The sequence below is a fragment of the Amycolatopsis sp. NPDC049253 genome (genome assembly GCF_040678995.1).
Classification (GTDB): domain Bacteria; phylum Actinomycetota; class Actinomycetes; order Mycobacteriales; family Pseudonocardiaceae; genus Amycolatopsis.
Window position 1 is genome coordinate 99,295 of record NZ_JBFAQX010000005.1, and the last position, 54,002, is coordinate 153,296.

The following is a 54,002-nucleotide window of genomic DNA, read 5'->3' on the forward strand; positions in this document are numbered from 1 at the left end:
CCCGCCGGGTGGGGGGCGGGTTGGTCACCCCCCCCTTTGGGGGTTGGGTTGCGCTCAACGCACCGAACGCCACATTGGGTGCGCTCAACGCAACCAACGCCACATTGGGGTTACTTGACGATCGGCGCCCAGTCGGGGCCGGTCTCGCCGAGGCCCGGGTCGAGCTTGGTGAACAGCGGCGTCGGCTTCTGCAGGGGACGGCCGACCTCGATCGGCTGCGACTCCCACTTGGCCTGCTCGCCCGCGTAGTCGCCGGTGAGGATCGGGTTGATCCGGCCCGGGATGTCGAGGTCCTCGACCTCCTGCAGCTCCGGCTGCGCGGCCCAGACGCCCGTGCCGCCCAGCGCCTCGTGCACCTTCTGTGCCGAGTGCGGCAGGAACGGCGTGAGCAGCGTGTTCGCGTCGCTGACCACCTGCAACGCGGTGTGCAGCACGCTGTCACGCCGGGCGGGGTCGTCCTTGAGCTTCCACGGCTCCTGGTCCGACAGGTACCGGTTGGCGGCCGTGACCACGCGCATGGCCTCGCTCGCCGCCGCCTTGAAGCGCGAGCGGGCCAGGTGGGCGCCGGCGACGTCGAACGCCTTGCGCGACAGCGTCTTCAGCTCCTCGTCGGCCGCCGTGGGGGCGTCCGGACGCGGGATCGCGCCGACGTTCTTGTGGGCCATCGAGATCGAGCGGTTCACGAGGTTGCCCCACTCGTTGGCCAGCTCGAAGTTCGTGCGGCGGACGAACTCGTCCCACGTGAAGTCGGTGTCCTGCGTCTCCGGACCCGCCACGGAGATGAAGTAGCGCAACGCGTCGGGGCCGAACTCGCGCAGGAAATCGTGCACGTAGATGACCGTGCCGCGCGAGGTGGAGAACTTCGAGCCGCTCATGGTGAGGAACTCGCTGGACACGATCTCGTCGGGCAGGTGCAGCTTGCCGTACTTGCCCGGCTGGCCGCCGTGGTCGCCCTCGCCGTTGTGGCCGAGCAGCAGGGCCGGCCAGATCTGGGCGTGGAAAGTGATGTTGTCCTTGCCCATGAAGTAGTAGGAGCGCGCGTCGGCGTTGTTCCACCACTCCTGCCACGCGTCGGGGTTGCCGGAGCGGCGGGCCCACTCGACGCTGGCGGAGAAGTACCCGATCACGGCGTCGAACCACACGTAGAAGCGCTTCATCGACTGGTCGCGCCAGCCGTCGAGCGGGATCTTCACGCCCCAGTCGAGGTCGCGCGTGATCGGCCGCGGGCGCATGTCGTCGATGAGGTTCTTGGTGAAGTTGAGGACGTTCGGGCGCCAGTCGTTCTTCGTCGACAGCCAGTCGCCGAGCGTCTTGGTGAACGCCGGCAGGTCGAGGAAGTAGTGCTCGGTCTCGACGAACTTCGGCGTCTCGCCGTTGATGCGCGAGTGCGGGTTGATCAGCTCGGCGGCGTCGAGCTGGTTGCCGCAGTTGTCGCACTGGTCGCCGCGCGCGAACTCGTAACCGCAGATCGGGCAGGTGCCCTCGACGTAGCGGTCGGGCAGCGTGCGCCCGGTCGACGGGCTGATCGCGCCGCGCGTGGTCTTCGGGACCACGTAGCCGTTGCGGTTGAGCGCGAGGAAGATCTGCTGCGTGACCTCGGCGTGGTTGCCGGTGGAGGTGCGGGTGAACAGGTCGTAGGAGAGGCCGAGACCGCGCAGGTCCTCGTCGATCTGGCGGGTGTACTTGTCGGCCGTCTGCTGCGGGGTGAGGCCCTCGTTGTCGGCCTGGACGGTGATCGGCGTGCCGTGTTCGTCGGTCCCGGACACCATGAGCACCCGGTTGCCGGCCATTCGCTGGTAACGGGAGAAGACGTCGGACGGGACGCCGAATCCGGATACGTGGCCGATGTGGCGGGGGCCGTTGGCGTAGGGCCAGGCCACCGCTGTCAACACAGAGGTGCTCATACCTGTTTAGCCTACGGAAACCGTCCAAGGCATTGTTGGGCGGTACGCGAAGGGAGAACGCGGTGTCGGCGACGCGTCTGCTCGTGCTCGGGGTCGTGCGCATGTTCGGCCGGGCGCACGGCTACCAGGTGCGCCGGGAGCTGCTCACCTGGTCGGCCGAGAAGTGGGCGAACGTCCAGCCGGGTTCGATCTACCACGCGCTGAAGAAGATGACGGCCGAGAACCTGCTGGAGAAGGTGGACGTCGAGCCGGGTGACTCGGGACCCGACCGCGTCGCCTACCGGCTGACCGACGACGGCGAGCAGGAGTTCCAGCTGTTGCTGACCCGCGCGTTGTCCGACCCCGAGGTGGGGCATCCGGAGATGTCGGCGGGCATCGGCCTCATGCCCGCACTGCCCCGGCAGCACGCGATCAGCCTGCTGCGGCAGCGGCTCGTGCACCTCGAAGGCGAGGAACGGCGGGCGCGGCTGATGCTCGACGAGCAGGCCGACTGGGGCCAGCCGGCGCACGTCGTGGAGCTGTTCCGACTGTGGGCGGGCATCGCGGGGGCGAGCCACACGTGGCTGGAGCAGCTGATCGAGCGCCTGGAGAAGGGCGAATACACGATGGCGGACGACGCCGAACCGTTGTTCCGCAAGCCTGCTGAGTAATCAAATTTGACTAGCCCTCTCGGCTCAGGCACAGTGTGCTCGTCGATTAGTCAATTTTGACTAGTTGATCTCTGGGAGGAGAGGGGTTCTTCATGATCACGGCACGCGGCCTCGAGCGGCGGTTCCGCCGCAAAGGCCGGGGTGGCGGCGAAGTCCACGCCGTCAAGGGGGTCGACCTCGATGTGGAAGCCGGCGAGCTGGTGGGGTTCCTGGGCCCGAACGGGGCGGGCAAGACGACGACCCTGCGCATGCTCACCACGCTGCTGAAGCCGTCGGCCGGGACGGCGACCGTCGGCGGGCACGACCTGCTCGCCGATCCGCTGGGGGTCCGGCGCAACATCGGCTACGTCGCGCAGGGCGGGGGCGCGTCGCCGGAGGTGCGCGTCGCCGAGGAGATCGAACTGCAGGGCCGGCTGTACGGCATGTCAAAGGCCGACGCGATCGCGCGCGGCGCGGTGCTCAGCGAGCAGCTCGACCTGGCGGGGCTGGACCAGCGGCTCACGAAGACGCTGTCCGGGGGTCAGCGGCGCCGGCTCGACATCGTGCTCGGGCTCGTCCACGACCCGGGGCTCGTGTTCCTCGACGAACCTTCGACCGGGCTCGACCCGCAGAGCCGCGCGAACCTGTGGGACCACATCCGCCGGCTGCGCGAGGAGCACGGCGTGACGATCTTCCTCACCACGCACTACCTCGACGAGGCCGACGCGCTGGCCGACCGGCTGATCGTGATCGACGACGGCCGGATCGTCGCGGAGGGCACGCCCGATTCGCTGAAGTCCCGGGTTTCCGGCGACGGTGTGGTGATCGGCGTCGACCCGTCGGTGGCCACGGACGCGGCGGACGTCGCCCGGCAGCTCACCGGCGCGCACGAGTTCGACGTGGCCGGCGGGTTGATCCGCTTCCGCGTGCCGCGCGGCGACACCGCCATGCCGGAGCTGCTGCGCGCACTCGACGCGAAGGGCATCGTGATGGAGTCCATGCAGGTCACGCGCCCGACGCTCGACGACGTGTTCCTCACGCTGACCGGCCGCACCCTGCGTGACGCCGAGCAGCCGAGCTCCCCGGAGGTGTCCGGTGTTGCTTGACACGTGGCTGATCTTCCGCCGCGACATGACCGCGGCGCTGCGCAATCCCGCGTGGCTGCTGATCGGGATCATGCAGCCGTTGCTGTACCTGTTCTTCTTCGGGCCGCTGCTCGTGAAGACGCTCAACGCGCAGGGGCTGTCCGACGTCGACGGCTGGATGGTGCTCACGCCCGCGCTCATCGCGCAGCTGGCACTGTTCGGCAGCTCGTTCGTCGGGTTCTCGCTGCTGGCCGACTACCGCTCCGGCGTGGTCGAGCGGCTGCGCGTCACGCCGGTGAGCCGCGCCGCGTTGCTGCTCGGGAAGGTGCTGGCCAACGCGTTGCAGGCGGTGGTGCAGTCGGTGCTGATCATCGTGCTGGCGTACCTGGTGTTCGATCTCGACGCGCCGGTCGGCGGGGTGCTGCTGAGCCTGCTGATCGTGTTCCTGCTGGCGCTGACCCTGGCTTCGTGCTCGTACGCGCTGGCACTCACGCTGAAGAGCGAGGAGTCGTTCCCGGCGCTGCTCAACGCGGTGCTCATGCCACTGCTCCTGCTGTCCGGGATCCTCATCCCGATCACGGCCGGACTGGCGCCGAAGTGGCTGTACACGATTTCGCAAATCAACCCGTTCCGGCACGTGGTGGACGTGGAGCGCAACAGCTTCCGCGGCGACTACTCCATGGACGCGTTGTTCACCGGCAGCGTGGTGGTGCTCGTGATGGCCGTGCTCGCGATCTGGTGGGGCACGCGCACGTTCCAGCGGGAAAACGCCTGATCGGAGGCTGGACACGCCGGGGTTCGGTTTGCGCCGCGGCCGGTTTGCCGACGTAGGGTGGCCTTTCACTTCACCGGACGTGGGGCTGGCGCAGCGTGACCGAACCGGAGAGCGAGCGTGGGCTCACCCTCACCCATCGCGAGCAGGTGCTCGACTGGGCGGCGGTGCGCGCCGCCGACATCCGCTTCGCGTCGGTGACGATCAGCGAGAACGTGAACTGGAGTGACCCCGGCGCCGAGCGCATGCTCGCGTCGGCCCAGCACGCGGGCATCCACACGGGCGCGCGGCACTACGCGCGGCCGGGTGCCGTGCACGACCAGGCCGACCACTTCGTGCGGACGGCCAGCAAGCTGGGGGCGTTCGCGCCGGGGTCTCTCGCGCCTGCGCTGGAGGTGGACGCTGCCAGCGTCGACGATCGGTTCGTGAAAGCGTGGATCAAGCACGTGCGCCACGCCGCGCAGATCCGGCGCGTGCTCGTGTACGCCGGGCACGACTGCTGGGCCCACCGGCTGCACCCCGACCGCTGGGCCGACCCCGACGTGGTGCTGTGGCTGGTGCGGCACAACGGCATTCCCGGCCGGCCCGGCTGGTTCCACGCGCGGCTGGGGTTGCACCAGCACGCGTTCTCGGGGCTGCCGGGCGTGGCGGGACCGGTCGCGCAGGACGCGGTGGTCTATCCGTTCGCGATGTCGGACGTGCTGCTCTGATCACGTTTTGTTTTTGACGCTTTTCGGTGGGGCAGAATGTCCGGATGCGGTTCTTCCGGCAGCGGTTGACGACGGATGTGCCGCCTTGGCGGGCGGTTGCTTTGTTTTCGGCTCACGCGACTGCCGCGGGGTTGCCGCAGCCGGCGGCGTTGTGCGGGTCGTGGTTCGGGTCGGCGGCCGTCGTGGCGCCGTTCGTCGGGGTTGCGCCGGCGCCGTTTCCCGATTCGTCACCGGTTGCCGCGCCTCCGGGGTGCGTCGGGGGCGGGTGGTTCGGTTACCTGTCGTACGACTCGGCGGACCCGTCGGGGCGTTCCACGGGGTCGCCCGCTTCGGCGTGGGGGTGGGCGGATCACGTGCTGCGGTGGGATCCAGCCGGGGCGTGCTGGTTCGAGTCACTGGCGGATGATCCCGCTCCGTTGTTGTCCACTGTGGAACGCATGCTGCGTTCTTCTGCTTCTTTGTCGTGGACTGCTTCGGCTCTTGAACGGCCTTCTGCCGCCTCGCACGAGCAGGCGGTGAAGTCGTGCGTCGCCTCGATCGAGGAGGGGGAACTGTTCCAGGCGAACATCTGCACGCGGTTCACGGGGACGTTCTCGGGATCTCCCGCCGCGTTGTTCTCGGAGGGCGTCGCTCGTCTGTCGCCCCGGCGCGCTGCGTTCGTCTCCGGCGCTTGGGGCTCGGTGGTGTCGCTGTCGCCGGAGCTGTTCCTGTCGCGGCACGGCCGGCGAGTGCGTTCGACGCCGATCAAGGGGACGTTGCCGCGCCGCGGTCCCGCTGAGGACGGGAACGCTCTTTTGTTGCGCCAGTCGGTGAAAGACGTCGCCGAGAACGTGATGATCACCGATCTGGTGCGCAACGATTTGGGACGGGTGTGCGCGGTCGGGAGCGTGGTGGTGCCTTCGCTGCTCACCGTGGAGCCGGCGCCGGGGGTGTGGCATCTGGCGTCCACTGTGGAGGGCGTGCTGGCCGACGGTGTCTCGGATTCTGCTCTGCTGGAGGCGACTTTCCCGCCGGGTTCGGTGACGGGTGCCCCGAAGATCCGCGCCCTGGCCGAGATCGCTTCGCTGGAACCGACCGCGCGCGGCGTTTACACGGGAGCGGTCGGGATGCTGTCGCCGGTGGCGGGCCTGGAGCTGAACGTCGCCATCCGCACCTTCGAGATCTCCGGTTCCCGGATTTCCCTGGGCGTCGGCGGCGGCATCACGGCCGACTCGGACAGCGCGGCGGAGTGGCAGGAGTGCCTCCACAAGGCTGCCCCTCTGGAGGCTCTCCTGGCCACGCCACCTGCGGTTTAGCTACTTGCGCGGGCCGCTGTTCGACGGGGCGGCGGCCGCTGCCGGAGCTGCTCGGACGACACGGTTCCGGCGCTGGTCGGCGACGTCACAGCCGCCGCCGAGGGGTCGCGGACGCCGACACCTCACCACAGTCGTCGGCTCCACAGCCGCTGACAAAGCCCATCCGCGCCCGTCCTGCCGACCCTCGCCGCAACCGCCGAGACGCGCCTTGACGGCTGTGGTCCGGCGACCCGGTCGTTCGTGCCGACCCGCCCGAGCGGGGGTCGCTACTTGCGCGGGTCCAGCAGCAGCTTGCCGACCGTGCCGCGGGAGCGGAGGGCTTCGTGGGCCGCGCGGGCGTCGGCGAGGGCGTACTCGCCGCCGGCGATGGCGCGGAGCTTGCCATCCTGGATGAGGGTGAACAGCTCGGTCAGCGCGGTGCCGAAGACGTTGCCGGGCAGACGGAAGACGTGCGGCAGCCACATGCCGGTGACCGTGGTGCTGTGGCCGAGCAGGTTGCGCAGCTCCACGGGCTTGGGCTGCTGGCGGCCGGCCATGCCGTAGAACGCGAGGCGCCCGAACGGGGCCAGCGCCGCGATGCTCTGGTCCGTCGTGGTGCCACCGACCATGTCGAGGACGACGTCGACGCGCTTGCCGTTGTTGGCCTGCATGAGCGTCTCGGTCATGTTCTCGGCTTTCGAGTCGACCGCGACGTCGGCGCCGAGCTGCAAGGCCAGCTCGCGCTTCTCGTCGCTGCTGGCCGTCGCGATGACTCGGCCCGCACCCCACACCTTCGCCAGCTGCACGGCGATCGACCCGACCCCGCCGGCCGCCGCGTGGACGACCACGGACTCGCCGGGCTCGAGGTGCGCGTTCTTGCGCAGCAGGATCCACGCGGTCGCACCCTGGACCAGCATGGACAGCGCGTTGAGATCATCGACACCCTCGGGCACCTCGAACGCCATGGCGCTTTCGGCGACCGCCTTCTCCGCGTACCCACCCCCACCGTTGAGCAGCGCGACGACCCGCCTCCCGTCCTGCGTCCGCCCGACCACCTCGCCGCCCGGCACCAGCGGCAACTTGCTCGGCGCGAGGTACGAGTTCTCCGCCTGATGCGTATCCGCGTAGTTCACCCCAACGCGATCGACGTCGATCAGCACCTGCCCGTTGTCGGGCGTGGGCTCCGGCAGCTCGACCGGGGTCAGGACCTCGGGACCGCCGAACTCGGTCACCTGCACAGCACGCATCTTGGTTTCGCCACCTCTTCGTTCGCGGACCGCTTCGGTGAGACATTCTGCCAGATGTCTCACTGTTGCGACACTCTGTGGTAACGTCTCGCACCATCGACACGCCCTTCCCCTCCCGCCCAGACCCCGCGTCCGCCTTCGCTCTCGCGCGCACGTGGTTCCTCTCGGGCCGCCGCGTGGACATGCGCGAGCTCGCTCTAGAGCTGGACGTCTCCCGCGCCACCCTCCACCGCTGGGTCGGCAGCCGCGACCACCTCCTGGGCGAGATCCTGTGGTCCGAGACATCGGCGGTCTTCGGCAACGTCACCTTCACCGGCCGCGGCGCCCTTGGCATCGCCGACGCCATCGGAGCTTTTGTCTCGACGGTGAACTCGTCCGCAGCCTTCCGCACTTTCCTGCAGCGAGAACCAGAACGCGCACTGCGTCTGTTGACCACGAAGGCGAGCGTGGTCCAGTCGCGCACCATCGCTCAACTGACGGACTTGCTTTCTGCGGAGATCTCCGCCGGCCGCCTGACCACCCCACTGCCGACCCCAGACCTCGCCTACATCCTCGTCCGCCTCGGCGAATCCTTCATCTACACCGACATCATCACGGGCGACGAACCCGACGCCGCGAAGGCGCACGCTGCCGTGTCAGCCCTACTGAGCTGATACCCCCTCAATCTCACTGATCAAAAACGATATTCTTCCTCGATATTCAGAGAAACGTGGATCGTCCACGATCGATCGCAGAAAATAAGCAGCCTTCTCCGAGTGCATACCACACAGTGAGATCAAATCAATACAGGTGAGAATCATCCTCTTGGGGGAGGCTCTTTCCAGTGCTTCGACATAGAACACGAACCCTTCGGAGACTTCCCGGACGGACTTTTCCCTCATCAGTTCACTGTCGCAAGACGCCTCCTCGATTTCAGCGTAGCCGAGGGAGTAATCCGAGATCAAAGCCAGGATGGGCGGGCGCACCGATTCGTCACGGCTCACCACCAGGGCGAGATGGTAGATCCCGCACGCGTCGTCTGCGTTCGGATCGTGGCGCACCGTCTCGCCGGCCCGCCTTCCTCATCAGAGCTGCTCTTTCCGCCGCCACCGGGCAAAGGCAGACGGCCGCCGTTCCGGCTCGGGCGAGCGCCTGCCTTGCATTGTGGCGTGGCCGCGCTCGGCCTCGACGCCGAGCAGGAGGGAAAGCTCGTACTGCAGCAACTCCGTGAACGAAGACCACCCATGCGACGGCGCCTCTTCGCCTTTGACATAGCGAACGACTTCCACGCCGGCCGCGTGCGGGCCGCCCATGACGTAGAACTCGCGCTCCTGATGCATGCCGACCACGACGAGGCCATCGGCATGCGCGATCCGGCTGCGAAGCGACGGGAACTCGTCGAGCGCTTCGGTCTTGAGACCGAGGATCTGCGGATAGAACAGTTCGGTGTCCTCAAACGACAAACCACCGACTCGGCGCCCCATAAGCGACATGAACCTCCGCCACTCCCGCGGCAGCTCGGCGACGTTCTGATCGCGCCTGACCTCTTCGAGCTCGGCATCCGACAGGCCTACGACGCCGGCCTTCCCGTACCGATCACGCAAGACGCGTGCCACCGCATCGATGTCAGTCACCGGACCCGCCGGCCAGTCGATCACTTCCGGGAAGCGACCACAGCGTCATAAAGGTCCTTTTTGGACACTCCCGCCGCCTCCGCCACCTCAGCCGCCACGGCCTTCAGTCGCTCCCCCTCGGCCACGCGGGCGGAGACCTCCGAAATCAGGTCCGAAACCGACACGGCGGCGGCCACGGCCCCCTCGAGTACCACGGTGATCTCACCCCGCACCCCGTCCGCAGCCCACGAGGCCAGCTCACCCAGAGTGCCCCGTTTGACCTCTTCGTACGTCTTCGTCAGCTCACGACACACGGCAGCCCGGCGGGAAGCGCCCAGGGCCGCGGCGGCGTCCGACAAAAGAGACCCCACCCGGTGCGGCGACTCGAAGAACACGACCGTCCGCGGCTCCGACGCCAACGCGGCGAACCACCGCGAACGCTCCCCCGGCTTGCGCGGCGCGAAGCCCTCGAAGCAGAAGCGGTCACAAGGCAAACCGGACAAAGCCAGCGCCGTCGTCACCGCGGACGGGCCCGGCAGGCAGGTCACCGGGAGGTCTTCCGCGACGCAGGCCGCGACCAGGCGGAAGCCCGGGTCGGACACCGAGGGCATGCCGGCGTCGGTCACGAGCAGCACCGTCTCGCCGGAGCGCAGGGCCTCCAGCAACCCGGGCAGGCGCGAGGTCTCCACGTCCTCGTAGAAGGACACCACGCGCCCGGAAGGGGTGACGCCCAAGGAAGAAGCCAGTGAGCGCAGGCGGCGGGTGTCCTCGGCGGCGATGACGTCCGCCGAGGCCAGGGCGGAGACCAGGCGCGCCGAAGCGTCGCCCGGGTCGCCCAGGGGGGTGGCGGCGAGCACGAGACGTCCCATGCCCGCCAGCCTAACGACACGACCATCACACCCGGGGTCGTAGTATCAGGCCCCGTGACCGCGCTGCTGACCCGTCCCGACGACGAGAGCGTGCGGCCGGACCCGGTCGACGCGCTGCGACCGCCGACCGACCGCGAGGCCACCCTGCTGGGCCGCGGCATGCCGACCGACCGCTTGCGCGGCTGGCTCGTCACGCTGATCCTCACGGTGATCGGCGGCGTCGTGCGCCTGCAGAACCTCGGGGTGCCCACCGACCACGGCACGCCGGTGTTCGACGAGAAGCACTACGTGCCCCAGGCCGCACAGATGCTGCGCAACGGCGGGTACGAGGACAACGCCGGCTACGAGCTCATCGTGCACCCGCCACTGGCGAAGGATTTCATCGCGATCGGCGAGTGGCTGTTCGGCTACAACGGCTGGGGCTGGCGCATCATGCCGGCGCTCGCGGGCACGCTGATCATCCTGCTCACCGTCCGCGTCGCGCGGCGGCTCACGCGCTCGACGCTGCTCGGCGGAATCGCCGGCGTCCTCGTGATCAGCGACGGCGTGCTGCACCTGCAGTCGCGCATGGGGATGCTGGACATCTTCATCGCGCTGTTCGTGCTGGCGGCGTTCGCGTGTGTGCTCTGCGACCGCGACCAGGTGCGGCAGCGGCTGGCCGTCGCGGTGCGCGAAGGCTGGGTCAACGAGTCCGTCTGGGGGCCGAAGCTCGGGTTCCGCTGGTGGCGTTTCGCCGCGGGCCTGATGATCGGGCTGACGTTCGGCGTGAAGTGGTCGGCGCTGTACTACATCGCGGCGTTCGGCCTGCTCACCGTGTTCTTCGACGTCGCGGCCCGGCGCGCGGCGGGCGTCGAGCGGCCGTGGGTCGGCACGATCCGGCGCGACGTCGCGCCGGCGTTGTGGGCGATCGTCGCGATCCCGCTGCTGATGTACTTGGCGGCGTTCTGGGCGTGGTTCGCCAGCGAGACGGCCACCGACCGGCACTACACCGAGATCAAGGACATCGACCCCGGTCTGTTCGCCTGGGTGCCGCCCGCGCTGCGCTCCCTCGGCGACTACACGCTCAACGTCCTGCACTTCCACGAGACGCTGCTGACCCCCAAGGACAACCCGCATCCGTGGGAGTCGAAGCCGTGGACGTGGCCGATGGGCCTGCGCCCGATGCTCTACTACTACGACGGCGCCGTCACCGGCTGCGGCGAGTCGCGCTGCGTCGGCGCGACGATGCTGATCGGCACGCCCGCGATGTGGTGGCTCGCGCTGCCGATGCTCGGCTGGGGCCTGTGGCGCTGGATCTTCCGCGCCGACTGGCGCTACGCCGCCGTGCTCACGGCCTACTTCGCCGGCCTGCTGCCGTGGTTCACGAACATCGACCGGCAGATGTACTTCTTCTACGCCACGCCGATGGCACCGTTCCTGGTGCTCGGCCTCGTGCTGGTGCTCGGGCAGGTCCTCGGCGGGGCCCGGCGCGGGTTCGAACGGCGGGGCACCGGTCTGCTCGTCGTGGCGCTCTACACGGGACTCGTGGTCGCGAACTTCGTGTGGCTGTGGCCGATCCTCAACGGGGTGCCGATCACGACCGCGCAATGGAACGCGGAGATGTGGCTGCCGTCTTGGCGATGACGGTTGCGGCGGTGAAGTAGGCCCCGGGCGGCACCCCGACCGCCCGGCGGAACGCCGCGACGAACGCGCTCGCCGTCGCGTACCCCACGCGGTGCGCGACGGTCGTCATCGGCAGACCTTCGGCGAGCAACGGCAGCGACGCCCGCAGCCTTACCTGCGTGCGCCAGGTCCCGAAGGTCATGCGGCAGTCGCGCACGAACGCTCGCGCCAGCGTCCGCTCGCTCGCCCCGACAGCTCGGCCCAGCTCGGCCAGCCCGCGGCGGTCGGCGGGGTCGGCGAGCACCATCGCCTCGACGTCCCGCGCTCGCGGATCCTCCGGCGACGGCACCACGATCGGCGCGACGTCCACCGGCTCCAGCACGTCGAACACCACGGCCTCGGCGCGTTCGCGGGCGGCCTGCGCCGGGTTGCCCGTGAGGTACTCCAGCAGCTCCCGCAGCAACGGTCCCACCGCGACGATCCGCGGCTGCGCCCACGTGACGGGGCAACGCTGCGGATCCGCGTAGACGCCGCGCAGCTCCGCGTTGGCCACGGCACCCGTCCGGTGCGGCACGCCTGCGGGCACCCACAACGCACGCGTCGGCGGCAGCACCCAGTGCGCCTCACCGATGCCGACGGCGACCACGCCCGCGGCGGCCCAGACGAGCTGGTGCACCGGGTGCTCGTGCCACGGGTACCACGCCCCGGCGGGCAACCGCAGCTCACCGAGGAGCATCGCCCCCGCGTGACCGTCCCACGACATGACTTGGCAGCCTATCGCCTATCGGTCACGCTTGGCGGTTTCTACCGTTTGAGGCATGCCCATGAACCTGATCCACCGCCGGTTGTGTTCCTCCGACAAGTGGGCGTCGATGGTCGCCCAGGTGCTCCCGCCGTGGCTCGCGCAGTTCGACCTGGGCGACGACGTCCTCGAAATCGGCCCCGGCTTCGGAGCCACCACGCGCGTCCTCCTCGACGCCGTCCCGCGCCTGACGGTGCTGGAGATCGACCCGGCTTCGGCCGGGTTGTTGCGCTCGGAGTTCGGCTCGCGCGCCACGGTCGTGGAGGGCAGCGGCGCGGACATGCCCTTCGACGCGGGGTGCTTCTCGGCCGTCGTGTGCTTCACGATGCTGCACCACGTGCCCACCGCTGACCTGCAGGATTCGATCTTCGCGGAGGCGTTCCGCGTGCTGCGCCCAGACGGCGTGTACTGCGGGACGGACAGTCAGCTGAGCTTCCGCTTCCGCCTGCTGCACCTCGGCGACACGATGAACGTCGTCGACGCCTCGACGTTGCCTTCGCGGCTGTCGGCGGCGGGGTTCGGGGAGGTGGAGGTGAAGCACCGGCCGAAGGAACGGCTGGAGTTCTCGGCGGTGAAGCGCAGTAGCTGATTCGACGCTGCCATCACGGCCACTCCGCCGGCGCGGTCGGGTCGGGCAGGGTCTTGCGGCGGATCTCCTCGTCGGACGTCTCGACGACGGCCCGCAGAGCCTTGCGGCTTCGCGGTGGCAGTGCGCGCAGAGCTTCCGCGAGTGTCCAGCGGGTGTCAGGTTCGCAGCATTGGCAGCCGAGTGTCCGTGAAGCTCCGGTGCGGTGGGCCACGCGGGCGTATTCGCGCAGATCACGGACTGCGGTGGCGACGCGGCCAGGCCCCAGGACGGTCGCCTCGACGCGGTGGACGTCGGCCAGAACCCAGCGTGGCAACCCGGCGATGACCGAGAACGGGCGGCCCTGGCGCGGCCTCACCGGAAGCGCCGCCCGGACGGCGGCGGGCGGTCTACGCGCCATGGCCCTTTCGAAGAGTCGTCATGCTCCGATCATCCCGCACGGCGCCACCGAATTTCAGCGGTGCAGCCGCCGCGGGACGATCTGCGTGACCGGCCCGTCCGGAGACTTCCCGGCGCGCGACAGCCAGCCCTCCACCTCGCGGCGCACCGCGTTCAGCGTCGGACGACGGCGGGGCTCCGGATCGAGCGAAGCGCCCAAGATCCGCGCGTGCGCGGACCGCGTCGGCAGCCGGGACACCGGCTCGGCCCGAGCAGCCGCCATCAGCGCCGCCATCGGCGTCTCGCGGGTCCCCCGCGGAGGCTGGCCGGTCAGCGCGTAGCTGATGGTGGCCGCGAGTTGCCACGCGTCGGACGCCGGGCTGGCCTGGGCGCCCATGGCCTGTTCCGGGGCGACGAAGTCGGGCGTACCGATCATCATGCCGGTGGCGGTCATCTTGGAGTCGCCCTGGCTGCGGGCGATGCCGAAGTCGATGAGGTGCGCCAGACCGGCCGGGTCGAGGACGATGTTGGACGGCTTGATGTCGCGGTGCAGCACGCCCTTCTCGTGGGCCGCGACGAGGGCGCCGGCCATCGTGGACCAGAGGCGGCCGGCCGCGACGTCGTCGAGGGGGCCCTGGCCGTCGACGACCTCGGCGAGCGGGCGGCCCTCCAGGTACTCCATGACCAGCGCGAGGCCGTCGGGCTCCTCGACGAGGTCGTACACCTTCACGCAGTTCGGGTGGTTCACCGCGGCCAGCGCGCGGGCCTCGCGCTGCATCCGCTCCTCGGTGTCGCGGTCGGGGGCGTGCGCGATCTTGAGCGCCACGGTGCGGTTGAGCTGGGTGTCGACCGCTTCCCAGACCGTGCCGAACCCGCCGTGACCGAGCCGCCGGACGCGGCGATAACGACTCCCGCCGGCTCCGCGTGAGCCGGGCGGCGGCGGGACCGGACCAGGCGCGGCGGCCAGCAACCCGGGCTCGGGCGCGGAAGCCAGCGCGGTGGCCGGGTACGGCTTGTTCACCGGAGGCGGCGGGGGCGGCGGCAGCTGCGGACGCGGCGCGACCTGCGAAACCGGCGGACGCTCCGGCTCCCGCCGCGGCTCCGGACGCGGCTCCGGCCGGTTGATCACCGACCACGGCGGCGGCCCGACCAGGCCGACCGGAATCAGCCCCAGCACGCTGAACGGCAGGAACCCGAGCCAGAAGTGCACGGCCGTGTTGGCCGTCATCCCGACGCTCGCCACCGCCATGACCACGAACGGGATCCAGAAGAACCGCGACGGCCACTTCGGCCCGCGCCGGAACGCCGTGCGCGCCTGCAGCATCACGAACAGCAGCGAGCCCGCGGGCAGCACCGTGAACGCGAGCAGGTAGATCCCGAACGACAGCTTCAGGCCCTGGTTGTAGAACAGCGCCTCGAAGACGTTGCTGCCCCCGCCCAAGTACGTCTTCTGCACCCCGGCGAAGCAGTAGCTGGTGCTCAGCGAAGCGGCTTCGGCGTGCGACAGGCCGCCGCTGCGGCCCTCGTTGATCGCGCGGAACGTCTCGGAGATGCCGTTGGACAGCAGCCACGGCAGCACCAGCACGCTGACCACGCCGATCAACCCGAACACGGTGAGCGTCGTCGCGTCGTAGCGGTTGCCCGTGCCCTTGCGGACGATGGCCACCACCAGCGCCCCCAGCGCGGGGAACAGCGCGACGAGCGCACCGGCTGTGGTCGTCGCCCAGACCCAGTCACCCGGGCAGAACCCCGGGCCGAACAGGGTGTGGGCGAACGAGAGCAGCGCGCTCGCGAATCCGCTCACCGCCTGGTTCCCCTCACTCTCCGTGGTCACGTGATACCGCCACGCGGCCGAACTCCGTGGTCCAGCTTAGGACGCACACCGCCTTCGCGGGGTTGCCGGGTCGGCGGGTCGTGACCGTCGCGAAACCTGCACGACACCCTCGCCAGGGCCATCATGAGTGACGGTCCGGCCGACCGGATCGAGTGACGCTGTCGAGGGAGACACCGTGGGCGCTTATTCCGAGACCTACCGGCGCAGCCTGGACGATCCCGAGGGGTTCTGGCTGGACGCGGCGAGGGCGATCGACTGGACGAAGCCACCGACGAAGGCCCTGGACGCCTCCCGTGAGCCCTTCTACCGCTGGTTCCCCGACGGGGAGCTCAACACCGCGTACAACGCGCTCGATCGCCACGCCGACGGCGGCCGCGGCGCGCAGCCCGCGTTGATCTGGGACTCGCCGGTCACGGAACAGAAGCGGCGCTACACCTACGCCGAGCTGCGCGACGAGGTGGCGGTGTTCGCGGGCGCGCTCAAGGCGCTCGGGGTCACGCAGGGCGACCGCGTGATCCTCTACCTGCCGATGATCCCCGAGGCCGTCGTCGCGATGCTCGCGTGCGCGCGGATCGGGGCGGTGCACTCGGTGGTGTTCGGCGGCTTCGCGCCGAAGGAGCTCGCCGCGCGCATCGAGGACGCGAAGCCGAAGCTCGTGCTGGCCGCGTCGTGCGGGATCGAGCCGACGCGGGTGGTCGAGTACAAGCCGATCATCGACGCGGCGCTGGAGCTGACCGAGCACCGGCCCGACCACGTCGTGGTGTTCCAGCGCGAGCAGGCGCCCGCGGAGCTCTCGGGCACGGACCTGGACTGGGTGGACCTCGTCGAGACCGCGGCACCGGCCGCCCCCGTGCCGGTTAAGGCCACGGACCCGCTCTACATCCTGTACACGTCCGGCACCACCGGGAAGCCGAAGGGCGTGGTGCGCGACGCGGGCGGCCACGCCGTCGCCCTGGCCTGGTCGATGGGCGCGCTCTACGACATCCACGCCGGCGACACCTGGTGGACGGCGTCCGACGTCGGGTGGGTCGTCGGGCACTCCTACATCGTCTACGCGCCGCTGCTGATCGGCGCGACAACCGTCCTCTACGAGGGCAAACCCGTCGGCACTCCTGACGCCGGCGCGTTCTGGCGCGTGATCGCCGAGCACGGCGTGGAGGCGCTGTTCACCGCGCCCACGGCGTTGCGCGCGGTGAAAAAGATCGACCCGGGCGCGGCGGAGCTCAAGAAGTACGACCTGGCCGCGTTCCGCACGCTGTTCCTCGCCGGCGAGCGCCTCGACCCCGAGACCTACCACTGGGCGAGCGACATCCTCGGCACGCCGGTGATCGACCACTGGTGGCAGACGGAAACGGGCTGGCCGATCGCCGCCAACCCGCGCGGTCTCGAACCGATGCCCGTGAAGCCCGGATCGGCGACGAAACCCGTGCCGGGCTGGGACGTGCGCGTGCTCGACCAGGGCGGCGACGAACTGCCGGCGGGCCGCGAAGGCGCGATCGTGATCAAGCTGCCGCTGCCACCCGGCTCGCTGCCCACGCTGTGGGGCGACGACGAGCGCTACCGCGAGGCCTACCTGTCGCGCTTCCCCGGCTACTACCTCACGGGCGACTCCGGTTACCTCGACGAGGACGGCTACCTGTTCGTGATGGGCCGCACCGACGACGTGATCAACGTGGCCGGCCACCGGCTGTCGACGGGGTCGATGGAGGCCGCGCTCGCGTCGCACCCGGCCGTGGCGGAGTGCGCCGTGATCGGGGTCGCCGACGAGCTCAAGGGCCAGGTGCCCCGCGGGTTCGTGGTGCTGAAGGCGGGCGTGGACGTCGACGAGGGCCAGTTGCGCGACGAACTCGTGGCGGTGGTGCGCCGCGACGTCGGGCCGGTGGCGGCCTTCCGCGACGTCGCTGTGGTCGAGGCGCTGCCGAAGACGCGTTCGGGGAAGATCCTGCGCAAGACCATGCGGGGGATCGCCAACGGGCGCGAGGAGCCGGTGCCGTCCACTATCGAGGACCCGGCGGTGCTCGACGCGCTGCGGACGGTGCTTCGGCGCTGACATTTCTCCAAGACGGGCGGCGGTGCGCAGGCGCATCGTCGCCGGTATGAACGACTACCTGCACGTGGTCCACGACGGCCCGGCCGACGCGCCGCCGTTGCTGCTCATCCACGGCTCGGGAGCCACGAGCGGCTCCTGGAGCGAGGTGGTGCCGGCGCTGGCCGAGCGCCACCACGTCATCCGCGTCGACCTGCCCGGCTGCGGGCGGTCGACGCCGCCGCCGTCGTTCGCCGTGCCGCGGCAGGCGAGCCGGGTGGCGGCGGTCCTCGACGAGCTCGGCCTGGCCCACGTCGTCGTGGCCGGGCATTCGAGCGGCGGCTACGTCGCCACTTCGCTGGCGGAACAGCGGCCGGACCTGGTGGGCTCGCTCGCGTTGGTCAGCACCGGCCCGCGGCTCGACGCGCTCCTGCCGCAGCCGCTGATCCTGCGGCTGCTGCTGGCGCCGCCGTTCGGCCCGCTGCTGTGGCGGCGGCGGTCGGACGCGGTGATCCGCCGCGGAATCGGGGCGACGATCGCCCGTCCGGTGGCCATCCCGGACGACATGGTCACCGAGCTTCGCGGGACCACCTATCGCGCGTTCCGGCAGGTGCTGCACCACAACGGCGCGTACCTCGCCGAGCGGAATCTGCCCGAGCGGCTTTCGGCGCTCGACGTGCCTGCGCTGGTGGTCTTCGGCGCGGCGGACCCGCGGTGGGACCCGTCGTCGGCGCGCGACTACGACGCCGTCGCGCACGTCGAGTACCTGCCGGGCGTCGGGCACGTGCCGCTCGTCGAGGAGGCCGGGAAGACCGGTGAGCTGCTGCTGGCCTTCGCGGCAACCCGCCTGTGACCCGCAACGCCTAGCGTGGTCACGTGCAGGCCTTCGACTGGACGGGTGTGGACATCGCGGTCCCGCCGCGACGGCTGCCGGGCATCCGCATGGCCGGGTTCCGGCAGGCGGTGCCCGCGCCCGTCGACATCACGATGGTGGCGCACCCGGCCGTCACGGTGCTGGTGGATCTGAGCGACGGCCTCGGCTACGAGGCGTTCGGACGGCGTGGGCGCGGCAGCGTCGTCGTCGGGCTGTGCCCGGGCGAGCTGCGGGCCGCGGGCCGGATCGGCGAGTGCTTGCAGATCCGGCTGGAACCGGCCGTGGCCACGGCGGTGCTCGGGGACACGCTGAGCGGGGTCGTCCCACTCGAAGACGTCGTGGGCCGCGACGCCGCGCGGTGGGAGGACCGACTGCGCACGGCGGCATCGTGGGACGACCGGTTCGCGCTCGCGGCCGAGCTGCTGAGGCGGCGGCTGGGGTCCCGCCGCGTCGATCCGGAGGTGGCCCAGAGCTGGCGGCAGACGTTGGCGGCCCGGGGACTCGCGCGCGTCGAAGGGCTGGCCGACGAGGTCGGCTGGAGCCGCAAACGGCTGTGGTCGCGGTTCCGGGCACAGCTCGGCATCACGCCGAAACGCGCTGCTCGCCTGGTGCGGTTCGACCACGCGGCACATCTGCTGGCGTCGGGGCGGGCGCCTGCCGACGTCGCGGTGGAGAGCGGGTTCGCGGACCAGTCGCACCTGCACCACGAGGTGAGGGCGTTTTCGGGACTGACGCCCGCGGCCGTGGCGGTGGCGCCGTGGCTGGCGATCGACGACGTCGCGTGGCCGGCCGCACCGGCCCGTTCGCGATGGGCGTGACGGGGCGGGAAGTCGGGTGCGGGCGATCCTTTCGGCTGTTGTCCGCGGCCTGCCTAGTGGTCTATACCTCTTAGGATCTGTCTTCTCCCCGACCGGAGGTAGTCCGTGAGGAAGTGCTTGTCCAGAGCCGTGCTGGGGGCGACCGTGCTGAGCCTCGCGGCGCTCGGCCTGCCGGCGTCGGCGACGGCCGCGACCGCCGCGCCCGAACGCAGCGTCACCGACATCGTCCCGCTGCCCGTGCAGGCCAAGGCCGACCCGAAGGCGAACTTCACCCTGTCGCCGCTGACCGTCATCCGCGCGGGCAAGGGTACGAACCAGGTGGCCGACTACCTGCGTGGCCTGCTGCGCCCCGCCACCGGCTACCCGCTGCCGGTCGTGCCGGTCAACGCCGGCCTGCCCGCCATCTCCCTCGACCTGGGGCACGCCGACAGCCGCGTAGGCACCGAGGGTTACCAGCTGTCCGTGGCGAAGTCGGGCGTGACACTGAAGGCCAACACCGCCGACGGCCTGTTCGAGGGCGTGCAGTCGCTGCGGCAGCTGCTGCCGTCCGCGATCGAGGCGAAGAGCGTGCAGTTCCGCAAGTGGACGATCGCGGGCGGCACCGTGCTCGACTACCCGCGCTTCGGCACGCGCGGCGCGATGCTCGACGTCGCGCGCCACTTCTTCAACCCCACGCAGGTGAAGACGTACATCGACCAGCTGGCGCAGTACAAGATCAACACCCTGCACCTGCACCTGGCCGACGACCAGGGCTGGCGCATCGAGATCAAGAGCTGGCCGCGCCTGGCGACCGAGGGCGGCAAGGGCGCCGCGTACGGCGACCCCGGCGGCTACTACACGCAGGCGCAGTACAAGGACATCGTCGCCTACGCGGCGTCGCGGCACATCACGATCGTGCCGGAGATCGACATGCCCGGTCACACGAACGCGGCCCAGTCGGTGTACGCGGAGCTGAACTGCGACGGCGTCGCGGTCCCGCCGCGCACTGACACCGAGGTCGGCTACAGCTCGCTGTGCATCGACTCGCCGACCACGTACAAGTTCGTGGAGGACGTGATCCGCGAACTGGCGGCCATCACGCCCGGGAAGTACCTCGGCATCGGCGGCGACGAGGCGCACTCGACGTCCGACCCGGACTACAAAGCCTTCTACGCCAAGGTGAACCCGCTCGTCACGAAGTACGGCAAGCTCATCACGGGCTGGCACGAGATCGCGAAGTCGGACCTGCCCGCCACGGCGATGCCGGAGTACTGGGACCAGGGCGGCGCGAACCCCGACCTCGCCGCGTTCGCCGCGCGCGGCGGCAAGGTGCTGATGGCGCCGTCGAACCACGCGTACCTCGACATGAAGTACACCGAGGACACGCCGCTGGGCCAGGACTGGGCCGGCCTCGTCGAGGTCAAGGACTCCTACGACTGGGATCCCGCGACGTTCGTGCCGGGTGTCGGCGAGAGCTCCGTGGCCGGCGTCGAGGCTCCACTGTGGACGGAGACCATCCGCACGAACGACAACATCGAGTACATGGCGTTCCCGCGCCTGCCGGGCCTCGCCGAGATCGGCTGGTCGCAGCAGTCCGGGCGCGACTGGGACACCTACCGCGTGCGGCTGGCGAAGCAGGCGCCGCGCTGGGTGGCGCAGGGGATCGACTTCTACCGTTCCCCGCAGGTGGACTGGAAGTAGTTCGTTGACGTAGGGCCCCTTCCCCGGGTTTCTCGGGGGAGGGGCCGTTTTTCAGCCCGCGTTGCGCAACCGCCAGCGCTCGACCGACGAACGGATGCCGCCGGAGTACGACGGCGACAGCGCGGGCGTCGCCAGGATCTTCTCCGCGCGTTCGACTCCCGCTTTCGCGATGCGCGGCTCGAGCTGCGCGAAATTGGCGAAGGCGATCAGGTGCACCTCGGCCACGGTCGGGGCCGCGGGATCGGACTCGACCACGCGCACAGTCCCCGAGGTCGGCACGCGACCCGGCCGCAGCACCCGCAGGTACCAGCCGCACCGCCCGGAGTCGATCATCGTGGGCACGACGTCCTTGCGCCCCGTCCGCATGGCCAGCTTGAAGCACGGCTGCCGCGGCTGCGACACCTGCAGCCGCGCGTCGCCCCACTCCCAGACGTCGCCGATCCGTACGCGCGTCTCATCCGCGCCGCTCACCGCGAGGTTCTCCCCGAACGCCCCGAGTTCGACGTCGAACCCGTCGGCCGCCCACGCCGCGTAGTGCTGGGCGGGGTAGACGTAAACGGCTTTGTCGACCCCGCCGTGCACCCGCAGGTCGGCCTGCTCGTCGCCATCGAGGTTCAGCCGCGTGAGCTCCAGCTCGGGCACGGCCACGCGGTCCTTCACGATCGCGCTGAGCACCGGCCGTTCCCGCCGCTGCCCGAGCACGGCGGGGCGGCCGACGAAAACACCGGCGAGTTCGAGGGTGGTCACCCACGCGAAGCTAGCACGCGGCCCACCGCAGGTCAGGCGGTTTCGACCGCCGTTCGCAAACGCTTGCGCCGAACGTCGCAGAACCGCGCGAGCCCAGTCGGCACCCGGCCCCGCCCGGCTGGTGCGATCGGCCGAATTCGGTCGTTTCGGCGGCGACACGAGCCGATTGATCTTGATTCGGGGAGACCTGCGGTGTGCTCTGGAGCACAACTGCACGCCGGAAGGAGGGTTCCGACGATGAGACTGTGGCCCCGGCGCGGCGAGTCTCGGGCTTCGCGACGTTCGCGCGACGACATCGCTTCAGTGATGCCCTACGGCCCGTATTCCTCCGTGCGCGTCCGCGACGACGCGCTCGAGCCCGGCGCCGAAGGGCGCAACGTCGCGTATTGCTGTTTCACCGACCCCGACGAAGCAGCGCGGTGCCACGCCGCGTGGCAGCAGCACGCGCCCGCTCTGACGAGCATGCTGCTGCACAACCGCCGCAGCGCTTTCGAGCCTGATGTCGAGGGTTCCTACCTCGACGCGGACGGAACGCGGCGCGTCGGGCTGCCGCCCGAGATCACCGCGCTGATGACCGAGCTGGCCCCGCCGAGCGCCGAGGATCTGGCTGCCCGCCAAGCCCTCGAGGCCGAACAGGCCCTCGAAGCGGTGCGAGCGGAGAAGGCCGCGTGGGAAGCGCGGCAGCCGAAGGAGGTCGTGCTCGCCGAAGCGGGCGACGACTCCCCGATCCCGCACCACGACAAGTTCATCAAGGCCACCCGGATGACGGCCGGCGGCCAGCCCGTCGATCGGGTGAAGTTCCACTTCGCCGAGTTCACCGGCGACGAGCCGGAACCGGCCATGCCCGAGCGCGGCGACACCGATGACGAGCAACGGCGCCTGGTCTGCGACGAGTTCGACGTGGCTCGCACGTTGTGGGCGAAGGCGGTCTACCGGCGCGCGGCCACGCCGGTGCTGCGCGCCGCCGCGTCCGCCTGGCCCGAAGTCGCCGAAGCCTTCGCCCGGATCAACCGGGCCTGGTCGGACCTCGACGATCCGCCGCACGGCTGGGAAGTCGCGGTCAAGCACCTGCTCGACGCCCATGACCACGCGCGGCCGATCGTGGAGAACTGGGAGCACCTCCACGCCCGCAAACTGGCCACCGTCGGCGCCGAACTGACCTACAGCGCCGGTGAGCTGGCCGAGCTTCGCACGCAGCTGAGCGTCGAGCTGGGGATCGGCAACATCGAGGAGTGGCACATCGGCCGGATCGACGCCGACACCGATCCGCTCAGCGCCGACATCCAGGACGGAGCGAGCGTGCAGCTCGAATCCCTCATCCAGCCCCAGCGCGACCGGCTCGCCCTGATCGCCGACGTCGCGGGCCGGATGACGGCGTGAGCGCGCGCTCGCGGCCGGCCCGGCGGACCCCCGGCTGGCGCGGACGCACCGTTGCGAGCCCTGCCGTCTTGTGCGGTCAGGCTTTCGCCGTCTCGCGGATGGCCTCGTCGACCGAGCGGTGGACGGGCGGGTCGACGAACAGCTCGCGCAGGAACAGGCCGTCGAGGTGCTCGATGGTGAGCCCGGGCTGCTTGCCGGTGAGGCCGTTCACGCGACCGCCGAGGCGGAACATCGCGCGGACGACGCCGGCGGGCAGCGTGCGGACCGAACGAGGCTTTCCGGCGGCGCCGGCCATGCGGGTGAGCATGTCCGTCCAGCGCAGGTTTCCTCGACCACGGGGATGTCCGCGCCCGAGCCGTCCTCGAGTGCGTCGACGGTGACGATGCCGACACCGCGCGCACTCGTCGCCGCACTGCCGCCCCGGGGCGCGAACAGCGGCGCCGAGGACCGCACCCACTTCACCACCGGCACCGACCACTCCGGCACCCGCCCGGGCGCGACACCGAACACGTACGGCACCTCGATGATCGCCACCGGCAGGTCCGGCCCGGCGCTCTCGCGGGCGAGCTTCGCCTGCTCGATCCGGCTGCGCACGTACGGGTGCTTCGCCGCCAGGCCCCATTCCGGGTGCACGCGGTCGAAGTACGTGTAGTACGACGCGAGCACCGCCGCCCTCGTGCACCCGACCTCGCGCGCCGCCTTCAGCAGGGCGACCACCGGCGCGACGTTGCCCGCGTGCAGCCGCGGCGCGACCGGTCCCTTGTCGACCCTCCGGTCGTCGCTGCCGCCGGCGAACACCACGCCGTCGTGGCCGGCGAGGAGCTCGCGCAGGTCGTCTTCCGAGGCCGTCGTGACGTCGAGGACTCGGTCGACGCCTTCGCGGGGCGTGCGGGCCACCGTGGTCGCCTCGTGCCCGCGCAGCCTCAGCTGCTCCAGCACGTGGTGTCCCAGCAAGCCGCTTCCACCCACCACAAGGATCTTCATGGCGAAGATCATCGCGGAGGGGCTCCGCACGGTCCAGCGCCCCTCACCCACCCTCCCGCCCGGCCGCGGCGCCCACACGGACACCACCACCGCCACGGCGAGCACCACCACACCCCCGATCAACGCCGCGGCCGCCACCCCACCGGAGCCGGGGAACGAGGTGAGGTCCAGGCACCTCCGCGAGCCGCACCACCGAGACCGCCGTCCCGAGCAACGACGGCGCCAACGTCGCCGGCCTGCCGTGCGCCGGCGGCCGGAACAGCGACACCAGCGTGAGCCCGTACCAACGACCGCTCAGGCGCGCCGCCACCCCCGAGCCTGAGCCGCAACACCAACGCTGCGACGCTCGCCACCTCGGCCAACGCGGGCCGCCCGAACTCGGCGGCGTACTCGGTTGGCGCGATGGGGTTTCCCGTGCCCAGGGGTGGCCGCACCGGCGAGGCCACCCTCCAGCTCATCTCCGGCATACGCGCGGCGATCGGCCGCGTCATCGGCGGACAACTGCTGCCCCGGCCCCGCAGTGCAAACAGCCTCGCCGGCTGTTTCGCCTGAGGCCACGGGTCGCCCGGCGCCCCGCACCAACCCGTCCCGCCCGAACCCAGGCGCCTCCGCGCACCCGCTGCCCGCCAATTCCCCGCAGTCAGGCCATTACCCGAACCGCGATCGACGTCCACACCGTCGCCGCCGACGATTTCTCCCCTCACAAAAGGGTTTCCGGCGCCGATCCCGACCCGTCCCAGCTCATCCGCCAGGACGGTCGCGACCACGTCCTCCTCCCAGCGCCCCCGGTACCACCGCGGCATAGAGCCGCAGGACGGCTCGGCACCGCCTCGCCAATTCCGTCACTCCCCCCAGCCAGCGAAGTTCACGCGTGTCTCGCCTGCCAGCCGCGCAGGCGGGCCGTTGCCGCCTCGGCGTTGGCGTGTTGGCGGGCTGCCTCGGCGGCGACCGCGTCGGCGCCTGAGCGGGTCAGGCGGTAGTAGCGGCGCAGCCTGCCCTGCAGGACCTCTTCGCGGTCGTGCTCCACGAGGCCCTCCGCGGTGAGGCGGTCGAGGGCGCCGTACAGCGTGCCGACCTTGAGCTTCACACGCCCCTCCGACAGTTCCGCGACCTCGCCGACGATGCCGTAGCCGTGCCGCGGCTCGCCGACCAGCGCGGTGAGGATGAAGAAAGCCTGCTCGGACATCGCCATGCCATCAACATATCGCCGAACGATATATCTCGGCAAAACCGACACGGGAACCTCGGAACCCCGCGAATGTCCTGTCCGGACGAACCTGACGGTTGCTGAGGCACTGACGTGCGGTCCGCCCTGGCAAGTCGCTGCGCTCTCGTGACTGTCTCGCTGCTATGGCCGGAGGTCGTGATCGGGCTTGACGATGGCTGCTGCGGCGGCTTGCTCGATCTGGTTGCGCCGGATTTCCCAGAATGCCGCGTCGCGCTGCTGGGTGGCGTAGTCGGTGGCCGTCCCGGTCGAGCCGTCCAATTGTTCGCGCAGGATATCGGCGTGTCCGGCGTGCCGGCTGGTCTCGGTGAGCATGTGGACCAGAACGTTGAACAGCATCACATGAGGTCGCGGCCACCAGGGCACGTGACCCGGCGAATCAATGTCCAGAGCCGCGATTGTCGCGTCGGAGTGCTCCCAAACGCGTCGGTAGCGGCCGATGACCTCCTCACATGTCTCGTGCTCGGTGGCCCACATGTCAGCGCCGCGTTGCCCGAGGTCGTCCCATCGAGGCAGGGGTTCGGGAAACGGCCGGTCGAAGACCTCGCCGAAGTACCGAGACTCCGAGAGCGACAGGTGCTTGACCAACCCGAGAAGGTTGGTTCCGGTCTGGGTCAGGGGACGGCGGATCTCGTACTCACCCAGCCCTTCGAGCTTCCAGAGCATCACCTCGCGGAGCTCTCGCAGATCGCTGTGCAAGTACTCTTTCGCGACATCCTCGATCATGACGCGAGCCTGCCATGGGTCGAGGTATCCGCAGCTCACCGCGCTCGTCGGCGTACGCGAGTTCGAACCACTCCACCCCGGCAGGCGGTGCCCTCGCCGGACACCAGAGCAAGCGTCGGCAAGGCGGCATTCTCTCGAGCTTCACAGGCGCCGCCTGCCGCCTGAGGACCCCCGACAAGTACCCCCGGACACCCGACAAGTTCAGCCGGACAGGACAGCGAAGAAGTGAACCTCACGTAGACACCGTCTACTCGAGTTTGATAGACAGTGTCTACAAGGTGAACCGCGGGTTACGGAGATCGACATGGGCTTTCAGAAATTCGTCGCCGTCGGCGACAGCTGCGCCGAAGGGCTCGATGATCCGTACCCGGACCACAGCCAGTACCGCGGCTGGGCGGACTTCGTCGCTGGCCGCCTCGCGCGGGACGAGCCCGATTTCCGCTACGCCAACCTCGCGGTGCGCGGCCGGCGCCTCGAGCAGATCATCGTCGAGCAGCTGCCCGCCGCCGAGCGCCACGAGCCCGACCTGATCGCCCTGTTCGGCGGCGGCAACGACGTGATGAGCGGCGGCTGGAACGCCCGCACCGTCGCGCGCCGCGTCGACGCCGCGATCCGCCGGTGCACGCACATCGCGCCCACCGTGGTCACCTTCACCTTGAGCGACATCGCCCACCGCATGCCCTTCGGCGCCCGCATGCACCCGCGCGTGACAGCCCTCAACGACGCCATTCGCGAGGCGTCGGTGAGCTACGGAGCCAAGCTCGTGGACCTGTGGCCCGACCACGCCGCCCACGACTCGCGCTACTTCGGCCCCGACCGGCTGCACCTGTCCGAAGCGGGCCACCTGCGCGTGGCCGGCCACGTGCTCGACCGCCTCCACATCGGCCACGACGCCGGCTGGCTCAACCCGCTCCCCGGCTCCCCCGCGCGCCCGAGCCTGCGTGCGGACCTGCGGTGGTTCTGGCAGGAGGTCGTGCCGGTCGCCGTCACCCGTCTGCACAATCGCCTGATCGGCCGCTCGCCCGGCGACGGCTTTTTCCCCAAGCGCCCCGACCTGCTGCCCGTCGCGTTCTCCGAAGCGCAGCTATGAGTGCCCGCCAGCGGCTGATCACCACCGCGGAGACCTTGCTCGCCGACGAAGGCGTGGACGCCGTGACGCTGCGGGGCATCGCGAAGGCCGCCGGCGTCTCCCACGGCGCGCCCCTGCGGCACTTCTCGGGCCGCGCCGAGCTGCTGTCGGCCGTCGCGACGCTCGGCTTCGCGCAGCTGCTCGAACGCGGTGCGAGGCTGCCCGAAGGCAACCCGCGCGAACGCGTGACGGCCGCCTGCCACGCGTACGTGGCTTTCGCCCTCGCCAACCCCGCGATGTTCGAGCTGATGTTCCGCCGCGACCTCATCGACCCGGCCGAACCCGGGCTGGTGGCCGCGAGCAGCGCCGTCTTCGACTACTTCGCCGACCTCGTGCGCCTCGACCGCGAAGCCGCGCACGACGACCGGCTCAAGCCTGGCACCGACCCGCGGCTCGTCGCGGCTTCACTGTGGGCAGCGCTGCACGGACTCGCGCAGCTGTGGCTGTGGGGCGGCCTGGCGGGCGCCAGCTTCGCGCCGTCTCCGGAATCGGCCCTCGCGGTGACACTCGACGCGTACCTGGGCTGACGCTCGGCGGGAAGCAGCTCCGGACTCCTCCCCGGCCTCGGGCGCTCCCCGCCGAGCAACGCCGAACGGGTGACCATTCGCGCCAGACGCCATCCGGACGAACCGCCCGGTGTGCGGGGTGGGCGTGGTCGTGGCGTACGAGACGGGCATGGTGCGCCCGGGCGGCTGATCACCAGCCGGCCGGCAGTGAGAGGCCGAACTCCTTGCGCAGCGCGGTTTTCGCGGCGTGCAGGCCGGCCATGCCGTGCACACCGGGGCCCGGCGGGGTCGCGCTGGAGCACAGGTAGACGCCGTGCAACGGGGTCGTGTGGGGATTCCAGCGCACGACCGGGCGGGCGAGCAGCTGCCGCAGGGTCACGGCGGCGCCGGAGATGTCGCCGCCGACGTAGTTCGCGTTGTAGTTCTCCAGCTCGGCCGCGGAAACCCCGCGTGAGGCCAGGATCGTGTCGCTGAACCCCGGGGCGAAGCGTTCGATGCGGCGGCGGACGACGTCGGTGGCGTCGAGGCGATCGCCGTTGGGCACGTGCGCGTAGGCCCAGATCGGCTGCTTGTGGGAAAGCCCGCGCGAGGGATCGGCGGCCATCGGCTGGGCCAGCAGCACGTACGGCTCCTCCGCGCGACGGCCACCGGCCACGGTGTTCTCGCCGGCGCGGACCTGCGCGGCCGTCCCTCCGATGTGGACGGTCGCGGCCCCGGCCAGCTCCGGCTCACGCCACGGGATCGGCTCCGACACGAGGAAGTCGACCTTCGCCGCGCCCGGTCCGTAGCGCACGTTCTCGAGCGCGCGACGGTACCCGGCCGGTGCGAAGGGACCCGCGAGTTCGAGCAGGCCACGCGGGCTGACGTCCAGCAGCACCGCGCGCGCCTTCGCGAACTCCCGCAGGTCCGTGACACGGCTGGAGGTGTGGACGCGGCCGCCGTGCGCGACGAAATCGGCGGCGAGCACGTCGGTGAGCACCTGCGTGCCCCCGCGCGGAACCGGCCAGCCACCCGCGTGCGCGAGGTGCCCGAGCAGCAGGGCCGTGCCCCCGCCGGCCAACGACGGCAACCGGCCCATCGGGTGCGCCGCCACGCCGGCGAGCAGCGCGGGGGCTTCGGGACCGCGGAACAGGACTTCGTCGACGCCGGTGCCCAGAGCGAGGATCCGCGGCGCGAGCAAGGTGGCGACGGAGGGTCGGGGCGGATGCCGGAGATCGCCGAGCAGCAGGTCGGTGATCTCGGCGGTGTGCTCGACGAGCGGTCCCATCAGGCGGCGCCAGCGTTCACCGTCGGGGCCGAGCCGCGCGCAGGTGCGGTCGAGGTCCGCGTACGCGAGTCCCGTGCGGCGCTCGTCGACGGGGTGCCCGTACGCGACTTCGCTCCGGCGCAGCTCGACGCCGTGCGCGGCGAGGTCGAAGCCCCGAAAGAACGGCGAAGCGACAGCCATCGGGTGCACCGCCGAGCAGACGTCGTGGACCACGTCGGCGTCGAACAGCCGCGCCGAGCGCGCGCCCCCGCCGAGCTCCGGCGCGGTTTCGTGGAGGTCGACCGCGAGACCGGCGCGAGCCAGCAGCACGGCGGCGGCCAGGCCGTTGGGGCCGGAGCCGACGACCACCGCGTCAGGGGCGTCAGCGCGAGAATCCACTCACGGATCGTATCGACACGCGGGCACCCTGCCACGCGTCCGAACACCTGATCGAATATTGTCGTACCCCGCGCCTACCTTGGACCCCACGCCGGCCCGCCCGGGCCCGGCCCAGCAGGAGAGGGGGATCATGCCCGCCCACGACACGCAGCTGGAGCGCATCCGCAAGCTGCTCGCGAAGGCCGAAGACCCGGCGGTGACCGCGGAAGAAGCCGAGCTGTACAACACGAAGGCGGCCGAGCTGATCGCCCGGTACGGCATCGACAACGCGATGCTCGCCGCCGCCGGGCAGGGCTCGGACGACATCACCGTGCTGAAGATCCCCATCGAAAACCCGTACAGCCGTGACAAGGCGAGCCTGCTCACGAACATCGCGTACCCGTTGCGCTGCCGCACGTTGCTGCACCGCGTGGGCCAGGGCGTGGACGCGGTCACGGTGTTCGGCTTCAAGTCCGACCTCGGGCGGGTGGAACTGCTGTTCACGAGCCTGCTGCTGCAGGCGAGCACCCAGCTCACGCGCGTGCGGCCCGACGACCGGGTGTTCCGCGAATCCCTCGCCGCGTACCGGCGCACGTGGCTGCACGGCTTCGCGCGCGCCGTCCACGATCGGCTGGTGCGGGCGGAGGACACGGCGGCGCGCGAGCACCCGGGCTCGGGCGGGCAGTCGGCCGAGCTGGTGGTGCGCGATCGGAACACGCTCGTGCAAAGCGCGTTCGACCGCGAGTATGGCGACCTGCGCGCGGCCGCGCCGCGCAGGCTCTCGGGTTCGGGGTACCGCGAAGGCCATCAGGCGGGCACGCGCGCCACGCTCGACCCGGCCGCACTGGCCCGGCGCAGGCAGGCCCTGCCGGTGCGGTGACCACATTCTGGGGCTGTCCCGAGGATTCGCGGTTTACCCTGCGAGACATGAACGTTGCCGGTCACCTCGTCCCTCGCCCGGAGCCACCCTCGGCGTCCGGCGGGAGAAGCGGTGCCCGGTCGTGAGCCGCGAGGCGGCCGTGCGCGTCGAGGACCTCACGACGCGTCCGGACCTGCGCCGGCCCGCGCTGGAACTGGGCGTGGTCGGCGGGGAGTTCCTGGCGCACGATGTGATCGGCGACCTCGCGGCGTCCGCGAGGCTGGCGGCGCACTGGCCGGAGTTCTTCCTGGTGCTGCTGGAAGACGACGTGCCCGTGGCCCGGGCGGCGGCGATCCCCGTGGCGTACCCGACCGAGGAGCGCACCGAGCTGCCCGACCACGGCTGGGACGGCGCGCTGCTGTGGGCCGCACAGGACGTGATGGACGATCGCGAGCCGACCACGCTGGTGGCGCTGGAGGTCAACGTCGCCGAGCGTGCGCGGGGCCAGGGCGTCGCGGCGCTGGCCCTCACGGAGCTGAAGAACCGGGCCCGGCGCGCAGGGCTGTCACGGCTCGTGGTGCCGGTGCGTCCGACGGGCAAGGCGGACCACGCGGTCGAGTCCATTGTGGACTACGTAGCCCGGCGGGACGAGCAGGGCCGGCCGGCGGATCCGTGGCTGCGCAACCACGAACGGCTGGGCGCACGGCTGGTGAAGATCGCGCCGTTCGCGATGACCGTCACCGGCACGCTGGACCAGTGGGAGGACTGGACCGGGGTCCGGCCCGGCGACGGCCTCACGACCGTGCCCGGCGGGATCGCGCCCGTGCTGGGGTCGGTGGCGCAGGACCTCGGCGTGTACGTGGAGCCGAACGTGTGGCTGGAGCACCCGCTCTGACCTCGGCTATCGTGGTGGTGTGTGCACTCGTCGGCAGGAGCTCGTGACGCCGATCTTCGGCGACCACTCCTACCGGTGTGACTTCTATGGCTGACGACGTCTTCCGTCCCCGTTCGAACGTCACCCACAACCGAAGAGGAACACAGTCATGCCCGAAACCCATCCCGCCACGGCCTGGGCTCTCAAGCACATGCCGCTCACCGCGCAGGCGGTCGCCGAACTGACCCCGGTGCTCGCCGGCAAGCGGCTGGCGATGTGCCTGCACGTCGAGCCGAAAACCGCCGCGCTGGTCACGCTGCTCGTGCGCGCCTGCGTCGACGTGCGGCTCACCGGCTCGCCCGGCACCACCCACGACGACGTCGCCGACGCCCTGGGTGAGCTGGGCGTCGCCGTGTTCACCCGCCGCGGCGACGGCGAGGCCGAGCACGCCCGCAACATCGAGCGCGTGCTCGAGGTCGAGCCGGACCTCACGCTGGACAACGGCGGCGACCTCACCGTTTCGCTCCTCGGCTCCGGCACGCCGGCGGGTTACCTCGGTGGCACCGAGGAGACGACCACAGGTGGAATCCGGCTGCGCGAAACGAAAGCGCGGCTCGGCAAGCCCGTGGTCGTGATCAACGACTCGCGGCTGAAGCTCCTGGTGGAGAACGAGTTCGGCGTCGGGCAGAGCGTGGTGCAGGGCTTCCTCAACGCCACCAACCTCATGGTGCCGGGGATGCGGGCCGCGGTGCTCGGTTACGGGCCCTGCGGCAAGGGCGTCGCCGACACGTTGAGCCGGCTCGGCGCGCGCGTTTCGGTCTGCGACACCGACCCGATGCGCGCGCTGGAGGCGATCCTCAACGGCCACCGCGTCGGCACTGCCACCGAGGTCGTGGCCGACGCGCAGCTGGTGTTCACCGCCACCGGCCACGCGGGCGTGCTGGGCGCGGCCGAGCTCGCGGCGTTGCGCGACGGCGCGGTGCTGGCCGGCGTCGGCCACTTCGCGTGGGAAATCGACCGGGCGGCACTCGTCGAGAAGACCGTCCGCACCATCGAGTACGGCGCGCCTTCGCGACGCACGGGCCACGTCCTCGACGACGGCCGCGAGATCGTGCTGCTCGACCAGGGCCGGATGCTCAACCTCACGGCCGCCAACGGGAACTCGATCCAGGCCATGGACCTCGGCCTCACGCTGCAGGCCCGCAGCCTCGCCGCGGTCGCCGCGGGCGGGCTGGCCGACGAGGTGCAACCCGTGCCCGCGGACGTGGAGCACCGCATCGCGACCGACCTCGTGGCCGCGTTGCGCTAGCTACTTCTCGAGGCCCGGCGGCAGGAAACCGTGCTCGGACAGGTCGAACCAGTTGCCTTCCGGGTCGATCGCGCGGTACTCGGCGAACGGGCGGTCCCCGCCGCGCAGCACCGGCCGGGGGACGCCCGCTTCGGCGAGCTTCTCGGCGATGGGCGGGATTTCCGAGACCTGGAAACCGAAGTGGTTGAAGCCGGTGGCGACGTCGCCGTCGAGCTGCTGCTGGATGAGCGCCAGGTTGAGGTAGCCGTCGGTCACGAAGTGGCTGCCGTCGGGGTCGGTGTGGAACAGCTCCATGCCGAACTGCTCGCAGTAGAACGCGGCCATGCGCTTCGCGTCCTGCACGACGAAGGCGAGGTGACGCAGGCGGGGGCGGGTCATGCGGTGGGTCCCTTCGGGATCATGTTGTGAAAGGCGGCGATCATCGGCTCGCCGTCGTGGCGGACCACGGCTTGCGCGTGGGTCACCACGCCGGCGGGCCCGATCTCCGACGTCGCGTGCACGAGCGAAAGCTCCGGCGACAGGCGGCGGATCAGCGTGACTTCGGCGGACAACGTGGTGCCGCGGTAGGCCGTGGCGAACAGCTGCGCGTGGCCCGTCTCCACAGCTTCGCGGCCCACAAGCGCTTCGCCGCGCACGTTGACGAAGTCGACGTCGGACGCGAAGACGGAGGCGAACTGCGTTGCGTCCCCGCGGGCCCAGCCGTCGGCCATGGTGCGCCAGAGGGCGCGAATCGACTCGTTCACGTCGTCACCATCCCGACGCGCAGTGGCAGCGATTCGCAGTCGCCGTTCCAGGCGGCCAGCGAGTAGTAGAAGTCGCCGTGCCGGCGTTCGAGGTAACAGACGACGTTGAGCGGCCAGCCCGCGCTGCGGAAGACGTACGCGTCCATCGGCGTCGGGCGTTCGCTGAGCGGGCGGCCGCGTTCGCATTCGGGCCCGAGGCGGTGCCAGTCGGGGTGCAGGTGGACGGACCCGAGCACGTCCAGACCACGCGCATCGGCCTCGCGCGTGATGCGCAGCAGATCGGCGGGATCGAGCCACCACGCGCGCACCGAATTCTCATACGCGGAGCCGAATTTCGGCACGATCGTGGTCGCGAACTCCTCGCGCGCGCTCGGGTCGGTGACCCGCGCGTTGCGGCCGAACGCGAGGTCCGAGACGATCAGCGCGTCTTCGGCGAAGGTGCCGAGCAGCACGGCGAAACACGGTCTCGGTTCCTCGGGGGTGATGAACGCGTATTCGATGGCCGCGGCGTCGAGGAACCGCTGCAGCACTTCGTCGGAGAACAGCACGGGAAGTGTCGTTTTCCCGATGAGCGGAACGGGGACCAGAGATGTCACGCCCGGCACCGTAACCAGGCGCGATGCGGTGTGGCCATGATCATCACGGGATCGGCCCTATTGCATCCGGCGATAATGTTTTCCCCATGCGCCTGGAAATCCGGCACCTCGAGCTCGTGGTCGCGATCGCCGAGGCCGGCAGCCTGCGCAGAGCCGCGGCTCGCCTGCACCTCACGCAGCCGGCGGTGACCACGCAGCTCAAACGGATCGAGCAGTTCCTCGGCGGACCGCTGTTCGTCCGTTCGGCCGAAGGCGTGCTGCCCACCCACACCGGCACGGAGCTGGTGCGCGACGCCCAGAAAGTGCTGCACGGCTTCGACGCCCTGCAACGCGCGGCGCGCCTCAACGCGCAACACGAAGCAGGCGCACCCGTGCGCGTCGGCGGGATTCCGGCACAGCAGTTCAGCCTGCTGGTGAACACGTTGACGACCATGCTGCCCCGGCGCGACGTCACCAGCCGCACGATCCGCGAAACCAGCGCGCTGACGGCGTTGCTGCGCTCGGGTGAGCTCGACGTCGCCGTGATGCGCGCGTTCCCGGGCTTCCCCCTGATCCCGCCCGCCGGCGTCGAACACCGCCTGCTGCTGCGGGAACCGTTTTTCATCGGCGTCGCGGAAGACCACGCTTTGGCCGCGCGCGGCGAGGTCGCGCTGGCCGACCTGGCGGGCGAGAAGTGGGTGATGCCCGACCCGGACGACAGCGGGATGAACGAGTTCTTCGCCCGCACGTGCGCGTCGGCCGGCTTCGACCAGCGCATCACGCACCTGACGAACGAAGCGCACGTCGCGTTCGCCCTCACCGCCGAGGGCCGCGCGATCTGCCTGCTCTACCCCATCGGCACCGACCGCACCGGCATCGCGACCGTGTCGCTGACCGGCAACCCGCTCTACCGCGAGCTGGTCCTCGCGTGGCGCACCGACTCCCCGATCGCTTCGCTGGTGAACGAGATCTGTGCCAAGATCGACGCCGGGTACCTCGCCTTGGTCGAGGACTCGCGGTTCTACCGGAAGTGGTGGCACGGCGGCGGTTCCGCGTTCGCGTTGCCACTGTGAAGTTGCCATTGTCGTTGCCGTGAAGGAGTCACCATGCCGATCCGAGGCCTGAACCACGCCGTCCTCTGGGTCCGCGACGCCGCCCGCAGCAGCGCCTTCTACGTCGACGTCCTGGGCTTCCGCGCGGTGCACACTTCGGACCGCGCCGTTTTCCTCCAGGCCCCCGACTCCCACAACGACCACGACCTGGGCCTGTTCACCCTCCCGGACGCCACCGCGGCCCCTTCGGGTTCCGTCGGCCTCTACCACCTGGCGTGGGAAGTCCCCACCCTCGCGGACCTCCAGACCTCCCTCGACGCCCTGCAGGCCGCCGGCGCCCTCGTCGGCTCCACCGACCACGGCACGACGAAAGCCCTCTACGCCAAGGACCCGGACGGCCTGGAGTTCGAGATCTGCTGGCTGGTCCCGCAGTCGCAGATCACGGCCGCCGACCGCGCCCACAACGGCCCCTTGGACCTGGCCACGGACATCTCCCGCTTCGGCGCCGACACGCCGGGTGAGTCGGTCCGCATCCCGGCCTGAGGTCAGGCCGCCGGCGAGAGCACGAAGGAGAACCGGCGGATCACCGGAACCCACTTCTGGAAGTGGGCCAGGCGGTCCACCTCCAGCGTGGCCGACGCCTGGGCAAGCCCCCGGTGCATCCGCAGCCAGTCTCGTGCTTCGTCCTCGCTCAGGACGCCGCCGATCGCGTTCCGCCACCGCTCACCCTCACGCCGGGGCTCGCAATCGGCGACGAACTCGGCCCACGTCGCTTCGCTCGAACGGCGGGCCAGACCACCTCGGATCGACCGGCTCACGTCGGCGGGGCCGTCCAGCGCCTTGCCCAGCAGGTGGACCGGCGCGGTCTGCAAGCCGAGCAGCGCGACGACCACCTGGCACTCGCCGGGTTCCCCGTCTTCACCGAGGAACCGCGACGCCTCGGACAGATCCCGGGTCGAGCGGAGCATCCGGTACAGGTTGAGCAGCCGTTTGGCCTCGCGCGGCGTGGCGACCAGCCGGTCCAGCGAGGACAACAGCTCGATCTCCCGGCCGGTGAGCGGACGTGGCGGTTTCACGGCGCGCCCGGGCCGCCGTCGACTGTCCACTTCGGACCGCGCTTCGATGTCCGGAACGGCCTGCTGCACAACGGGCAAGGGCGGCGGCTCGGGCACGGATCGGTCTTCGGTGGTCTGGTCCGAGCTACGGGCCGCCGGAAAGGCCGCGAGCGACGCGGCGGGAGCACTCCGTGACGCCCACTGCGCCGACCCAATAGGCCAGCTGCCCGGTGCATTACCCGGCGGCGCAGCGGCCGGGGCAGCCTCGGCGTTCGCCCATTCGTGGGAATCGGCGTTCACAGCGTGGTGCGCGGACACCGAACGCGGCGGCGGCGACCTCGCCACCGCCGCGCGCTCCTACCAAGCAAGTGACCATTCCGCACACACGGCCGTCAACCGCGCCGGCAAAATGCGGGGACCGCAATAATGGTCAGCGTGCCCGACGTCAAACGCTGGAACACCGGCCAGCTCGACGAAATCTTCCAGACCGCACAACAACGGCTCCAAGCCCTCACCCACTCCGGTGGCGACTTCGGCAAGGTGGCCCCTGTCGCGGACTGGTCCGGCCCAGCCGCAGACAATGCGAACTCCGCTCACCGCGACCTCATGGTCCGCGTCGACAAGCTTGCCTCCGGGGCCAGTATCGTCAGCAAATCCATCGGACAGGCCGCCGACGCCATCACCGGTGTCCAGCACGCCATCGCCGGAGCCGAAGAACTCGCCCGCAAACACCGCTACCAGATAACTGACAACGGCACCGCCACCATCAGGCCGTCGCTCAGCATGAAGAAATGTACGCCAAGTTGCGCACACAGCTCCGCGCGATCGTCCCCGGCCTCAAGTGGCGCCAGACCGACGAAATTTCCGGATCCGGCTGCGGAAACGAGTTCGCCACCGTGAACGACGGCTTGCGTACCTTCGATGCAGCCGAACGCGGGCTGCCGAATTGGGTAGCCGACGGAATAATTTCCGTCCCGTAATGGGAAGCCGCGCAGGCCGCAGCCGACGCCATCCTTCGCGCCTACGGTTTCAGCCTTACGGTACGCACCGGATGCCACCCCACAGCCGAGGCCAAGAAGCGAGGAACTCCCACACCTCGACCCACCTACTGACCTTGGGCGGCGCCAGAGAGATCTTAAATCTCTTGAAGCCCGTCGAAGCATGAGCTCGATCAGTGACATTCTCTGGCAGAACGGCCGAAGTTAGTATCTTCCGCGACGCAACGATTAATATTCGCGTTCGATACGGAATATCAGTCGGTGCTACAAGAAAGTTTCATCGGGCAGCCAAGAACGGACCCGTGGCGACGTCGATGCCGCGTGTGAGCGAGTACCTGCACTACTGGCTGACGGAGGTGATCAAGCCCAACCGCGCGCCGCTGACATACGTCAACTACGAGCTGTGCGTCCGGCTCTGCATTAATCCGACATTGGGCAACCAGCGGTTGGACAAGCTCGGCGTGCGTGACGTACAGAAGTGGATCAACGTCAAGGACGAGCGGAGAGACGAGAAGCGCCGCCGGTGCTGCGCGCTGAGCGCCCGCCTGTGCTACAAGGACGCACCGTCGCCACGGACTCGACATTCGTGCGTGCCTGCGGGCGGCGCTGAACCACGCCCTCCGCGAGGGGCTCATCAGCCGGAACGTCGCAGACCCGGTGACGCTCCCGACCGTGCGCAAGCGCAGGCGAACGGTGTGGACCAGCGAAGAGGCCCGAAAGTTCCTTGAGTCGGCCCGCGATGCCCGTGACCCGATGTACGCCGGCTACGTGCTCGCCGTGGTGCTCGGTCCGCGTAAGGGCGAAATCATGGGGCTCACACGGGGAGCGCTCGACTTCGGCAACGGCGAGTTGGCCATCAGTCACCAGCTCCGGCGTGCCGGCGGCGAGCTCCTTTATCGCGACACGAAGACGGCCGCTTCGGACGACACCCTGCCGCTGCCGTCCATCGTCGTCGCCGCATTGGAGAAGCGCCGGCGGGAGCAGCGCGCGGACCAGCGGGTGCTGAGCCGGCCTGGCACCCGAACGACCTGGTATTCACCACGAAGTACGGGCTGCCGATCGACCCCCGGAGCTTCAACTGGCCCGGGAACAACCGGGTCACGCGCTGCGGGGTCCGGAAGATCACCGTTCACGATGGCGGGCGGTCCTGAGGCACGCTGCTGGTCGACCTGGACGTGCACCCTCGGGTGATCATGCGCATTTTGCGGCGCGCGCAGTTCTCGATGACGATGGAGATCTACTCGCAGGCGTCGTCGAAGAAGACGCGGGACGCGCTCAAGCGCCTTGGCGAGAGCCTCGATGAGTAGGGCCACTGCGGTACTTTGCTGCTATCAGGGCAACAAAAAAGGCCGCCCACTTTACTGTGGACGGCCTTTGACCTGCTGTGGAGCTGAGGGGAATCGAACCCCTGACCTTCTCGATGCGAACGAGACGCGCTACCAACTGCGCTACAGCCCCTCAGAGGCGTGAGCCCCTTGTTCAGTGCTCGTAGAGCGTATCAGCTACCCCAAGAGCACCGAACGCGGGGGGTCACTCCCCGACCGCCCGGCGGTACGGGCTGGTCCCGGGCTCGTCGAGCTCCTCGAAGGCCGGGTCTTCGTCGTCGAGGTCGACCACGACGGCCTGGCGGCGGATGCGGGACATGGGTGACGGCTTGCGTTCCACGATCTCGCGGGGCGTGGGGGAAACGACCTCGACGTGGTCGTCTTCTTCCGAAGCGACCGGAGCCGGAGCGGAGGCCGCAGCGGCGGGACGCTCCGTACGGCGCGGTGCCGGAAGGGGCTCCCGAGCTTCCCGTACCTCCCGCGAATACCGCGCCATGCGCCGCTGCCGGATGTCGTTTTCGATGCGGACCTGGCGGCGCAGGTACGCGAGGTACCCGACCAGGATCACGTCCACGACGGCGTTGCCCCACCACACCACGGACATCACGAAACCCGCGAAGGCGGCCGACGCGACGGCGAGGATCAGCAGGATCACCACGATCCGCTGACGGAACGCGTACTTCGCCCGCGCGGCGATCTCCGCCGCCTCCGGGTCGAAGCCGCCGCGGCCGGGGCGGTAGCCGGGGCGCGAGCGGGCGGGCTCGTCGCGCACGTCGGCCGCCGGCTGGGGCAGCGGCTCGGGTTCCGGTTCTTCCTCTTCGAGGTCGGCGTCGAGCTCCGCCTCGAGTTCGGCGAGGTCGTCCTCCACCGAAGGTTTCGCACTTTCGGACACGGCGAACTCCTCCTGTCCTTCGTTGCGAGCTCCCCCGCTGCGCACGACGCGCGCTGCGAGCGCGGACGACGGCGTCCGTGCGACCTGCTGGCGCTTGCGAGCCACCATGGGCACGAGAACGACGAGCCATGCCGCGGCGAGCGCGACGATGATCACCGAGCTGGGCATCTCCCGTCACCTCCCCCGATCCTCTGCTGTAGTCACGCTAGCCACAACAGTCACACAGGAGACGCAGACTCGCCGGTTCCGATCACGAAATTGCCTCACCGGATTAGGTGAATCTCACAGTATGTGGTAACGCGTGATCGGGACCGGACCCGTAGTCACCATCAGAGCAGGTCGGCGCGTCCCATGGCCACGAGACGGGAGACGAGACCGTCGCCGATCTCCTCTTTCGTCACGGCGAAGCAGAGGTGGTCGCGCCAGGCGCCGGCGACGTCGAGGTAGCGCTCGAAGAGGCCCTCCTGCCGGTAGCCGGCCTTGGTGAGGACGCGGATGCTCGCGTTGTTCTCCGGCCGCACGGTCGCCTCGAGCCGGTGCAGGCCGGCGGCTTCGAAGGCGTGATCCGTCACGAGGGCGACCGCCGCTGTGGCGACCCCGCCACGCACGATGTCCGACGACACCCAGTACCCGATCCAGGCCGATCGCAGCGAGGCGCGGATGACGTTACCCACCGTGATCTGGCCCGCGAACTTTCCGTCGACCGTGATCGTGAACGGCAGGCACTGCCCGCGTCGCGCGAGCCCTCGCAGGGCCGCCCACTGCGAGGGCCACGACCAGAACGCGTTGCGGTCGGGCCACGGCCCGATCCCCGTCGGCTCCCACTGCTCGAGGTGGTCGCGGTCGCGCAGGCGGATGCGGCTCCACTCGCCGGCGTCGCGCAGCCGCACGGGCCGCACGCTGACGACCCCGGCCGGCACGCGCAGCCCACCGAGCTTCGCGGGCCAGCCCGGATGGCGGCTTTCGACCGGGTACGAGTACGAGCCCACTACGCCCGCTGCGCGAGGAACGTGACCTTCACCTGCTCGCCCGCGGCCACCTCGGTGAGGTCCTCGTCCACGGTGATCAGGCAGTTCGCCTCCGCCAGCGACGCCAGCAGGTGCGCACCCGACGTGCCGAGCGGCTGCACGAGGTACTCGCCGTTGGCCTCGTCGCGCAGCAGCTGGCCACGCAGGTAGCCGCGCCGGCCCTTCGTCGACGTGATGGGCGACAGCAGCCGCGCGCCGACGATGCGCCGGTGCGGGTTGCGGGTGCCGCGCGCGGCCCGGATCAGCGGCCTGACCAGCACCTCGAACACCACCAGGGCGCTCATCGGGTTGCCGGGGATGAGGAACGTCGGCACGGAGTCCGGACCGAGCCGCCCGAAGCCCTGCACCGAGCCCGGATGCATCCCCACGCGCGTCATGTCGATGTGGCCGAGGTCGGACAACGCGGCGTGCACCTCGTCGCCCGAAGCGCCGCCGGCACCGCCGGCGACCACCACGATCTCCGACATCAGCAGCCGGCCCTCGACGATCTCGCGCAGCCGCTTCGGGTCGCTCGGCACGATGCCGACGCGGCTCACCTCGGCGCCGGCGTCGCGGGCGGCCGCGGCCAGCGCGTAGGAGTTGACGTCGTAGACCTGCCCCACGGACGGTGTGCGGTCGACGTCCACGAGCTCGTCGCCCACGGACACGATCGACACCCGCGGACGCGGGTAGACCAGCACCTTCGCGCGCCCGACGGCGGCGAGCAGGCCCACCTGCGCAGACCCGATGGTGTCGCCCTTGCGCACCGCGACGTCGCCGATCTGCACGTCTTCGCCCGCGCGGCGCACGTACGCCGCCGACGGCACGGATTTGTGCACGGTGAGCTTGGCCTGGTGCCCGTCGGTGTAGGCGGTCGGCACGACGGCGTCGGCGAGCGTCGGCAGCGGCGCGCCGGTGTCCACGCGCACCGCCTGGCCCGGCTGCAGCCGCCGCGGCTGGCGGGAGCCGGCCTGGATCTCGCCGACCACCGGCAGCTGCACCGGCTCCTCGCCGGCGGCGCGGACATCGACGCTGCGCACCGCGTAACCGTCCACGGCGGCTTGGTCGAAGCCGGGCAGGGCGTGCTCGGCGACCACCTCCTCCGCGCACAACAGGCCCTGCGCCTCGGAGATGGCCACGCGGACCGGCCGCGGCCGGACGGCGGCGTCCAGCGTCAGCGCGATCTGCGCGTCGACAGAGCGCAGCTCCGCCTCCGCGGGTTCCGGGGCCTCTTCGGCCGGAGCAGCGTCGAGGGAGTCCGTCATGGGCGTTCGGTCCCGATCCGTTCGGTCAGCCACGTCCGTAACGATGGCCCGTATTCGGGCGTTTCAAGCGCGAAATCGACGGCGGCGCGCAGGAAACCACCCGGATTCCCCAGGTCGTGTCGTCCGCCGCGGTGCACGACCACGTGGACCGGGTGCCCTTCCTTGATCAGCAGGGCCACGGCGTCGGTCAGCTGGAGCTCGCCGCCGGAGCCCGGCTCGATCCGGCGCAGCGCGTCGAAGATCGCCCGGTCGAGCAGGTAACGCCCGGCCGCCGCGTAGGTCGACGGCGCGTCTTCCGGCCGCGGCTTCTCGACCATGCCGTGAACTTGCTTCACGTCGGGGTCGTCGGTGTCGGAGACGTCGAACACGCCGTAGGGCGAAATCTGCTCCTTGGGGATGTCGAACGCGCAGAGCACGCTGCCGCCGTGCTGCGCGCGCACCGCCGACATGCGGTTGAGCACGCCGGTGGGCAGGACGAGGTCGTCGGGCAGCAGCACAGCGACGGCTTCGTCCTCGTCGGTCAGGTTCGGCTCGGCCTGCGCGACGGCGTGGCCCAGCCCCAGTGCCTGCTCCTGGATGGCGACCTCGACGTCGAGCAGCCCCGGCCCGCGGCGCACCTTCTCGAGCAGCTCGGTCTTGCCCTTGGCCTCGAGCGTCTTCTCCAGCTCGGGCTGCGCCTCGAAGTACTTGACCACGGCGTCCTTGCCGGGCGAGGTCACGATCACCAGGCGTTTCGCCCCCGCGGCCGCGGCTTCGCTCGCGACGAGCTCGATCCCCGGCGTGTCGACCACGGGCAGCAGCTCTTTCGGTACCGCTTTCGTGGTCGGCAGGAACCGAGTCCCGAGTCCGGCCGCAGGCACGATGGCTGTTCTGAACGTCTGGGAGGTTGAGGCGCCCGTCATGGGCGCAAAGCCTAACGTGGTCGCATGCGGGCACCGGGCAATGAGCACCTGAGCAAGGCGGAGTGGCGTGCACGAGTTCTTCAGGCGCGCTCCTCGGTGAGCCCTTCGCAGCACGCGGCGGAGGCCGAGGCGCTGGCTTCGGCGGCCGCTTCGGTCGCGGCGGGGACGGTGTGCGCGTACGTGCCGTTCGACACCGAACCGGGGTCCGTTTCGCTGCTCAACGCGCTGGTCAAGGCCGGTTCGCGGGTGCTGCTGCCGGTGATCCCCGACGTCGTCGGGCCGCTGGATTGGGCTGTCTACACGGACGAGTCGACGCTCGTGCCCGGCCGGCTGCGCGGCATCCTCGAGCCGTCGGGGCCGAGGTTGGGCGTCGACGCCGTGTCGGAGGCCGAGGTTGTGCTAGTGCCCGCGCTCGCGGTGGACCGCCGCGGGGTGCGGCTCGGACGTGGCGCTGGTCACTATGACCGTTCGCTCACTTCGGGCGACGCGGACCGGTTCGCGGTGGTCCGGGCCGAGGAGCTGGTGGATTCGCTCCCAGGTGAGGCTCACGACGTCCCGATGACCGGGGCACTGACCCCCGCCGGGCTGGTCCGGTTGCCCACTGTCGCAGTGATGTGAGCCAGGGGGAATTGCGCACGGGGAATGCCGTCCAGCACAATTGGGTTGGCACTCTTGTCTCACGAGTGCCAGTGCATGAAGGAGCTCCAGTGCCCACGTACCAGTACGCCTGCAAGGAATGCGACCACCGCTTCGAGGCCGTGCAGTCCTTTTCCGACGCCAGCCTGACCGTCTGCCCCCAGTGCTCCGGTCCGCTGCGCAAGGTCTTCAGCTCGGTCGGCGTGGTCTTCAAGGGCAGCGGGTTCTACCGCACCGACTCGCGCGACTCGTCGAAGTCCTCGACCACGGCCGCCACGCCGGCGAAGTCCGAGACCAAGACGGAGACGAAGAGCGAGTCGAAGACGGACTCTTCATCGTCCTCCTCGACCACGACGAAAACGGCTTCGACCGCCTCCTGACTCCCTGGGTTATCCACAAGGGGGTAGTTGTCCACAGGTCGCGGAAGTTCCTCTTTCCGCTGGTCACCACCGTCCCTAACGTCGGTTTCGTGCGGCACCGCGCTGCACGGGAACCGACGAGGGGACGACCGTGGACACCCTGCTCAACCGCCTGACCGATCTGCACTTGCTGCGCGGCAGGCGCGCCCGGCTGCTTCGCCGGTTCCTGGCCGCGGCTCTGCTGCTGGCCGGCTTGCTCGTCCTTCTGCACCCCGCTTCCGCTCGTGGTGCACCTTCCACAGCCACCGTGGTGGCCGCGCGGGATCTGCCCGCGGGCTCCGTGCTGCGCGCCGCCGATCTCCGGCTGGCCGACCTTCCCGACGATGTCCGGCCCGTCGGCGCGCTCGACGACGTCGGCGCGGCCGCGGGCCGACTGCTGTCCGGCGCCGCGCGGGCGGGTGAGCCGCTGACGGACGTCCGCCTGCTGGGAACGGCCCTCCCCGCCAAGGGGGAATCCGGCACGGTCACCGTCGCCGTGCGCCTCGCCGACGCGGGCGTCGCGGAGCTGCTGCGGCCGGGCCAGCACGTCGGCGTCGTGGCGGCTCCCGATGCCACGCACACCGCCGCTGAGCTGGTGAAGGACGCCACGGTCGTCACAGTGCACCGTCCCGAAGGCGGGAGTCAGGGGGTGATCGCACCCGACAACGGCCCGTTGGTGCTCCTCGCGCTGCCCGTGAGCGTTGCCACCGAGGTCGCCGCGACGTCGCTGGAACGACCGGTTACGGTTACTCTCCGCTAACCCGTCCCTGTTCCGATGGGCGACGGCACCCCCCTTAGAACTCTCGAGGAGTGGCACATGCTGAAGGGCTTCAAAGACTTCCTGATGCGCGGAAACGTCGTGGACCTCGCGGTCGCGGTCGTGATCGGCGCCGCGTTCACCGCGATCGTCACCGCGTTCACCAACGGCTTGATCAAGCCGCTGATCAACGCCATCGGGGGCAGCGATGCCGCGCAGGGCCTCGGGTTCTACATCTTCGATTCGAACCGCGGGACGTTCCTGGACTTCGGGTCCGTGATCAACGCGGCGATCAACTTCGTGATCGTGGCCGCGATCGTGTACTTCCTGTTCGTGCTGCCCGTGAAGCACCTTCAGGAGCGCCGCAAGCGCGGCCAGGAACCGGGTCCGGCGGAGCCCACCGACGTCGAGCTGCTCACCGAGATCCGTGACCTGCTGCGTGCGCAGGCCACCAAGTCGGACGTCTGAGGGTCAGCGGTCGTGGTGCGGTGGCCGGTTCTCCAGGTACCAGGAGTCCGGGGTGTCCCCGTTCAGGCCTCGCTCGTCCGAGGTGGTCTCGGGCAGCACGTCACCGAAGATCTCGTCGACCCGGCGGCGCTCGGCCGCGGTGTCGCGGGGGCGGCGTTCTTCACGTGGCATGCCCCCATCGTCCCACCCGCTGTTTGACAACTGCAGAGAGAGACGCGAATCGCCTGGCCCACGTGGTGACGGGCCAGGCGCGGCGGCGGGCGCGAGAGGGGTTCAGACCTCGTCGAGGCCGGAGAGCTCGTCGATCACGTGCGGCACGAGCGACGACAGGGTGGCCATGCCGTCGCGCACCGCGGCCCGCGAGCCGGCGAGGTTGACGACCAGCGTGCTGCCCGAGACGCCCGCGAGGCCCCGGGAGATGCCGGCGTCGACGGCGCCCGCGGCGAGGCCCGACGCGCGCAGCGCCTCCCCGATGCCCGGGATCGGCCGGTCGAGCACGCCGGCCGTGGCGTCGGGCGTGCGGTCGCGTGGCGACACGCCGGTGCCGCCGACGGTGATCACGAGGTCGGCACCGCCGATCACCGCGGTGTTGAGCGCGTTGCGGATGCCGGCGGTCTCGGCCTCGACCACCACGACGCCGTCGACGATGAAGCCGGCCTCTTCGAGCAGCTCGGTGACGAGCGGTCCGGTGTTGTCCTCGTGCTCCCCGTGGGCGACCCGGTCGTCCACGATTACCACGAGGGCCCGGCCCAGCCGCTGTGCGCTCCGTTCCATGCCGACACCGTATCCGGTGACGGCACCCGCCCGCCGCCGTGGGCGGGTGATTCCTGACGATTCGGTGACGTGGTCCGGCGGGAACGGGCGTGGTCCGGTCCGCGCGCCTTAGCGTCGGCAGGGTGCGAGTACTGATCACCGGTGGAGCCGGGTTCATCGGGTCCCACGTCGCGGACCAACTGGCCGACGCGGGCGACGAGGTCGTGGTGCTGGACACCCTCCTGCCCACCGCCCACGGCACGGCCACGCCGCCGGAGTACACGGGCCGCCACCGGTTCGTGCGCGGCGACGTCACGGACCCGGACGAGGTCGCCGAGCTGCTCCGGGGCGTCGACGCGGTGTGCCACCAAGCGGCCGTCGTCGGGCACGGCGTCGATCCGTCGGACGCGCCGTCGTACGCGCTGAACAACGATTACGGCACGGCGGTGCTGCTGGCCGGGATGCACGCGGCCGGGGTCCGCAAGCTCGTGCTGGCGTCGTCGATGGTGGTCTACGGCGAGGGCCGCTACTCGTGCCCGCGCCACGGGATCGTGCCGCCTTCCCCGCGGCGGCAGTCCGATGTGGACGCCGGACGGTTCGAGCCCAGGTGCGGCGAATGCGGCGCGGAGCTGCACTGGCAACTTGTGCCCGAAGGTGCACCACTTCTGCCCAGGAGTACTTACGCCGCAACGAAACTGGCGCAGGAGCACCTCGCCGGAGCGTGGGCGCGGCAGACGGGCGGCACGGTGTGGGCGTTGCGCTACCACAACGTGTACGGCCCGCGCATGCCGCAGAACACGCCGTACGCCGGAGTGGCGTCACTGTTCCGTTCGTCGCTCGAGCGCGGCGAGGCGCCGACCGTGCTGGAGGACGGGCGGCAGCAACGGGATTTCGTCCACGTGCACGACGTCGCCCGCATCAACGCCTTGGCGCTGCACGCCGAAGGGCCGAGCGGGGACCTCACGCCGCTCAACGTCTGCTCGGGTGACCCGCACACGGTGGGCGACCTCGCACGGGAACTGGCGCGCGCGTACGGCGGTCCGGAGCCGCGGATCGTCGGTGGCGCGCGGCCCGCGGACGTGCGGCACGTGGTCGCCGACCCCGCTCTGGCCAGGAAATTGCTGGGATTCACGGCGGAAACCACGTTCGAGGAGGGCATCACCTCGTTCGCCACGGCGGAGTTGCGCGCGCCCGTCGGTGCCTGAGGCCCCGCTTGAGACGAAGGTCACTTCCCGGAATTATTTCCTGCCACCGTGATCTTGGTCGTGTGCATGCGGTCCATCGAGGTGGGGAACATCGAGATCCATGCGCTGGCCGACGGCCGGATCCGGCTGCCGGCGCCGTTCTTCCCGGGACTCGACGCGGGGAGACATCCCGGCGCGTTCGCGGAAGACGGCACCGTCCACGTGCCCACGGGCGCGTTTCTCGTCCGCGGCAACGGCCGGACGATCCTCGTCGACGCGGGCCTCGGCCCGCGCGAGATCGAGTTCCCGGAGGGCCTGCGGCCCGACGACGGCGACATGGGCGCGGGCGGCGGCCTGCCCATCGCGCTCGCCGAGGCCGGGTGCCCGCCGGCCGACATCGACACGGTGCTGTTGACGCACCTGCACTCCGACCACGTCGGCTGGTTGGCACCGCAGGGGAAGCCGTACTTCCCGAACGCCACGGTGCTCTACGGCGCGCAGGACTGGGCCGCGCTCGTGGAGCCGGTCGGACGCCACGACTGGACGCGGATCGCGCTGGAAACCGTGCGCAGCCACGGACACCTGCGTGCGCTGAACGGGGACGTGGAGATCGCGCCGGGCGTCACCGCGCGGCACGCGCCCGGCCACACGCCGGGTCACTACGTCGTGGACATTACTGCGGACGACCGTCGCGTCGTGCTGCTCGGCGACGTGCTCCACACGCCGGCGCAGCTGGTCGACTCGAACATCCGGTTCATCAGCGACAGCGATCCCTCGCTCGCGCTGCTGACCCGTCAGCAGTGGCTGCGCCAGGTCGCGGGCACCGACACGATCGTCGCGCCCGCGCACTTCCCGGGGATGCAGTTCTTCCGCGTGACGGCGGAACGGGTCGCGGAGCCGGTGGAGGCCGTCACCGTCGGCTGAGCACGTCCGTCCACTGTGGCCGCTCGGTCAGACGCCCGCGGCGACGTTGGCCAGCGGCAGCCGAACCTCGAACCGGCAGCCGGGGCCGTGGTTGTGCACGCCGATGTGACCGCGGTGGGCTTCGACGAGACCCTTGGCGATCGCCAGGCCGAGGCCACCGCCGGAGGTCGTGCCGCTGCGGTCGGGGGTGCGGGCCTGGGTGCCGCGGAAGGCGACGTCGAAGACACGGCCGATCTCGTCGTCCGGAATGCCGCCGCAGGAGTCGTCGACGGCGAGGATGGCCTGGTCGCCGTCGATGTCGAGCTGCACGGCGACCGTGCCGTCGGGCGGGGTGTGGCGGATGGCGTTGGAGACGAGGTTGCGCACGATCCGGGCGAGCTCGGGGTCGCTGCCGGACACGACCGGCCACGCGTCGGCGTTCTCCAGCACACGCACGCGTTTGCGCTCGGCCACGGGTGACTGGGCGGCCACCGCGTCGCTCACGACGTCGCGCAGCGGCACGGCGGACATGGTGAGCTCCAGCGCGCCCGCGGTGATGCGGGAGAGCTCGAACAGGTCGCCCACCATGCCCGAGAGCCGGGTGGTCTCGCCGCTGATGCGCTGGGCGTAGTCGGCGACCTCGTGGCGTTCGGAAACCACGCCGTCGGCCAGTGCCTCGGCCATGGCCTGGATGCCGGCGAGGGGGCTGCGCAGGTCGTGGCTGATCCAGGCGACGAGCTCGCGCCGCGACGCTTCGGCGGCGCGTTCGCGTTCGCGCGCCTCGCGTTCCCACACGCTGCGGCGCGCGATCACGCGGCCGAGCACGATCGCGGCGGGCACGGTGACGAGGGCGACGAGCAGGCAGACGAGCAGCTCCGTCATCAGGGCCTCGGTGAACATGAAGCCGCTGATGCCGAGCACGCCGACGAGCAGGGCGACCACGGGGATGAGCACGAGCACCGTCATCGTGGTGGCCAGCGAGCGGTTGCGTAGCGCGTAGAGCACCAGCCCGCCCACCGCCGCCACCGGAAGCGCGAACAGCAGCGCGAACGGCAGGATGTGCAGGACGTGGGTGAGCATGTCCAGGGCGGATTCACCGGCGTTGATCATGACTGCTCCCGGTCGTAGCGGTAGCCGACGCCCCAGACGGTGGCGACCCGCGTCGGCTTGGCCGGGTCGCGTTCGATCTTTTCGCGCAGCCGTCGCACGTGGACGGTCACCGTGGACTGGTCGCCGAAGTCCCAGCCCCACACCTTCTCGAGCAGATCGGCCCGGGAGAAGGCCACGCCCGGGTGGCCGAGGAAGAACGCGAGCAGGTCGAACTCGCGCGTAGTCAGCGGCAGCTCCGCGCCGCCGAGGGTGGCCTGGCGGGCGGTCATCTGCAGGCGCAGGTCACCGTCGACGAGCTCGGGCGCGGGTGGCGTGGCGCGGGGCATGCGGGCGCGGCGCAGCACCGAGGCCACGCGCAGCGCCAGCTCCTTGGGGCTGAACGGTTTGGTGACGTAGTCGTCGGCACCCAGCTGGAGGCCGGCGATGCGGTTCTCCTCCTCGCCGAGTGCGGTGAGCATCACGATGGGCACGTGGCTCACCTGACGCAGGCGACGGCAGACCTCGAGGCCGTTGATGCCCGGCATCATCACGTCGAGCACCACGAGGTCGGGGTCGCGTTCGGCGAACAGCGCGAGGCCCGCGGCGCCGTCACCCGCGACGTCGACCGTGAAGCCGGCGACCTCGAGGTAGCGGCGGACGACGTCGCGCACCGTCTCGTCGTCGTCGACCACGAGCACGCGTCCGGCCTGGTCTTCCATGCCTCACCTCACCAGCTCGTCAGAAGAAGATGGTTGACCGCCAATGCGGTCACCGCCTGCCCGGCCAGCCACCAACGGCGGCCGGGTGCGGGCAGCAGGGCCGTCATCGGCAGCAGCCACGCGCCGAACGGTAGCCAGATGCGTTCCACCTCCGCCTTCGACAGGCCGGACACGTCGGCGAACACGATCGTGACCACGGCGGCGATGCCGAGCAGCAGCACCGGGTCGCGCAGCAGGCCGCGGCGCGACTCGGGCAGGAACGCCCCGATGACCCCGCGGCGAGCGGCGGCGACCACCGCCGGGCCGGCAGCGACGGCGACGGCGGCCAGGTCGGCCCACACCCAGTACGAGTATGGCCGAAGCATGGCGATGCCCTGGTAATAGCGCTCGACGACAAGGTGGTAGCCGTCGAGCCACCAGAAGCCGGCGAGCGCGAAGGCGGCCACCACGGCCAGGGCGCCGACCACCGCGAGGGCGGCGGCGCGCCACTGGCGGCCGAGCACGGCGACGGCGAGCGCGACGAGGCCGAGCAGCACGAGGCCGTACGAGAGGAAGGCGCCGTAGCCGAGGAGCACGCCCGCCGCCAGCGCGGAGGGCACGGCGTAGCGGCGGCCGTGGGTGAAGCCGACCGCGGCCAGGGCGAGCAGGGCGATGCCGGTGGCCGTGACGCCGGCGAAGAGGCCGTCGGCGGAGACACCCAGCCAGACCGCGCCCGGGGAGAGCACGGCGAAGGGCAGCACGGCGCGGGCGGCGCTCTGGCGGCCGAGCAGGGCGACCGTGGCCGGCACGGCGACGGCGACGAGGGCGGCGACCAGGATCACCGCGGTCGAGGCCCAGGCGCCGCCGCGCAGGCCCAGGTGGTCGAGCCAGACGAACACCAGCGTCGCGCCCGGCGGGTGGCCGGAGACGTGCGTGGTCCACGAGTTCGGCTGGAAGTCGAGGATGCGGGAGCTGAACTCGCGCAGGAACCGCGGGATGTCCGTGATGCCGGGCACCTCGTGGAGGTACTCCTGCGGAGTGGTCAGGCGGCCGGTGAAGCCACGCGACCAGCCGTCGATCATGGCGAGGGAGAAGATCCAGGCGAGTGACGTCGCGTACCCGGCGGCGAGGGCCCGTCGCCAGGACAGCCGGGACGCGACCGCGGGGCCCCACAGGACCACGGCGGCCGCGACGAGCACGGCGAACACCGAGCCCGGGCCCACGTGGGGCAGCCAGTGCGCGAAGATCGGCGCGGTGGGCGCGTAGATCACCACGCCGGAGTTCGGCCGGTTGTAATAGGCCCCGACGGCGGCCGCGGCGGCGACCAGCACGAGGGCGGCGCCGACCGCGATCAGGTCGCCACGCGCGACGGCGCGGCGGGGCTCGGGTGGTGGCGCGGGCGGCTCGGCGAGCCGGGCGGCCGAAGTCGACTCGCTCATCGACCGCACGATAACCCCGGCCGAGGTCTCTCACGGGCCTGGAAGGGGCAGCCGTGAGAACTCGGTAAGAACTGGGCACGCGTCATGATTCGGTAAGCACCGCAAGGGTTCCCGACCGTCCACTACGGACCTAGCGTACGCCCCGTGAGCGATCTTCAGGTAGACGTCGTGCTCCCGTGCCTCGACGAGGCGGGCGCGCTGCCCGGTGTGCTGGCCGCGCTGCCGGCGGGATTCCGCGCGATCGTGGTGGACAACGGCTCGTCGGACGGCTCGCCCGACGTGGCGGCCGCGCTCGGCGCGAAGGTGGTGGACGAGCCTCGCCGTGGGTACGGCGCGGCCGTGCACACGGGGCTCGAGGCCGCGACGGCGGACATCGTGTGCTTCGCCGACGCCGACGGCTCGCTCGACCTCGGTGACCTGCCGCGCCTGGTGGCCGCGGTCGAAGGCGGCGCTGACCTCGCCGTGGGGCGCCGGGTGCCGACGCACGCGGGCGTGTGGCCGTGGCACGCGCGGGCGGGCAACGCCGTGCTTTCGCTGCTGCTGCGCAGCCGGGGGCTGCCCGTGCGGGACATCGCGCCGCTGCGCGCGGCGCGGCGGGACGCGTTGCTGGGGCTGGGCGTCACCGATCGCGCCTTCGGTTATCCGCTGGAGCTGCTGATCCGCGCGCAACGCGCGGGCTGGCGGGTGCGGGAGTTCGACGTGACCTACGGGGAGCGCGCGAAGGGCACGAAGTCGAAGGTGTCCGGGTCGGTGCGGGGCACGCTGCGCGCGGTCCGCGACTTCGGGCGGGTGCTGGCCCGATGACCTCCCGGTTCTGCGTACTCGTGGTCGCGAAGGCGCCCGTGCCGGGCTTCGCGAAGACCCGTTTGTGCCCGCCCGCGACGGCGCGGCAGGCCGCGGAGATCGCCGCGGCGGCGTTGCTGGACACGCTCGACGCCGTGTGCGCGACACCGGGCGCGCTGCCCGTGGTCGCGATGACCGGCGATCTCGGCTCGGCCGCGCGCGGGAGCGAGATCGGCCGGTCGCTGCGGCGGGCGACGGTGATCGCCCAGCGCGGCTGGGATTTCGGGGCGCGGCTGGCCAACGCGCACGCCGACACGGCGTCGGTGCACGCCGGGCTGCCGGTGCTGCAGATCGGCATGGACACGCCGCAGGTGACGCCGGGGCTGCTGGGTGCGTCGATCGAGCCCGTGCTGCACGGCGTGCACGACGCGGTGCTGGGGCGGGCGGCAGACGGCGGCTGGTGGGGGCTCGGGCTCCGGGACCCGCACCACGCGCAGGTGCTGGCGGGCGTGCCGATGTCGCAAGGGGACACGGGCGTTCGCACGATTCGGGCGCTGGCGGCGGTCGGCGTGTCGGCCGGCCCGCTGCCGGAACTGTCCGATGTGGACACGATGGGTGACGCCGTGCGCGTGGCCGCGGAGGCGCCGAGCGGGCGGTTCGCGGCGGCCGTGCGCGCGGTCGAGGGACGGGAAGTGGCGTGAGGAAACTGAGTACCGGCACGGAGTTCGACCGCGGGCTGCTGGGGCAGCACTGCTGGCTGGAGCTCGCCAACGGTGACCGGGTCGACCTGCCCGTCGACCGCTGGACCGACGGCTGCGACCTGGGCGACTCCGTGCTGCTCGACGCGTGTGACGGCCCGACGCTCGACATCGGCTGCGGCCCGGGCCGGCTCACGGCGGCGTTGGCGAAGCGCGGTGTGGTGGCGCTGGGTGTGGACAGCTCGCCCACGGCCGTGCGGCTGACGCAGGAGCGGGGCGCGGTGGCGTTGCGGCGGGACGTCTTCCTGCCCCTGCCCGGCGAGGGGCGCTGGCACCACGCATTGCTGGCCGACGGGAACATCGGCATCGGGGGCGACCCGGTCGTGCTGCTGGACCGGATGCGGGAGCTGATCGCGCCGGACGGCGACGTGCTGGTGGAGCTGGAGCCGCCGGGGCAGGGCGTGCGGAGGGAGGCCGTGCGGCTGCTGCCGGGTTCGTCGGGGCCGTGGTTCGGCTGGGCGTGGGTCGGGGCCGACGCCATCGCGGAGGTGGCCATGCGCGCGGGGTTCCGCGTGGACTGGACCACGAGCCGGGGACACCGTTGGTTCGCGAGGCTGGAGCGGGCATGACCGAGGAAAAGCGCACCGACGACACCCGGCCGGACGGCAACTGGGCCGAAAGCTCCGTCGACACCGAAGAGCCCGCGGCGTCACGGGAACACCGGCTCACCGCGGCGTGGAAACGCTTCGACGCGCGCGTGTCCGAGGCGCAGGTGCGGTTCGGTGAGCGGGCCGCGCAGGCGCGGGCGGGTGCCGCACGTGCGAAAGGCCGGGCGGAGCAGGCGAAAGCACGCGTGGACGAGCGAATCGAGAAGCTGCCGATCCCGCGTGAGGAGCAGTTCAAGGGCGGGGCGCACGGCGAGCGCGTGACGGCGCGGATCGGCGCGCTGCTGGGGCTGGCGTTCCTCATCTGCTTCGTCACGGGCCTGCTCAGCCACCTGATCCAGCACCCGCCGGGGTGGTTCTTCTGGCCGAGCCGCCCGGTGTGGCTGTACCGCCTGACGCAGGGCGCGCACGTGATCTCGGGCATCGCGGCGATCCCGTTGCTGCTGGCGAAGCTGTGGAGCGTCTTCCCGAAGCTGTTCGAGCGGCCGTTGGTGAAGTCGTTGCCGCACGCGCTGGAGCGGGTGTCGATCCTGGTGCTGTCGGGGTCGGCGTTCTTCGAGCTGAGCTCGGGGTTGCTGAACGTCGCGCAGAACTACCCGTGGAACTTCTACTTCCCGGAAGTGCACTACGCGGTGGCGTGGGTGGCGATCGGGTCGGTGGTGGTGCACGTGGCGGTGAAGCTGCCGATCGTGCGGCGGGCGCTGACCCGCGAGACGGTGCCGGCAGAACAGCCCGCGACGACGCCGGAAGCACAGCCCGAAGGACAGCCGGCGAAGAAGGCCGCGAAGAAGCCGGTCTACGGGTTCACCCGACGCGGTTTCCTGCGGACCACGTGGATCGCGACGGGCGTGGCGGTGCTGTCCACCGCGGGCGCGACGGTGCCGTGGCTGAAGGACGTCTCCGGGCTGTCGTGGAAGACCGACAAGGGCTTGCAGAAGCTGCCGGTGAACCGCACGGCCGTCGCGGCGCGCGTGACGCGGACAGCCGTCGACCCGAACTGGCGGCTGTCGGTGGTGACGCGGGGCGGGACGAAGCAGTTCACGCTGGCCGACCTCCGGGCGCTGCCGCAGGTGAGCGCCGATCTGCCGATCGCGTGCGTGGAGGGCTGGAGCCAGATGGCGAGCTGGCGCGGGATCTCCTTCCCGATGCTGCTGCGCGCGGTCGGGGCCGAGCCCGGCGCGGAGGTGCGCGTGTCGTCGCTCGACAAGACCGGCCTGTACGGCGCCAGCACGCTCCCGGGCGAGCACACGGCAGACGACCTGACCCTGCTGGCGCTGGAGCTCAACGGCGAGGTGCTCGACGTCGACCACGGCTACCCGTGCCGGGTGATCGCGCCGAGCCGTCCGGGCGTGCTCCAGACGAAGTGGGTCGAAAAGCTGGAGGTGCTGTGAAGGTCATCCGGATCCTGCTCGCGCTGGCGGGCCTGGCGGCGCTGGGCTTCGGCGCGTCGCTGTTCGTCGACTACGCCGCCCCCGCGTGGCCGGAGAGCATCAAGACCGTGCTGTGGATCGGCGGCGGCCCGATCGTGAACGACGCCGTGTTCGCGCCGGTGGCGGGCGGCCTCGGTCTGCTGCTCTCGCGCGTCCTGCCGGCGGCGTGGCGGGCGCCCGTGCAAGTGGGGGCGGTGCTGACGGCCGTGCTCGGGTTCATCGCGTTCCCGTTGCTGTGGCGC

At 70.8% G+C, this 54,002-nt stretch carries 62 protein-coding genes and 1 tRNA gene (1 of these 63 running past the window's edge); 34 read left to right on the forward strand and 29 right to left on the reverse strand.

Annotated features, from left to right (window positions below):
- Window positions 1-110 precede the first annotated feature (110 nt).
- Window positions 111-1,904, reverse strand: a complete 1,794-nt coding sequence (gene metG, locus AB0K15_RS13675; protein ID WP_364049188.1) for a methionine--tRNA ligase — start codon at window positions 1,902-1,904, stop codon at window positions 111-113.
- Between the two features lie 62 nt (window positions 1,905-1,966).
- Here metG and AB0K15_RS13680 point away from each other — a divergent pair, with 62 nt between their 5' ends.
- From AB0K15_RS13680 to AB0K15_RS13700, 5 genes are all read left to right on the forward strand, one after another.
- On the forward strand, window positions 1,967-2,554 hold the full coding sequence (locus AB0K15_RS13680; protein WP_364049190.1) for a helix-turn-helix transcriptional regulator: 588 nt from the start codon (window positions 1,967-1,969) through the stop codon (window positions 2,552-2,554).
- A 92-nt stretch (window positions 2,555-2,646) separates the two neighbouring features.
- Window positions 2,647-3,639, forward strand: a complete 993-nt coding sequence (locus AB0K15_RS13685) for an ATP-binding cassette domain-containing protein (protein ID WP_364049192.1) — start codon at window positions 2,647-2,649, stop codon at window positions 3,637-3,639.
- Entirely contained in the window at window positions 3,629-4,393 is a 765-nt protein-coding gene (locus AB0K15_RS13690) for an ABC transporter permease (RefSeq protein ID WP_364049194.1), read from the forward strand. Before AB0K15_RS13685 ends, AB0K15_RS13690 begins: the two co-directional genes overlap by 11 nt.
- Before the next feature lie 95 nt (window positions 4,394-4,488).
- Entirely contained in the window at window positions 4,489-5,100 is a 612-nt protein-coding gene (locus AB0K15_RS13695; protein ID WP_364049196.1) for a GH25 family lysozyme, read from the forward strand.
- 44 nt (window positions 5,101-5,144) lie between these two features.
- A complete protein-coding gene (locus tag AB0K15_RS13700; RefSeq protein WP_364049198.1) occupies window positions 5,145-6,395 on the forward strand; it encodes an aminodeoxychorismate synthase component I in 1,251 nt (416 codons plus the stop codon).
- Window positions 6,396-6,661: 266 nt separating this feature from the next.
- On the opposite strand, the gene AB0K15_RS13705 is transcribed toward AB0K15_RS13700, so the two are convergent.
- Window positions 6,662-7,621: a zinc-binding dehydrogenase gene (locus tag AB0K15_RS13705; protein ID WP_364049200.1), complete on the reverse strand. Its 960-nt coding sequence runs from the start codon at window positions 7,619-7,621 to the stop codon at window positions 6,662-6,664.
- A 182-nt stretch (window positions 7,622-7,803) separates the two neighbouring features.
- Here AB0K15_RS13705 and AB0K15_RS13710 point away from each other — a divergent pair, with 182 nt between their 5' ends.
- Entirely contained in the window at window positions 7,804-8,274 is a 471-nt protein-coding gene (locus tag AB0K15_RS13710) for a QsdR family transcriptional regulator (protein WP_364049930.1), read from the forward strand.
- Here the strand turns inward: AB0K15_RS13710 and AB0K15_RS13715 are convergent.
- From AB0K15_RS13715 to rsmI, 3 genes are read right to left on the reverse strand one after another with little or no spacing between them, the layout of a single operon-like run.
- A complete protein-coding gene (locus AB0K15_RS13715; RefSeq protein WP_364049202.1) occupies window positions 8,263-8,661 on the reverse strand; it encodes a hypothetical protein in 399 nt (132 codons plus the stop codon). The genes AB0K15_RS13710 and AB0K15_RS13715 overlap by 12 nt on opposite strands.
- Window positions 8,662-8,685: 24 nt before the next feature.
- Window positions 8,686-9,258 (reverse strand): hypothetical protein, encoded by a 573-nt coding sequence (locus tag AB0K15_RS13720; RefSeq protein ID WP_364049204.1) that lies wholly within the window; start codon window positions 9,256-9,258, stop codon window positions 8,686-8,688.
- Complete coding sequence (gene rsmI, locus AB0K15_RS13725) at window positions 9,255-10,082, reverse strand: 16S rRNA (cytidine(1402)-2'-O)-methyltransferase (RefSeq protein WP_364049206.1); 828 nt, start codon at window positions 10,080-10,082, stop codon at window positions 9,255-9,257. Before rsmI ends, AB0K15_RS13720 begins: the two co-directional genes overlap by 4 nt.
- A 54-nt stretch (window positions 10,083-10,136) precedes the next feature.
- Here rsmI and AB0K15_RS13730 point away from each other — a divergent pair, with 54 nt between their 5' ends.
- A complete protein-coding gene (locus AB0K15_RS13730) occupies window positions 10,137-11,705 on the forward strand; it encodes a phospholipid carrier-dependent glycosyltransferase (RefSeq protein ID WP_364049208.1) in 1,569 nt (522 codons plus the stop codon).
- Here AB0K15_RS13730 and AB0K15_RS13735 read toward each other — a convergent pair.
- Window positions 11,656-12,447 (reverse strand): helix-turn-helix transcriptional regulator, encoded by a 792-nt coding sequence (locus AB0K15_RS13735; RefSeq protein WP_364049210.1) that lies wholly within the window; start codon window positions 12,445-12,447, stop codon window positions 11,656-11,658. The genes AB0K15_RS13730 and AB0K15_RS13735 overlap by 50 nt on opposite strands.
- Before the next feature lie 55 nt (window positions 12,448-12,502).
- Between AB0K15_RS13735 and AB0K15_RS13740 the strand changes: the two genes are divergently transcribed.
- Window positions 12,503-13,075, forward strand: a complete 573-nt coding sequence (locus tag AB0K15_RS13740) for a class I SAM-dependent methyltransferase (protein ID WP_364049212.1) — start codon at window positions 12,503-12,505, stop codon at window positions 13,073-13,075.
- 13 nt (window positions 13,076-13,088) lie between these two features.
- On the opposite strand, the gene AB0K15_RS13745 is transcribed toward AB0K15_RS13740, so the two are convergent.
- Both AB0K15_RS13745 and AB0K15_RS13750 read right to left on the reverse strand, forming a co-directional pair.
- Window positions 13,089-13,472 (reverse strand): hypothetical protein, encoded by a 384-nt coding sequence (locus AB0K15_RS13745; protein ID WP_364049214.1) that lies wholly within the window; start codon window positions 13,470-13,472, stop codon window positions 13,089-13,091.
- 54 nt (window positions 13,473-13,526) lie between these two features.
- Window positions 13,527-15,254, reverse strand: a complete 1,728-nt coding sequence (locus AB0K15_RS13750; protein ID WP_364049216.1) for a serine/threonine-protein kinase — start codon at window positions 15,252-15,254, stop codon at window positions 13,527-13,529.
- Window positions 15,255-15,459: 205 nt separating this feature from the next.
- On the opposite strand from AB0K15_RS13750, the gene AB0K15_RS13755 reads away from it, so the two are divergent.
- The 4 genes from AB0K15_RS13755 (at window position 15,460) to AB0K15_RS13770 (ending at window position 20,682) form a co-directional block, all read left to right on the forward strand.
- A complete protein-coding gene (locus AB0K15_RS13755; RefSeq protein ID WP_364049218.1) occupies window positions 15,460-17,334 on the forward strand; it encodes a propionyl-CoA synthetase in 1,875 nt (624 codons plus the stop codon).
- A gap of 46 nt (window positions 17,335-17,380) precedes the next feature.
- Entirely contained in the window at window positions 17,381-18,163 is a 783-nt protein-coding gene (locus tag AB0K15_RS13760) for an alpha/beta fold hydrolase (RefSeq protein WP_364049220.1), read from the forward strand.
- A gap of 23 nt (window positions 18,164-18,186) precedes the next feature.
- Window positions 18,187-19,002, forward strand: a complete 816-nt coding sequence (locus AB0K15_RS13765) for a helix-turn-helix domain-containing protein (RefSeq protein WP_364049222.1) — start codon at window positions 18,187-18,189, stop codon at window positions 19,000-19,002.
- A 105-nt stretch (window positions 19,003-19,107) separates the two neighbouring features.
- Window positions 19,108-20,682, forward strand: a complete 1,575-nt coding sequence (locus AB0K15_RS13770) for a beta-N-acetylhexosaminidase (protein ID WP_364049224.1) — start codon at window positions 19,108-19,110, stop codon at window positions 20,680-20,682.
- A gap of 51 nt (window positions 20,683-20,733) precedes the next feature.
- Here the strand turns inward: AB0K15_RS13770 and AB0K15_RS13775 are convergent, their stop codons facing one another.
- Window positions 20,734-21,429 (reverse strand): MOSC domain-containing protein, encoded by a 696-nt coding sequence (locus tag AB0K15_RS13775; RefSeq protein WP_364049226.1) that lies wholly within the window; start codon window positions 21,427-21,429, stop codon window positions 20,734-20,736.
- Between the two features lie 237 nt (window positions 21,430-21,666).
- Between AB0K15_RS13775 and AB0K15_RS13780 the strand changes: the two genes are divergently transcribed.
- A complete protein-coding gene (locus AB0K15_RS13780; protein WP_364049228.1) occupies window positions 21,667-22,809 on the forward strand; it encodes a hypothetical protein in 1,143 nt (380 codons plus the stop codon).
- A 76-nt stretch (window positions 22,810-22,885) separates the two neighbouring features.
- On the opposite strand, the gene AB0K15_RS13785 is transcribed toward AB0K15_RS13780, so the two are convergent.
- The 4 genes from AB0K15_RS13785 to AB0K15_RS13800 all read right to left on the reverse strand — a co-directional run bounded on the left by AB0K15_RS13785 (window position 22,886) and on the right by AB0K15_RS13800 (window position 25,744).
- Window positions 22,886-23,020: a hypothetical protein gene (locus AB0K15_RS13785; RefSeq protein ID WP_364049230.1), complete on the reverse strand. Its 135-nt coding sequence runs from the start codon at window positions 23,018-23,020 to the stop codon at window positions 22,886-22,888.
- The gene (locus AB0K15_RS13790; protein WP_364049232.1) at window positions 23,017-23,916 is read right to left on the reverse strand and encodes an NAD(P)H-binding protein; all 900 of its coding nucleotides are present in this window, start codon (window positions 23,914-23,916) and stop codon (window positions 23,017-23,019) included. Before AB0K15_RS13790 ends, AB0K15_RS13785 begins: the two co-directional genes overlap by 4 nt.
- A 742-nt stretch (window positions 23,917-24,658) precedes the next feature.
- A complete protein-coding gene (locus AB0K15_RS13795) occupies window positions 24,659-24,985 on the reverse strand; it encodes a helix-turn-helix transcriptional regulator (RefSeq protein ID WP_364049234.1) in 327 nt (108 codons plus the stop codon).
- Window positions 24,986-25,141: 156 nt separating this feature from the next.
- Complete coding sequence (locus AB0K15_RS13800; RefSeq protein ID WP_364049236.1) at window positions 25,142-25,744, reverse strand: DinB family protein; 603 nt, start codon at window positions 25,742-25,744, stop codon at window positions 25,142-25,144.
- 304 nt (window positions 25,745-26,048) lie between these two features.
- Between AB0K15_RS13800 and AB0K15_RS13805 the strand changes: the two genes are divergently transcribed.
- The gene (locus AB0K15_RS13805; protein WP_364049238.1) at window positions 26,049-26,834 is read left to right on the forward strand and encodes an SGNH/GDSL hydrolase family protein; all 786 of its coding nucleotides are present in this window, start codon (window positions 26,049-26,051) and stop codon (window positions 26,832-26,834) included.
- Window positions 26,831-27,400 (forward strand): TetR/AcrR family transcriptional regulator, encoded by a 570-nt coding sequence (locus tag AB0K15_RS13810; protein WP_364049240.1) that lies wholly within the window; start codon window positions 26,831-26,833, stop codon window positions 27,398-27,400. Before AB0K15_RS13805 ends, AB0K15_RS13810 begins: the two co-directional genes overlap by 4 nt.
- A gap of 169 nt (window positions 27,401-27,569) precedes the next feature.
- On the opposite strand, the gene AB0K15_RS13815 is transcribed toward AB0K15_RS13810, so the two are convergent.
- On the reverse strand, window positions 27,570-29,024 hold the full coding sequence (locus AB0K15_RS13815) for an NAD(P)/FAD-dependent oxidoreductase (protein ID WP_364049242.1): 1,455 nt from the start codon (window positions 29,022-29,024) through the stop codon (window positions 27,570-27,572).
- A 130-nt stretch (window positions 29,025-29,154) separates the two neighbouring features.
- On the opposite strand from AB0K15_RS13815, the gene AB0K15_RS13820 reads away from it, so the two are divergent.
- The 3 genes from AB0K15_RS13820 to AB0K15_RS13830 all read left to right on the forward strand — a co-directional run bounded on the left by AB0K15_RS13820 (window position 29,155) and on the right by AB0K15_RS13830 (window position 32,045).
- Window positions 29,155-29,883, forward strand: a complete 729-nt coding sequence (locus tag AB0K15_RS13820) for a DUF2786 domain-containing protein (protein ID WP_364049244.1) — start codon at window positions 29,155-29,157, stop codon at window positions 29,881-29,883.
- Between the two features lie 139 nt (window positions 29,884-30,022).
- Entirely contained in the window at window positions 30,023-30,757 is a 735-nt protein-coding gene (locus tag AB0K15_RS13825) for a GNAT family N-acetyltransferase (protein ID WP_364049932.1), read from the forward strand.
- 148 nt (window positions 30,758-30,905) lie between these two features.
- Window positions 30,906-32,045, forward strand: coding sequence for an adenosylhomocysteinase (locus AB0K15_RS13830; protein WP_364049246.1), 1,140 nt, complete (start codon window positions 30,906-30,908; stop codon window positions 32,043-32,045).
- Here AB0K15_RS13830 and AB0K15_RS13835 read toward each other — a convergent pair whose 3' ends face one another.
- Genes AB0K15_RS13835 through AB0K15_RS13845 form a run of 3 tightly spaced genes read right to left on the reverse strand, consistent with a single transcriptional unit; the run spans window position 32,046 to window position 33,384 of the window.
- Window positions 32,046-32,423: a VOC family protein gene (locus AB0K15_RS13835; RefSeq protein WP_364049248.1), complete on the reverse strand. Its 378-nt coding sequence runs from the start codon at window positions 32,421-32,423 to the stop codon at window positions 32,046-32,048.
- Window positions 32,420-32,788: an SgcJ/EcaC family oxidoreductase gene (locus AB0K15_RS13840; RefSeq protein ID WP_364049250.1), complete on the reverse strand. Its 369-nt coding sequence runs from the start codon at window positions 32,786-32,788 to the stop codon at window positions 32,420-32,422. The genes AB0K15_RS13835 and AB0K15_RS13840 overlap by 4 nt, the downstream gene beginning before the upstream one ends.
- A complete protein-coding gene (locus AB0K15_RS13845; protein WP_364049252.1) occupies window positions 32,785-33,384 on the reverse strand; it encodes a hypothetical protein in 600 nt (199 codons plus the stop codon). Before AB0K15_RS13845 ends, AB0K15_RS13840 begins: the two co-directional genes overlap by 4 nt.
- An 86-nt stretch (window positions 33,385-33,470) precedes the next feature.
- Between AB0K15_RS13845 and AB0K15_RS13850 the strand changes: the two genes are divergently transcribed.
- Together AB0K15_RS13850 and AB0K15_RS13855 are read left to right on the forward strand one after the other, a co-directional pair.
- Entirely contained in the window at window positions 33,471-34,436 is a 966-nt protein-coding gene (locus AB0K15_RS13850; protein ID WP_364049254.1) for a LysR family transcriptional regulator, read from the forward strand.
- A gap of 33 nt (window positions 34,437-34,469) precedes the next feature.
- Window positions 34,470-34,958: a VOC family protein gene (locus AB0K15_RS13855; protein WP_364049256.1), complete on the forward strand. Its 489-nt coding sequence runs from the start codon at window positions 34,470-34,472 to the stop codon at window positions 34,956-34,958.
- A 2-nt stretch (window positions 34,959-34,960) separates the two neighbouring features.
- Here the strand turns inward: AB0K15_RS13855 and AB0K15_RS13860 are convergent, their stop codons facing one another.
- On the reverse strand, window positions 34,961-35,587 hold the full coding sequence (locus tag AB0K15_RS13860; protein WP_364049258.1) for a hypothetical protein: 627 nt from the start codon (window positions 35,585-35,587) through the stop codon (window positions 34,961-34,963).
- Window positions 35,588-35,827: 240 nt separating this feature from the next.
- The gene (locus AB0K15_RS13865; protein ID WP_364049260.1) at window positions 35,828-36,202 is read right to left on the reverse strand and encodes a hypothetical protein; all 375 of its coding nucleotides are present in this window, start codon (window positions 36,200-36,202) and stop codon (window positions 35,828-35,830) included.
- 59 nt (window positions 36,203-36,261) lie between these two features.
- Between AB0K15_RS13865 and AB0K15_RS13870 the strand changes: the two genes are divergently transcribed.
- The 3 genes from AB0K15_RS13870 to AB0K15_RS13880 all read left to right on the forward strand — a co-directional run bounded on the left by AB0K15_RS13870 (window position 36,262) and on the right by AB0K15_RS13880 (window position 37,659).
- Window positions 36,262-36,450 (forward strand): hypothetical protein, encoded by a 189-nt coding sequence (locus AB0K15_RS13870; RefSeq protein WP_364049262.1) that lies wholly within the window; start codon window positions 36,262-36,264, stop codon window positions 36,448-36,450.
- 332 nt (window positions 36,451-36,782) lie between these two features.
- A complete protein-coding gene (locus AB0K15_RS13875) occupies window positions 36,783-37,196 on the forward strand; it encodes an N-terminal phage integrase SAM-like domain-containing protein (RefSeq protein ID WP_364049934.1) in 414 nt (137 codons plus the stop codon).
- Window positions 37,141-37,659: a hypothetical protein gene (locus tag AB0K15_RS13880; RefSeq protein WP_364049264.1), complete on the forward strand. Its 519-nt coding sequence runs from the start codon at window positions 37,141-37,143 to the stop codon at window positions 37,657-37,659. Before AB0K15_RS13875 ends, AB0K15_RS13880 begins: the two co-directional genes overlap by 56 nt.
- A 194-nt stretch (window positions 37,660-37,853) precedes the next feature.
- On the opposite strand, the gene AB0K15_RS13885 is transcribed toward AB0K15_RS13880, so the two are convergent.
- The 5 genes from AB0K15_RS13885 to AB0K15_RS13905 form a co-directional block, all read right to left on the reverse strand.
- Window positions 37,854-37,926, reverse strand: a tRNA-Ala gene (locus tag AB0K15_RS13885).
- A 72-nt stretch (window positions 37,927-37,998) separates the two neighbouring features.
- Entirely contained in the window at window positions 37,999-38,853 is an 855-nt protein-coding gene (gene glpR, locus AB0K15_RS13890; RefSeq protein WP_364049266.1) for a gephyrin-like molybdotransferase receptor GlpR, read from the reverse strand.
- A gap of 161 nt (window positions 38,854-39,014) precedes the next feature.
- On the reverse strand, window positions 39,015-39,674 hold the full coding sequence (locus AB0K15_RS13895) for a GNAT family protein (protein ID WP_364049268.1): 660 nt from the start codon (window positions 39,672-39,674) through the stop codon (window positions 39,015-39,017).
- Window positions 39,674-40,957 carry a gephyrin-like molybdotransferase Glp gene (gene glp / locus AB0K15_RS13900; protein WP_285972270.1) on the reverse strand — a complete coding sequence of 428 codons (1,284 nt, stop codon included), beginning with the start codon at window positions 40,955-40,957 and terminating at the stop codon, window positions 39,674-39,676. The genes AB0K15_RS13895 and glp overlap by 1 nt, the downstream gene beginning before the upstream one ends.
- Window positions 40,954-41,859 carry a UTP--glucose-1-phosphate uridylyltransferase gene (locus AB0K15_RS13905; RefSeq protein WP_364049271.1) on the reverse strand — a complete coding sequence of 302 codons (906 nt, stop codon included), beginning with the start codon at window positions 41,857-41,859 and terminating at the stop codon, window positions 40,954-40,956. Before AB0K15_RS13905 ends, glp begins: the two co-directional genes overlap by 4 nt.
- Window positions 41,860-41,883: 24 nt before the next feature.
- Here AB0K15_RS13905 and AB0K15_RS13910 point away from each other — a divergent pair, with 24 nt between their 5' ends.
- From AB0K15_RS13910 to mscL, 4 genes are all read left to right on the forward strand, one after another.
- Window positions 41,884-42,477, forward strand: a complete 594-nt coding sequence (locus tag AB0K15_RS13910) for a 5-formyltetrahydrofolate cyclo-ligase (protein WP_364049273.1) — start codon at window positions 41,884-41,886, stop codon at window positions 42,475-42,477.
- Between the two features lie 89 nt (window positions 42,478-42,566).
- The gene (locus AB0K15_RS13915; protein WP_364049275.1) at window positions 42,567-42,875 is read left to right on the forward strand and encodes an FmdB family zinc ribbon protein; all 309 of its coding nucleotides are present in this window, start codon (window positions 42,567-42,569) and stop codon (window positions 42,873-42,875) included.
- Between the two features lie 130 nt (window positions 42,876-43,005).
- A complete protein-coding gene (locus AB0K15_RS13920) occupies window positions 43,006-43,653 on the forward strand; it encodes an SAF domain-containing protein (protein ID WP_364049277.1) in 648 nt (215 codons plus the stop codon).
- 57 nt (window positions 43,654-43,710) lie between these two features.
- On the forward strand, window positions 43,711-44,118 hold the full coding sequence (mscL, locus tag AB0K15_RS13925) for a large-conductance mechanosensitive channel protein MscL (RefSeq protein ID WP_364049279.1): 408 nt from the start codon (window positions 43,711-43,713) through the stop codon (window positions 44,116-44,118).
- Window positions 44,119-44,121: 3 nt separating this feature from the next.
- Here mscL and AB0K15_RS13930 read toward each other — a convergent pair whose 3' ends face one another.
- Entirely contained in the window at window positions 44,122-44,289 is a 168-nt protein-coding gene (locus tag AB0K15_RS13930) for a hypothetical protein (protein WP_364049281.1), read from the reverse strand.
- Between the two features lie 102 nt (window positions 44,290-44,391).
- The gene (locus AB0K15_RS13935; RefSeq protein WP_220244409.1) at window positions 44,392-44,892 is read right to left on the reverse strand and encodes a MogA/MoaB family molybdenum cofactor biosynthesis protein; all 501 of its coding nucleotides are present in this window, start codon (window positions 44,890-44,892) and stop codon (window positions 44,392-44,394) included.
- A gap of 122 nt (window positions 44,893-45,014) precedes the next feature.
- Here AB0K15_RS13935 and AB0K15_RS13940 point away from each other — a divergent pair, with 122 nt between their 5' ends.
- Together AB0K15_RS13940 and AB0K15_RS13945 are read left to right on the forward strand one after the other, a co-directional pair.
- Window positions 45,015-46,076: an SDR family NAD(P)-dependent oxidoreductase gene (locus tag AB0K15_RS13940; protein ID WP_364049283.1), complete on the forward strand. Its 1,062-nt coding sequence runs from the start codon at window positions 45,015-45,017 to the stop codon at window positions 46,074-46,076.
- A 48-nt stretch (window positions 46,077-46,124) separates the two neighbouring features.
- A complete protein-coding gene (locus AB0K15_RS13945) occupies window positions 46,125-46,979 on the forward strand; it encodes an MBL fold metallo-hydrolase (protein WP_364049285.1) in 855 nt (284 codons plus the stop codon).
- 27 nt (window positions 46,980-47,006) lie between these two features.
- Here AB0K15_RS13945 and AB0K15_RS13950 read toward each other — a convergent pair whose 3' ends face one another.
- The 3 genes from AB0K15_RS13950 to AB0K15_RS13960 are packed head-to-tail and all read right to left on the reverse strand — an operon-like array spanning window position 47,007 to window position 50,184.
- A complete protein-coding gene (locus AB0K15_RS13950; RefSeq protein WP_364049287.1) occupies window positions 47,007-48,068 on the reverse strand; it encodes a HAMP domain-containing sensor histidine kinase in 1,062 nt (353 codons plus the stop codon).
- Entirely contained in the window at window positions 48,065-48,766 is a 702-nt protein-coding gene (locus AB0K15_RS13955; RefSeq protein ID WP_285972281.1) for a response regulator transcription factor, read from the reverse strand. Before AB0K15_RS13955 ends, AB0K15_RS13950 begins: the two co-directional genes overlap by 4 nt.
- Before the next feature lie 8 nt (window positions 48,767-48,774).
- Complete coding sequence (locus tag AB0K15_RS13960; RefSeq protein ID WP_364049290.1) at window positions 48,775-50,184, reverse strand: hypothetical protein; 1,410 nt, start codon at window positions 50,182-50,184, stop codon at window positions 48,775-48,777.
- 144 nt (window positions 50,185-50,328) lie between these two features.
- Here AB0K15_RS13960 and AB0K15_RS13965 point away from each other — a divergent pair, with 144 nt between their 5' ends.
- The 5 genes in view from AB0K15_RS13965 to AB0K15_RS13985 are tightly spaced (each overlapping or abutting the next) and all read left to right on the forward strand, a layout consistent with a single transcriptional unit that may run on beyond the window.
- Entirely contained in the window at window positions 50,329-50,988 is a 660-nt protein-coding gene (locus tag AB0K15_RS13965) for a glycosyltransferase family 2 protein (protein WP_364049292.1), read from the forward strand.
- Complete coding sequence (locus AB0K15_RS13970; protein ID WP_364049294.1) at window positions 50,985-51,668, forward strand: DUF2064 domain-containing protein; 684 nt, start codon at window positions 50,985-50,987, stop codon at window positions 51,666-51,668. The genes AB0K15_RS13965 and AB0K15_RS13970 overlap by 4 nt, the downstream gene beginning before the upstream one ends.
- Window positions 51,665-52,294 carry a class I SAM-dependent methyltransferase gene (locus AB0K15_RS13975; protein WP_364049296.1) on the forward strand — a complete coding sequence of 210 codons (630 nt, stop codon included), beginning with the start codon at window positions 51,665-51,667 and terminating at the stop codon, window positions 52,292-52,294. The genes AB0K15_RS13970 and AB0K15_RS13975 overlap by 4 nt, the downstream gene beginning before the upstream one ends.
- A complete protein-coding gene (locus AB0K15_RS13980; RefSeq protein WP_364049298.1) occupies window positions 52,291-53,721 on the forward strand; it encodes a molybdopterin-dependent oxidoreductase in 1,431 nt (476 codons plus the stop codon). The genes AB0K15_RS13975 and AB0K15_RS13980 overlap by 4 nt, the downstream gene beginning before the upstream one ends.
- Window positions 53,718-54,002, forward strand: the 5' portion of a protein-coding gene (locus tag AB0K15_RS13985; RefSeq protein WP_364049300.1) for a hypothetical protein. The gene runs 171 nt beyond the window's last position; only the first 285 of its 456 coding nucleotides appear in the window; it begins with the start codon at window positions 53,718-53,720; its stop codon lies off the right edge, out of view. The genes AB0K15_RS13980 and AB0K15_RS13985 overlap by 4 nt, the downstream gene beginning before the upstream one ends.

What these genes read in the sequence shown, in the direction of transcription:
- AB0K15_RS13855 (WP_364049256.1), top strand. Translation starts at nt 34,470, where the DNA reads ATGCCGATCCGAGGCCTGAACCACGCCGTCCTCTGGGTCCGCGACGCC.
- AB0K15_RS13830 (WP_364049246.1), top strand. Translation starts at nt 30,906, where the DNA reads ATGCCCGAAACCCATCCCGCCACGGCCTGGGCTCTCAAGCACATGCCG.
- mscL (WP_364049279.1), top strand. Translation starts at nt 43,711, where the DNA reads ATGCTGAAGGGCTTCAAAGACTTCCTGATGCGCGGAAACGTCGTGGAC.
- AB0K15_RS13810 (WP_364049240.1), top strand. Translation starts at nt 26,831, where the DNA reads ATGAGTGCCCGCCAGCGGCTGATCACCACCGCGGAGACCTTGCTCGCC.
- glp (WP_285972270.1), bottom strand. Translation starts at nt 40,957, where the DNA reads ATGACGGACTCCCTCGACGCTGCTCCGGCCGAAGAGGCCCCGGAACCC.
- AB0K15_RS13740 (WP_364049212.1), top strand. Translation starts at nt 12,503, where the DNA reads ATGCCCATGAACCTGATCCACCGCCGGTTGTGTTCCTCCGACAAGTGG.
- AB0K15_RS13735 (WP_364049210.1), bottom strand. Translation starts at nt 12,447, where the DNA reads ATGTCGTGGGACGGTCACGCGGGGGCGATGCTCCTCGGTGAGCTGCGG.
- AB0K15_RS13685 (WP_364049192.1), top strand. Translation starts at nt 2,647, where the DNA reads ATGATCACGGCACGCGGCCTCGAGCGGCGGTTCCGCCGCAAAGGCCGG.
- AB0K15_RS13780 (WP_364049228.1), top strand. Translation starts at nt 21,667, where the DNA reads ATGAGACTGTGGCCCCGGCGCGGCGAGTCTCGGGCTTCGCGACGTTCG.
- AB0K15_RS13970 (WP_364049294.1), top strand. Translation starts at nt 50,985, where the DNA reads ATGACCTCCCGGTTCTGCGTACTCGTGGTCGCGAAGGCGCCCGTGCCG.
- AB0K15_RS13710 (WP_364049930.1), top strand. Translation starts at nt 7,804, where the DNA reads ATGCGCGAGCTCGCTCTAGAGCTGGACGTCTCCCGCGCCACCCTCCAC.
- AB0K15_RS13800 (WP_364049236.1), bottom strand. Translation starts at nt 25,744, where the DNA reads ATGATCGAGGATGTCGCGAAAGAGTACTTGCACAGCGATCTGCGAGAG.
- AB0K15_RS13905 (WP_364049271.1), bottom strand. Translation starts at nt 41,859, where the DNA reads ATGACGGGCGCCTCAACCTCCCAGACGTTCAGAACAGCCATCGTGCCT.
- glpR (WP_364049266.1), bottom strand. Translation starts at nt 38,853, where the DNA reads ATGCCCAGCTCGGTGATCATCGTCGCGCTCGCCGCGGCATGGCTCGTC.
- AB0K15_RS13760 (WP_364049220.1), top strand. Translation starts at nt 17,381, where the DNA reads ATGAACGACTACCTGCACGTGGTCCACGACGGCCCGGCCGACGCGCCG.
- metG (WP_364049188.1), bottom strand. Translation starts at nt 1,904, where the DNA reads ATGAGCACCTCTGTGTTGACAGCGGTGGCCTGGCCCTACGCCAACGGC.
- AB0K15_RS13950 (WP_364049287.1), bottom strand. Translation starts at nt 48,068, where the DNA reads ATGATCAACGCCGGTGAATCCGCCCTGGACATGCTCACCCACGTCCTG.
- AB0K15_RS13705 (WP_364049200.1), bottom strand. Translation starts at nt 7,621, where the DNA reads ATGCGTGCTGTGCAGGTGACCGAGTTCGGCGGTCCCGAGGTCCTGACC.
- AB0K15_RS13930 (WP_364049281.1), bottom strand. Translation starts at nt 44,289, where the DNA reads ATGCCACGTGAAGAACGCCGCCCCCGCGACACCGCGGCCGAGCGCCGC.
- AB0K15_RS13700 (WP_364049198.1), top strand. Translation starts at nt 5,145, where the DNA reads ATGCGGTTCTTCCGGCAGCGGTTGACGACGGATGTGCCGCCTTGGCGG.
- AB0K15_RS13910 (WP_364049273.1), top strand. Translation starts at nt 41,884, where the DNA reads ATGCGGGCACCGGGCAATGAGCACCTGAGCAAGGCGGAGTGGCGTGCA.
- AB0K15_RS13805 (WP_364049238.1), top strand. Translation starts at nt 26,049, where the DNA reads ATGGGCTTTCAGAAATTCGTCGCCGTCGGCGACAGCTGCGCCGAAGGG.
- AB0K15_RS13960 (WP_364049290.1), bottom strand. Translation starts at nt 50,184, where the DNA reads ATGAGCGAGTCGACTTCGGCCGCCCGGCTCGCCGAGCCGCCCGCGCCA.
- AB0K15_RS13955 (WP_285972281.1), bottom strand. Translation starts at nt 48,766, where the DNA reads ATGGAAGACCAGGCCGGACGCGTGCTCGTGGTCGACGACGACGAGACG.
- AB0K15_RS13835 (WP_364049248.1), bottom strand. Translation starts at nt 32,423, where the DNA reads ATGACCCGCCCCCGCCTGCGTCACCTCGCCTTCGTCGTGCAGGACGCG.
- AB0K15_RS13820 (WP_364049244.1), top strand. Translation starts at nt 29,155, where the DNA reads ATGCCCGCCCACGACACGCAGCTGGAGCGCATCCGCAAGCTGCTCGCG.
- AB0K15_RS13795 (WP_364049234.1), bottom strand. Translation starts at nt 24,985, where the DNA reads ATGGCGATGTCCGAGCAGGCTTTCTTCATCCTCACCGCGCTGGTCGGC.
- AB0K15_RS13875 (WP_364049934.1), top strand. Translation starts at nt 36,783, where the DNA reads ATGCCGCGTGTGAGCGAGTACCTGCACTACTGGCTGACGGAGGTGATC.
- AB0K15_RS13980 (WP_364049298.1), top strand. Translation starts at nt 52,291, where the DNA reads ATGACCGAGGAAAAGCGCACCGACGACACCCGGCCGGACGGCAACTGG.
- AB0K15_RS13745 (WP_364049214.1), bottom strand. Translation starts at nt 13,472, where the DNA reads ATGGCGCGTAGACCGCCCGCCGCCGTCCGGGCGGCGCTTCCGGTGAGG.
- rsmI (WP_364049206.1), bottom strand. Translation starts at nt 10,082, where the DNA reads ATGGGACGTCTCGTGCTCGCCGCCACCCCCCTGGGCGACCCGGGCGAC.
- AB0K15_RS13935 (WP_220244409.1), bottom strand. Translation starts at nt 44,892, where the DNA reads ATGGAACGGAGCGCACAGCGGCTGGGCCGGGCCCTCGTGGTAATCGTG.
- AB0K15_RS13850 (WP_364049254.1), top strand. Translation starts at nt 33,471, where the DNA reads ATGCGCCTGGAAATCCGGCACCTCGAGCTCGTGGTCGCGATCGCCGAG.
- AB0K15_RS13870 (WP_364049262.1), top strand. Translation starts at nt 36,262, where the DNA reads ATGTACGCCAAGTTGCGCACACAGCTCCGCGCGATCGTCCCCGGCCTC.